The sequence below is a fragment of the Diaphorobacter sp. LR2014-1 genome, from assembly GCF_002916785.1.
Taxonomy (GTDB): domain Bacteria; phylum Pseudomonadota; class Gammaproteobacteria; order Burkholderiales; family Burkholderiaceae_C; genus Diaphorobacter; species Diaphorobacter nitroreducens.
The window spans coordinates 1-51,316 of sequence record NZ_MTBE01000031.1 but is presented as its reverse complement, the minus strand read 5'-3'; the positions used below and the strand labels follow the sequence as shown (position 1 = coordinate 51,316).

General features: G+C 66.0%; 41 protein-coding genes, 4 tRNA genes and 1 pseudogene. 23 read left to right on the top strand and 23 right to left on the bottom strand.

All coding sequences use genetic code 11. The annotated features are described in order from the left end of the window. From BV908_RS17525 to BV908_RS17510, 4 genes are all read left to right on the top strand, one after another. Nucleotides 1-137: VirB8/TrbF family protein (locus tag BV908_RS17525; protein ID WP_043088347.1), on the top strand; the 137-nt coding region annotated here is incomplete at its 5' end. Continuing rightward, entirely contained in the window at nucleotides 134-1,138 is a 1,005-nt protein-coding gene (gene trbG / locus BV908_RS17520; protein ID WP_103738769.1) for a P-type conjugative transfer protein TrbG, read from the top strand. The genes BV908_RS17525 and trbG, both read left to right, overlap by 4 nt. A 2-nt stretch (nucleotides 1,139-1,140) precedes the next feature. Further along, a complete protein-coding gene (locus BV908_RS17515; protein WP_103738768.1) occupies nucleotides 1,141-2,424 on the top strand; it encodes a TrbI/VirB10 family protein in 1,284 nt (427 codons plus the stop codon). After that, nucleotides 2,421-2,663 (top strand): DUF2274 domain-containing protein, encoded by a 243-nt coding sequence (locus tag BV908_RS17510; protein ID WP_036193229.1) that lies wholly within the window; start codon nucleotides 2,421-2,423, stop codon nucleotides 2,661-2,663. Before BV908_RS17515 ends, BV908_RS17510 begins: the two co-directional genes overlap by 4 nt. 672 nt (nucleotides 2,664-3,335) lie before the next feature. On the opposite strand, the gene BV908_RS17505 is transcribed toward BV908_RS17510, so the two are convergent. The 10 genes and pseudogenes from BV908_RS17505 to BV908_RS17460 all read right to left on the bottom strand — a co-directional run bounded on the left by BV908_RS17505 (nucleotide 3,336) and on the right by BV908_RS17460 (nucleotide 14,461). Beyond that, nucleotides 3,336-3,411 (bottom strand) — tRNA-Gly (locus BV908_RS17505). A gap of 115 nt (nucleotides 3,412-3,526) precedes the next feature. After that, nucleotides 3,527-3,600: transfer RNA gene (locus BV908_RS17500), tRNA-Cys, on the bottom strand. A gap of 53 nt (nucleotides 3,601-3,653) precedes the next feature. Then, nucleotides 3,654-3,729, bottom strand: a tRNA-Gly gene (locus BV908_RS17495). 97 nt (nucleotides 3,730-3,826) lie between these two features. Next, entirely contained in the window at nucleotides 3,827-6,247 is a 2,421-nt protein-coding gene (lon, locus tag BV908_RS17490; RefSeq protein ID WP_103738767.1) for an endopeptidase La, read from the bottom strand. A gap of 140 nt (nucleotides 6,248-6,387) precedes the next feature. Further along, complete coding sequence (gene clpX, locus BV908_RS17485) at nucleotides 6,388-7,653, bottom strand: ATP-dependent Clp protease ATP-binding subunit ClpX (protein ID WP_011804642.1); 1,266 nt, start codon at nucleotides 7,651-7,653, stop codon at nucleotides 6,388-6,390. 97 nt (nucleotides 7,654-7,750) lie between these two features. Next, a complete protein-coding gene (gene clpP, locus BV908_RS17480; RefSeq protein ID WP_015912823.1) occupies nucleotides 7,751-8,359 on the bottom strand; it encodes an ATP-dependent Clp endopeptidase proteolytic subunit ClpP in 609 nt (202 codons plus the stop codon). A 122-nt stretch (nucleotides 8,360-8,481) separates the two neighbouring features. Continuing rightward, the gene (gene tig / locus BV908_RS17475) at nucleotides 8,482-9,792 is read right to left on the bottom strand and encodes a trigger factor (RefSeq protein WP_047351258.1); all 1,311 of its coding nucleotides are present in this window, start codon (nucleotides 9,790-9,792) and stop codon (nucleotides 8,482-8,484) included. 78 nt (nucleotides 9,793-9,870) lie between these two features. Continuing rightward, nucleotides 9,871-9,957, bottom strand: a tRNA-Leu gene (locus BV908_RS17470). 89 nt (nucleotides 9,958-10,046) lie between these two features. Continuing rightward, nucleotides 10,047-13,196: pseudogene (locus tag BV908_RS17465) on the bottom strand (efflux RND transporter permease subunit). Between the two features lie 11 nt (nucleotides 13,197-13,207). Beyond that, nucleotides 13,208-14,461, bottom strand: a complete 1,254-nt coding sequence (locus BV908_RS17460; RefSeq protein WP_103738766.1) for an efflux RND transporter periplasmic adaptor subunit — start codon at nucleotides 14,459-14,461, stop codon at nucleotides 13,208-13,210. A gap of 86 nt (nucleotides 14,462-14,547) precedes the next feature. Here BV908_RS17460 and hpnC point away from each other — a divergent pair, with 86 nt between their 5' ends. Next, nucleotides 14,548-15,438, top strand: a complete 891-nt coding sequence (gene hpnC, locus BV908_RS17455; RefSeq protein WP_103738765.1) for a squalene synthase HpnC — start codon at nucleotides 14,548-14,550, stop codon at nucleotides 15,436-15,438. Between the two features lie 84 nt (nucleotides 15,439-15,522). Here hpnC and BV908_RS17450 read toward each other — a convergent pair whose 3' ends face one another. Then, nucleotides 15,523-16,689, bottom strand: coding sequence for a glycosyltransferase (locus BV908_RS17450; protein ID WP_103738764.1), 1,167 nt, complete (start codon nucleotides 16,687-16,689; stop codon nucleotides 15,523-15,525). 5 nt (nucleotides 16,690-16,694) lie between these two features. Continuing rightward, nucleotides 16,695-17,585 (bottom strand): UDP-2,3-diacylglucosamine diphosphatase, encoded by an 891-nt coding sequence (locus tag BV908_RS17445; RefSeq protein WP_015912818.1) that lies wholly within the window; start codon nucleotides 17,583-17,585, stop codon nucleotides 16,695-16,697. Between the two features lie 147 nt (nucleotides 17,586-17,732). Here BV908_RS17445 and hpnD point away from each other — a divergent pair, with 147 nt between their 5' ends. After that, nucleotides 17,733-18,572, top strand: a complete 840-nt coding sequence (hpnD, locus tag BV908_RS17440) for a presqualene diphosphate synthase HpnD (RefSeq protein ID WP_011804634.1) — start codon at nucleotides 17,733-17,735, stop codon at nucleotides 18,570-18,572. Beyond that, a complete protein-coding gene (hpnE, locus tag BV908_RS17435) occupies nucleotides 18,569-19,873 on the top strand; it encodes a hydroxysqualene dehydroxylase HpnE (RefSeq protein WP_103738763.1) in 1,305 nt (434 codons plus the stop codon). Before hpnD ends, hpnE begins: the two co-directional genes overlap by 4 nt. Nucleotides 19,874-19,897: 24 nt before the next feature. Here the strand turns inward: hpnE and BV908_RS17430 are convergent, their stop codons facing one another. Next, entirely contained in the window at nucleotides 19,898-21,187 is a 1,290-nt protein-coding gene (locus BV908_RS17430; RefSeq protein WP_103738762.1) for a YihY family inner membrane protein, read from the bottom strand. A 21-nt stretch (nucleotides 21,188-21,208) separates the two neighbouring features. On the opposite strand from BV908_RS17430, the gene BV908_RS17425 reads away from it, so the two are divergent. From BV908_RS17425 to BV908_RS17405, 5 genes are all read left to right on the top strand, one after another. Further along, nucleotides 21,209-21,625, top strand: coding sequence for a DUF2069 domain-containing protein (locus BV908_RS17425; protein ID WP_011804631.1), 417 nt, complete (start codon nucleotides 21,209-21,211; stop codon nucleotides 21,623-21,625). A 41-nt stretch (nucleotides 21,626-21,666) separates the two neighbouring features. Next, a complete protein-coding gene (locus BV908_RS17420; RefSeq protein ID WP_103738761.1) occupies nucleotides 21,667-23,091 on the top strand; it encodes an FAD-binding oxidoreductase in 1,425 nt (474 codons plus the stop codon). Between the two features lie 52 nt (nucleotides 23,092-23,143). After that, nucleotides 23,144-23,977 carry a thymidylate synthase gene (locus BV908_RS17415; RefSeq protein WP_047351250.1) on the top strand — a complete coding sequence of 278 codons (834 nt, stop codon included), beginning with the start codon at nucleotides 23,144-23,146 and terminating at the stop codon, nucleotides 23,975-23,977. A 16-nt stretch (nucleotides 23,978-23,993) separates the two neighbouring features. Then, nucleotides 23,994-24,488 (top strand): dihydrofolate reductase, encoded by a 495-nt coding sequence (locus tag BV908_RS17410; RefSeq protein WP_103738760.1) that lies wholly within the window; start codon nucleotides 23,994-23,996, stop codon nucleotides 24,486-24,488. 328 nt (nucleotides 24,489-24,816) lie between these two features. Continuing rightward, on the top strand, nucleotides 24,817-26,073 hold the full coding sequence (locus tag BV908_RS17405; protein WP_059400437.1) for a site-specific integrase: 1,257 nt from the start codon (nucleotides 24,817-24,819) through the stop codon (nucleotides 26,071-26,073). 137 nt (nucleotides 26,074-26,210) lie between these two features. Here the strand turns inward: BV908_RS17405 and BV908_RS17400 are convergent, their stop codons facing one another. The 7 genes from BV908_RS17400 to BV908_RS17370 all read right to left on the bottom strand — a co-directional run bounded on the left by BV908_RS17400 (nucleotide 26,211) and on the right by BV908_RS17370 (nucleotide 33,215). Continuing rightward, on the bottom strand, nucleotides 26,211-26,738 hold the full coding sequence (locus BV908_RS17400) for a hypothetical protein (protein ID WP_059400436.1): 528 nt from the start codon (nucleotides 26,736-26,738) through the stop codon (nucleotides 26,211-26,213). After that, a complete protein-coding gene (locus tag BV908_RS17395) occupies nucleotides 26,728-27,180 on the bottom strand; it encodes a CFI-box-CTERM domain-containing protein (protein ID WP_059400435.1) in 453 nt (150 codons plus the stop codon). Before BV908_RS17395 ends, BV908_RS17400 begins: the two co-directional genes overlap by 11 nt. Before the next feature lie 23 nt (nucleotides 27,181-27,203). Next, entirely contained in the window at nucleotides 27,204-27,500 is a 297-nt protein-coding gene (locus BV908_RS17390; RefSeq protein ID WP_059400434.1) for a hypothetical protein, read from the bottom strand. Beyond that, a complete protein-coding gene (locus BV908_RS17385; RefSeq protein ID WP_059400433.1) occupies nucleotides 27,497-28,516 on the bottom strand; it encodes a PRTRC system protein D in 1,020 nt (339 codons plus the stop codon). The genes BV908_RS17390 and BV908_RS17385 overlap by 4 nt, the downstream gene beginning before the upstream one ends. A 230-nt stretch (nucleotides 28,517-28,746) precedes the next feature. Then, a complete protein-coding gene (locus tag BV908_RS17380; RefSeq protein ID WP_059400432.1) occupies nucleotides 28,747-29,061 on the bottom strand; it encodes a hypothetical protein in 315 nt (104 codons plus the stop codon). After that, entirely contained in the window at nucleotides 29,048-30,073 is a 1,026-nt protein-coding gene (locus BV908_RS17375) for a PRTRC system protein D (protein ID WP_059400431.1), read from the bottom strand. The genes BV908_RS17380 and BV908_RS17375 overlap by 14 nt, the downstream gene beginning before the upstream one ends. Before the next feature lie 727 nt (nucleotides 30,074-30,800). Next, nucleotides 30,801-33,215 (bottom strand): copper-translocating P-type ATPase, encoded by a 2,415-nt coding sequence (locus tag BV908_RS17370; protein ID WP_092939584.1) that lies wholly within the window; start codon nucleotides 33,213-33,215, stop codon nucleotides 30,801-30,803. Between the two features lie 1,538 nt (nucleotides 33,216-34,753). On the opposite strand from BV908_RS17370, the gene BV908_RS17365 reads away from it, so the two are divergent. Continuing rightward, entirely contained in the window at nucleotides 34,754-35,974 is a 1,221-nt protein-coding gene (locus BV908_RS17365) for an integrase domain-containing protein (protein ID WP_059400429.1), read from the top strand. 149 nt (nucleotides 35,975-36,123) lie between these two features. On the opposite strand, the gene BV908_RS17360 is transcribed toward BV908_RS17365, so the two are convergent. Together BV908_RS17360 and BV908_RS17355 are read right to left on the bottom strand one after the other, a co-directional pair. Next, nucleotides 36,124-36,333 (bottom strand): hypothetical protein, encoded by a 210-nt coding sequence (locus BV908_RS17360; RefSeq protein ID WP_103738759.1) that lies wholly within the window; start codon nucleotides 36,331-36,333, stop codon nucleotides 36,124-36,126. Between the two features lie 99 nt (nucleotides 36,334-36,432). Continuing rightward, the gene (locus BV908_RS17355; RefSeq protein WP_059400427.1) at nucleotides 36,433-38,589 is read right to left on the bottom strand and encodes a ParB N-terminal domain-containing protein; all 2,157 of its coding nucleotides are present in this window, start codon (nucleotides 38,587-38,589) and stop codon (nucleotides 36,433-36,435) included. Nucleotides 38,590-38,829: 240 nt separating this feature from the next. Here BV908_RS17355 and BV908_RS17350 point away from each other — a divergent pair, with 240 nt between their 5' ends. Both BV908_RS17350 and BV908_RS17345 read left to right on the top strand, forming a co-directional pair. Further along, a complete protein-coding gene (locus BV908_RS17350) occupies nucleotides 38,830-39,267 on the top strand; it encodes an HU family DNA-binding protein (RefSeq protein ID WP_059400426.1) in 438 nt (145 codons plus the stop codon). 454 nt (nucleotides 39,268-39,721) lie between these two features. Beyond that, a complete protein-coding gene (locus BV908_RS17345) occupies nucleotides 39,722-40,015 on the top strand; it encodes a hypothetical protein (RefSeq protein ID WP_246867538.1) in 294 nt (97 codons plus the stop codon). Here BV908_RS17345 and BV908_RS17340 read toward each other — a convergent pair. Next, complete coding sequence (locus BV908_RS17340; protein WP_242455315.1) at nucleotides 40,000-40,713, bottom strand: phosphoadenosine phosphosulfate reductase family protein; 714 nt, start codon at nucleotides 40,711-40,713, stop codon at nucleotides 40,000-40,002. The two genes, BV908_RS17345 and BV908_RS17340, sit on opposite strands and share 16 nt — an antisense overlap. Before the next feature lie 249 nt (nucleotides 40,714-40,962). Here BV908_RS17340 and BV908_RS17335 point away from each other — a divergent pair, with 249 nt between their 5' ends. The 8 genes from BV908_RS17335 to BV908_RS17300 all read left to right on the top strand — a co-directional run. Beyond that, nucleotides 40,963-42,141, top strand: coding sequence for a tyrosine-type recombinase/integrase (locus BV908_RS17335; RefSeq protein ID WP_059400425.1), 1,179 nt, complete (start codon nucleotides 40,963-40,965; stop codon nucleotides 42,139-42,141). Then, complete coding sequence (locus tag BV908_RS17330; RefSeq protein ID WP_139222813.1) at nucleotides 42,134-43,660, top strand: site-specific integrase; 1,527 nt, start codon at nucleotides 42,134-42,136, stop codon at nucleotides 43,658-43,660. Before BV908_RS17335 ends, BV908_RS17330 begins: the two co-directional genes overlap by 8 nt. Beyond that, on the top strand, nucleotides 43,657-45,732 hold the full coding sequence (locus BV908_RS17325; protein ID WP_047783153.1) for a hypothetical protein: 2,076 nt from the start codon (nucleotides 43,657-43,659) through the stop codon (nucleotides 45,730-45,732). Before BV908_RS17330 ends, BV908_RS17325 begins: the two co-directional genes overlap by 4 nt. Next, nucleotides 45,729-46,187 (top strand): hypothetical protein, encoded by a 459-nt coding sequence (locus tag BV908_RS17320; protein WP_047783154.1) that lies wholly within the window; start codon nucleotides 45,729-45,731, stop codon nucleotides 46,185-46,187. Before BV908_RS17325 ends, BV908_RS17320 begins: the two co-directional genes overlap by 4 nt. 127 nt (nucleotides 46,188-46,314) lie before the next feature. After that, nucleotides 46,315-46,845 carry a hypothetical protein gene (locus BV908_RS17315; RefSeq protein WP_103738758.1) on the top strand — a complete coding sequence of 177 codons (531 nt, stop codon included), beginning with the start codon at nucleotides 46,315-46,317 and terminating at the stop codon, nucleotides 46,843-46,845. 115 nt (nucleotides 46,846-46,960) lie between these two features. Beyond that, on the top strand, nucleotides 46,961-49,687 hold the full coding sequence (locus BV908_RS17310) for an N-6 DNA methylase (protein WP_053063198.1): 2,727 nt from the start codon (nucleotides 46,961-46,963) through the stop codon (nucleotides 49,685-49,687). Between the two features lie 165 nt (nucleotides 49,688-49,852). Next, nucleotides 49,853-50,413, top strand: a complete 561-nt coding sequence (locus tag BV908_RS22240) for a hypothetical protein (RefSeq protein ID WP_139222812.1) — start codon at nucleotides 49,853-49,855, stop codon at nucleotides 50,411-50,413. A gap of 78 nt (nucleotides 50,414-50,491) precedes the next feature. Next, on the top strand, nucleotides 50,492-51,316 hold an 825-nt coding region (locus BV908_RS17300; RefSeq protein WP_103737058.1), incomplete at its 3' end, for an IS630 family transposase.

Sequence of the window (51,316 nt, the reverse complement as noted above, 5' to 3'; positions counted from 1 at the left end):
GGTGGACGGCCGTGGTGTCCATCGTGCTCCAGCCGCCGCGCACCGAAGAACGCCTGCGCAAGAACCCCCTGGGCATCTACGTCAACGGCTTGTCGTGGAGCCGCGAGCTGGATTCTTCCGAAGGAGCCAAACCATGAATGCACTTTTCCGTAAATCCGCCTTGCCGGTGATCCTGCTGGCTTCGACTGTCTTGTTCACGGGCTGCGCCACGCAAGGCAAGCCGCCGCCGACCATCTCGCTCGATGAGCCGGTGCAGGCCCAGCCGCTGCCCGAACCGCCCGCGCCGGTGGAGGTGGTGGCCGTGCCCGAGGTGCTGCCGATGCCGGCGCAGTTGATGCCGGTGCCCGAGGCCGAAGACGCCAAACCTACGCCGGAACCGGCCGACGAGAAGGTGCGTGTCTCGCGCGCCAACGCCGAGGCCCGCGTCGCGCCCACGCGCGAGGGCTACGTCAACGCGATTCAGGTGTGGCCCTTCACCGATGGCGCGCTCTATCAGGTCTATGCGGCCGTGGGCCGCGTGACCGTGATTTCGCTCCAGCCGGGCGAGGAACTGGTGACGGTGGCCGCCGGCGATACCGTGCGCTGGATCGTGGGCGACACGTCCAGCGGCAGCGGCGCCGACCTGCGCGTGAACGTGCTGGTCAAGCCGATCCGCTCGGGACTCAAGACCAATCTCGTCATCACGACCAGCCGCCGCACCTATCTGCTGGAGCTGACCTCGACGGAAAAGACGTGGATGGCATCGGTATCTTGGGAGTACCCGCGCGACCGGATGCTGGCCTTGCAACGCCAGGCGCAGGCGGCCAGCGCCGCAGCGCCGGTCGATAGCGGGCTGTCGCTGGAGAACCTGCGTTTCCGCTACGCGATCAGCGGCAGCAATCCGCCTTGGAAGCCGCTGCGCGCCTTCGATGACGGCGAGAAGGTTTATATCCAGTTCCCGGCGGGCATCGCACAAGGTGAGCTGCCGCCGCTGTTCGTCATCGGCACGCAGGGCGACGGACAACTGGTGAACTACCGCTTCCGCTCGCCGTATTACATCGTCGATCGCCTGTTCGGTGCCGCCGAGCTGCGCCTAGGCGCTGACAAGGGCGACGTGGTGCGGATCGAGCGCACGGACGGCGTTACACGGAGGAACTGACCATGAGCCAGGACGACACTCCCGACCTTGCCACGCCGCATCCGGGCAAGGTCGCGCCCGAAGCGGTGGCGCTGCGCGCCCAGCCGCGCCCGGTCACGCGCCTGAATCGGCGCACGCTGGCCATCCTCGTCGGTGGCCTGTCGGTCGTCGTGCTCGGCGCCACGATCTGGTCGCTGCAACCGCAGCGGCGTGGCGCCAATGAGCAGACCGAGCTTTACAACGTCGATCGCGTGTCGAAGTCCGAAGGGCTGGACGCGCTGCCAACCGATTACTCGAAGCTGCCGGCCTTGCCGCCCGATGTGCCCGAGCTGGGGCCGCCGCTGCCGGGCGATCTTGGCCCGGCAATCGTGAACTCGCAGCAGCCGGTGACGCCGGCCTATGCGCCACCGGGGCATGATCCTGCGGATGCCTTGCGCAAGGAAGCTGATGCGGCGGCGGCTTCGTCGGTGTTCTTCCGCTCGGGCGGCCAAGGCCAAGCTGCCGCCACGGTGGCGCAGGCGGCGCCGGGTGCGCCTGGTGGTGCAAGCGCGCTCGCGGCTTTCGATCCACTCGGCGCTGGGCCGGCCTCGACCGCGGCCCAGCCTGCCGACCCGACTGCGGTGCAGAACCGGCAAGACCAGAAAGAGGCGTTCCTGAAAGGCGGCTCTACGGAAACCCGCAATTCCGGCAACCTGGCGCTGCCGGCATCGCCTTATCAGGTGATGGCGGGCACGGTGATCGCCGGCGCGCTGGTGACAGGTATCAAGTCGGACTTGCCCGGCGACGTGATCGCCACGGTGACGGAGCCGGTCTTTGACACGGCCACGGGCAAGTTCCTGCTGATCCCGCAGGGATCGCGCATCCTCGGGCGTTACAACAGCCAGGTCAGCTACGGGCAGAGCCGCGTGCAGGTCGTGTGGAACCGGGTCATCCTGCCCGACACGTCATCGCTGACGCTCGACAACCTCGTGGGCACCGACCCGGCCGGCTACGCCGGCCTGGAAGACGACGTGGACTGGCATTGGAATCGCATCGTCGCGGGCGCGGTGCTGACGACGCTGCTAGGCGTGGGCGCCGAGCTTGCCGCGCCGGAGAACCGCCAGGACGGCAACCGCATCGTCATCGCCGGGCGCGACAGCGCACAGGACAGCATCAATCAAGTCGGCCAGGAGATCACCCGGCGCAACATGAACATCCAGCCCATGCTGACCAGCCGGCCCGGCCTGCCGGTGCGGATCATCGTCAACCGGGATCTTGTGCTGCGGCCGTACCAGCCGCTGTTCTTCAATCGGGGAGCTTCGCAATGAGCACGACCAAGAAGCTGCGGCTCGGGCCGCTGCCCAAGACCGAAAGCGTCAAACTGACCTTTGCCTGCCCGGCCAGCTTGAAAGCCGACCTCGACCGCTACGCTGCGCTGCACGCGCAGGCGTATGGCGAGGCGGTCGATGCAGAGAAGTTGATCCCGCACATGCTGGAGGCGTTTATGGCGGGGGATCGGGGATTCAAGCGCACACAGCCCAAGAACGGAAAAGCCGCCCCTGCGTGAACAGGGGCGGCTCTGGATTGGTGCCCGAGGCCGGAATCGAACCGGCACGCCTTTCGGCGAGGGATTTTCTTACCACTTCGACTTTCGCCGCCGCCCTGCTCAAACGCAGGGCGTTCGTGGTCTGGAGCACGCCTTCACCATAGCCTTGCGGCCGTAGGTGCCCGCCGTCTGCTCTCTACACCTTCCCAAGCTGTAGCTTGGGCTTGGCTCGGCGTTGGCTCGGATGCAAAAGCATCCAGGGCGTTCGCCGACTTTGACGGGCTTCACTTCGGGCGTTTCCCCCCGAAGGCTCAAATTGTTCAAGTCCCTTGTGTCTACCGATTTCACCACTCGGGCGTAGTGCTCAACGCACTGAAAACACCTACCTCCATCTACTGGCGCCTAGCTGGCCCCTGGCCGTCAAGCCTAGCTGCAAAGCTACAGCTCGGATGCCCGCAAACCGTTGTCACTATTGACCTTCTGGCTCGGTAGTTCTAGCAGAAAGGACTTGACAAAACAGATTTTAAGTCCGCAGTGTCTACCAATTTCACCATCGGGGCGCCGGTCGGTATGCAAGCCATGAAGACAGAGTAGCGGGGCCGGCATTGTTGCGCAACACCACAGACGAACCGACTTCTTGCACCAGCACTTCGACCAATAAAAAAGGGAAGCCGTAGCTTCCCTTTCAAATTTTGGAGCGGGAAATCGGTCTCGAACCGACGACCTCAACCTTGGCAAGGTTGCGCTCTACCAACTGAGCTATTCCCGCATTTTTCCGCCACCAACTGGCACCGGAAAGATTTTAATTGTAGCATCAATTTTCCACCATTAGGCTTCCAATTGACCCTTTGAAGAAGCTTGCGCCTCCTCTACATACCACCATCTGGAGGCGCGGCCCGGAGTCGAACCGGGCTAAACGGATTTGCAATCCGGTGCATAACCGCTTTGCTACCGCGCCAAGTCTTGCGCCTTGATGAAAAGCGGAAGCATTGCCTCCTCTTTTCCTGGATATGGAGCGGGAAATCGGTCTCGAACCGACGACCTCAACCTTGGCAAGGTTGCGCTCTACCAACTGAGCTATTCCCGCATTTACCTAAGCCTCACACTGTAGCATGTTTAGCGTCGATAAGTGAAATTATAGAGTACTTTTCGCGTGCTCCAAGAATAGTGCAAAGTTTTTTCCATCAATGTTTCACGGAGCCCCGTGACACATCGGCGGATGCAGGCACAGCAACGGTTTGGGCACCGTCGTCCTCTGCCAATGCAACAGGCTTGCGCTCGAGTGCTATCTCCAGCACCTTGTCGATCCACTTCACGGCAATGATCTCCAGACCACTCTTGACGTTGTCTGGAATTTCCTGGAGGTCTTTTACGTTTTCTTCAGGAATCAACACCGTCTTGATCCCTCCCCGCAATGCCGCCAAAAGTTTCTCCTTGAGCCCACCAATTGCTGTGACCTCTCCGCGCAATGTGATCTCCCCCGTCATCGCAACATCTGCGCGGACCGGTATTCCGGTCAGCGCAGAAACGATCGCCGTCGTCATCGCAATGCCGGCGCTAGGACCGTCTTTAGGGGTCGCACCATCGGGCACGTGGATATGAAGATCTCGCTTCTCGAACGCCTCATCGCGAATACCAAGTAAGCGCGCACGGCTACGTACTACTGTGCGGGCCGCTTCGACCGACTCCTTCATGACATCGCCCAGCGATCCTGTGCGAAGGATGTTGCCTTTGCCGGGCATGGTCGCGACCTCGATCGTGAGCAGATCCCCGCCGACTTCGGTCCATGCCAGGCCAACCACTTGTCCCACTTGGTTCTGCTGTTCCGCGCGACCGTAGGTGTACTTGCGCACTCCCAAGTATTCAGGCAAGTTGTCCGCCGACACCTCCACGGGAGCCGTCAGCTTCTTGAGCTGGATTGCCTTGACCACTTTTCGGCAGATTTTGGAGAGTTCGCGCTCTAGGGAGCGGACGCCCGCTTCACGCGTGTAGTAGCGCACGATGTCCCGTACGGCGGATTCCATGACCTGCAACTCGGCGTCTTTCACGCCATTGTTTTGCATCTGCTTGGGGAGCAAATACTTGATGGCAATGTTGGTTTTTTCGTCCTCGGTATATCCGGAAAGACGTATCACCTCCATGCGATCAAGTAGCGCCGGCGGTATGTTCATCGAATTCGAAGTCGCGACAAACATGACATCGGAAAGGTCGAAGTCGACCTCCACATAGTGGTCGCCGAACTTATGGTTCTGCTCAGGATCGAGGACTTCCAATAACGCGCTCGAGGGGTCACCTCGAAAGTCCATGCCTAGTTTGTCAATTTCATCGAGCAGGAACAACGGATTGCGCGCCCCCACCTTGCCCAGACTCTGCAACACCTTGCCTGGCATCGCCCCAATGTAGGTACGACGGTGACCCCGGATCTCTGCTTCGTCACGCATCCCCCCCAGCGCCATACGCACGTACTTGCGCCCCGTTGCCTTTGCAATGGACTGCCCGAGCGAAGTCTTGCCCACACCCGGTGGGCCGACCAAGCACAGGATGGGCGCCTTCACCTTGTCCACCCGCTGCTGCACGGCGAGATATTCCAGGATTCGGTCTTTCACCTTTTCCAGGCCATAGTGGTCCTCGTTTAACACAGCCTCTGCATGGGCAAGATCGTGCTTGACCTTGGACTTCTTGCTCCAGGGCAGTCCCGTGAGCACATCAATGTAGTTGCGAACCACAGTGGCTTCGGCAGACATAGGAGACATGAGCTTGAGCTTTTTCAGCTCGCCTTCCGCCTTCTTGCGCGCTTCGACCGGCATGCGCGCGGCCTTGATCTTTTTCTCGATCTCCTCAAGATCCGCGCCTTCTTCGCCTTCGCCCAGTTCTTTCTGGATCGCCTTGACCTGTTCGTTGAGATAGAAGTCCCGCTGGTTTTTCTCCATCTGGCGCTTCACGCGACCGCGAATGCGCTTATCCACATTGAGGATATCCACTTCGCGGTCCAACTGCTCGAACAGATTCTCCAGACGCTGCTTGACGCCTGCCAAGTCGAGAACAACCTGCTTGTTCTCCAGCTTGAGCGGCAAGTGCGCGGCAATGGTGTCAGCCAGCCGCCCCGGATCGTCGATGGCCGAAATGGAAGTCAGAATCTCAGGGGGAATCTTCTTGTTCAGTTTGACGTACTGATCAAACTGCTGCATTACCGCCCGGCGTAGCGCTTCAATTTCACTCGAAGCGGCGTCCTCAGCGGATGCCTGCATGGGCTCAACCGTCGCCGTGAAGTGAACGTCCGATTCATGCACCATGCGAACGTGGGCGCGCTGCTGCCCCTCCACCAGCACCTTCACCGTGCCATCGGGAAGCTTCAGCATCTGCAGGATGGTGGATATGCAACCGACTTCGAACATATCCGAAACCTGCGGTTCATCCTTGGCGGCTGCTTTTTGCGCAACCAGCATGATTCGTCGATCGGCATCCATGGCGGCTTCCAGCGCCTTGATGCTCTTGGGACGCCCCACAAACAGCGGAATCACCATGTGAGGAAAGACCACCACATCGCGCAAAGGCAACAGTGGTAGATCCAGGGGCGTATCGGGCAGGGGTGTGTGTCCGGACATGGGGCAATCCTCTAGTAGTTCCATGGAATATGGTCCATGGACCACATTTTTCAACCCGGCAGCATCTGCACCCAGGTGTTAGCAACATGGCTCGCCGGGGCGCATCACTAACGCGCGCGACTCCCGGCGACACACGGCTTTCAGGCGGTCTTGGCGGCCTCGCGATAAACCAGCAAAGGGGCCTTGTTCTCTTCGATGGTGGCCTCGTCCACCACCACCTTTTCCACGTTGGAGACGTTGGGCAAGTCAAACATGGTGCCAATCAACGCTTGCTCAAGAATGGAGCGCAAGCCGCGGGCACCCGTCTTGCGTGCGATGGCTTTTCGCGCGATGGACTTCAACGCAGCGGGACGAATTTCCAGCTCAACGCCTTCCATCGCCAGCAACTTGCTGTACTGCTTGACCAAGGCGTTTTTGGGCTCGGTGAGGATTTGCACCAGCGCGTCCTCGCTCAGTTCGGCCAGGGCTGTGACCACGGGCATGCGACCCACCAACTCTGGAATCAGGCCGAATTTGATGAGGTCCTCAGGCTCGATATCCTGAAACACCTCGGTCAAAGAACGCTGCTTTTTGCTACGCACTGCCGCGCCAAAGCCAATACCGGAAGCTTCAGTACGGTTCTCAATGACCTTTTCCAGCCCAGCAAACGCACCACCACAAATGAACAGAATGTTGGTGGTATCGATCTGCAGAAAATCCTGATTGGGATGCTTGCGTCCACCTTGTGGAGGCACGCTCGCCATGGTCCCCTCGATGAGCTTGAGCAGCGCTTGCTGCACACCTTCACCTGAGACATCCCGCGTAATACTGGGGTTGTCGGATTTGCGCGAAATTTTGTCGATTTCGTCGATGTAGACAATGCCCCGCTGGGCACGTTCCACATCGTAGTTGCAGCTTTGCAGGAGTTTCTGGACGATGTTCTCCACGTCCTCTCCAACATAGCCGGCTTCCGTCAGCGTGGTGGCGTCAGCCATCACGAAAGGCACATCGAGCTGCCGCGCCAAGGTCTGCGCCAGCAACGTCTTGCCCGACCCCGTAGGGCCGATCAACAGGATGTTGCTCTTGGACAGTTCCACCTCGTCCTTACCGGCCTTGTCCTTGTGGCGCAGACGCTTGTAATGGTTGTACACGGCGACGGCCAGTGTACGTTTGGCCTTTTCCTGGCCAATCACGTAATGATCGAGGTTGGTCTTGATTTCCGCAGGCGTAGGCAGATCTCCGCGGCCTTCGCGTCCGGCATCGCCGGTGGGCAGCTCATCACGGATGATCTCGTTGCACAGGTCAATGCACTCGTCGCAGATAAAGACCGACGGACCGGCGATCAGCTTCTTTACTTCATGCTGGCTTTTACCGCAAAAAGAGCAGTAAAGGGTTTTTTCGCTGGAGGAGCCTTTTTTCTCGGCCATGGGGGCAATGCCTTATGACTGGGGATGTTGTCAAGATGATAACGAAATAAAAACGGCGTTTCCCACAGGGGGAAACGCCGCGCGCGCCGGCCAAAACTCAGGGGCGCTTGGCAATGACCTGGTCCACGATGCCGTAATCCTTGGCTTCGTCCGCGGTCATGAAATAGTCCCGCTCGGTATCCGCCTTCACCTTCTCGATGGGCTGTCCCGTGCGCTCCGCCAGGATGCGGTTCATCTGATCCTTGGTACGCAGAATGTCGCGGGCGTGGATCTCGATATCCGTCGCCTGTCCGCGGGCACCGCCCAGCACCTGGTGGATCATGATTTTGGAGTTGGGCAGCGAATACCGCTTGCCCTTGGCCCCTGCAGCCAGCAGGAAAGCCCCCATGCTCGCCGCAAAGCCGCAGCACAGCGTGGACACATCCGGCTTGATGAACTGCATGGTGTCATAGATGGCCATGCCCGCCGTCACGCTGCCCCCCGGGGAGTTGATGTAGAACGAAATATCCTTGTCCGGGTTCTCGCTCTCAAGGAACAGCAGCTGCGCAACCACCAGGTTGGCAGTCTGGTCATTGACCTCACCCACCAGGAAGATCACGCGCTCCTTCAACAGGCGCGAATAAATGTCGTAGGACCGCTCGCCGCGGCCGGACTGCTCAATGACCATGGGGATCATGCCCAGGGCTTGCGTTTCCAATGCGCTCATACGTTTCTCCAGTCAGGCGGATACTGTACCCAGAAATGAATTGGGGCTTGTGCCGCAAAGCACAAGCCCCGCCGGGTTTCGTCCTCACCCCTGGGTCAAAGCCCGGGGCAAGGGCCAGCTACTCAGGCCTGGCCCATCAGTTCATCGAAGGATACGGCCTTGTCGTTCACCTTGGCCTGGCCCAGCACGAAGTCGGTCACATTGTTCTCGATGACCACGGCTTCCACCTCAGCCAGGCGATTGCGGTCGCTGAAGTACCAGCGCACCACGTCCTCAGGCTTCTCGTAGCTGGCAGCCAGCTCGTCCACGTGGGCCTTCAGCTGCTCTGGCTTGGCCTGCAGGTTATTGGCACGCACGAGTTCAGCGACCACCAGGCCCAGGCGCACGCGGCGCTCGGCCTGAGGGCGGAACACGTCCTCGGGGATTTCGGCCTTGTCGGCGTCCTTGATGCCGCGCTGCTTGAGGTCAGCGCGTGCAGCTTCCAGCAGGCGGGCAATTTCAGCCTGCACGCTGGCTTTGGGCAGATCCAGTTCCGCTTTGGACACCAGAGCGTCCATCACGGCTTGCTTGTTGCGGGCCAGCAGGCGGAATTTGACTTCGCGCTCCAGGTTCTTCTTGATGTCGGCGCGCAAGCCTTCCACCGTGCCGTCGGCAATGCCGAGCGACTTGGCCAGTTGCTCATTCACCTCGGGCAGGTGGGCCGCTTCGATCTTCTTGACGGTCACCATGAAGTCAGCCGTCTTGCCAGCCACGTCCTTGCCGTGGTAGTCCTCGGGGAAGGCCAGGGGGAAGGTCTTGCTCTCGCCCGACTTCATGCCGCGCACTGCGTCTTCGAATTCCTTGAGCATCTGGCCCTCGCCCACCAGGAACTGGAAGTCCTCGGCCTTGCCGCCCTGGAAGGGCTCGCCGTCGATCTTGCCCTCGAAATCCACCGTCACGCGATCGCCGTCTTCTGCAGCAGCGGCCAGGGCACGCTGTGCAAAGGTACGGCGCTGCTTGCGCAGGATGTCCAAGGTCTTGTCGATGGCGCTGTCGGTCACTTCGGCGGAGAGCTTCTCGACTTCCGCGGTGGACAGATCGCCGATCTTGACCTCGGGGAACACCTCGAACACGGCCTCGAAAGTCACTTCGCCTTCAGGCGCGCCGTCCTTCTCCGTGATGCGCGGCTGGCCTGCCACGCGCAGGTTGGCTTCATTGGCGGCCTGTGCAAACGCCTCGCCCACCTTGTCGTTCAGCACTTCGTATTGCACCGAATAGCCGTAACGCTGAGCCACTACGCTCATAGGGACCTTGCCGGGACGGAAACCATCCATCTTCACCGTACGGGCCAGGCGCTTGAGGCGCGCGTCCACTTCGGTCTGGATCGTGGTCAGGGGCAAGCTCAGCGTGATCTTGCGCTCAAGCTTTTCAAGGGTTTCAACAGTTACGGCCATGGTTGTTCCTAGTGTCTGGATGCGGACCGTGCCGACTTGCAGTGCAAGCCTGCACCACGTTCCGCCAAAGTCTCACGTTGGTGCGCGGGGGGGGACTCGAACCCCCACACCATTGCTGGCGTCAGGACCTAAACCTGGTGCGTCTACCAATTTCGCCACCCGCGCAGTTCTGAAAGCCACCCGGATGGCAGGCACAGCAGGCCACCCCGGTGAAATAGGTCAAACGGCAGATTTTACCCTGTTGCGGCCCGCCTTTAAATGGAATCGTTTATCGGCGCTCCGGGATCGGGCCGCCGCACACGAAACCACGCTGCGTACATCGCGGGCAGTGCCAGCAGCGTGAGCACCGTGGCCACGACCAGTCCACCCATGATGGCCACGGCCATAGGCCCCCAGAACACGCTGCGCGACAGCGGGATCATGGCGAGCACCGCCGCCGCCGCCGTCAGCACGATGGGCCGCAGGCGCCACACGGCCGCCGCCACGATCGCGTCCCACGCGGGCACGCCGGCCGCACGGTTGAGCTCGATCTGGTCGATCAGGATCACCGAATTGCGCTGGATCATGCCCATGAGAGCGATAACCCCCAACAGCGCCACAAAGCCGAAGGGCCGGTTCAGTAGCAGCAGCGCCGCCGCCACTCCCGCAATCCCCAACGGGCCGGTGAGGAACACCAGCACGGAGCGGCTGAAGCTGTGCAGCTGCAGCATCAGCAGCGTGAACACGATGAACAGCATGACGGGCACGCCCGCCACGATGGAGGCCGAGCCCTTGCTGCTCTCTTCCACCGCACCCGCGACCTCGATGCGCACGCCGTTCTCACCGGCCTCCTGCCAGCGGGCCTCCAGCGCGCGCAACTCGGGCAGCAGTTGCGCCGTGACGGTGGCGCCCTGCAGCCCCTCCACCAGGTCGCCCTGTACGGTGATGGCGTAGTTGCGGTTCCAGCGCTACATCACCCCCGGCTCCCAGGTGAACACGGGCCTGGCGATCTGCGTGAGCGGAATGGAGCGGCCCGAAGCCGTGGGCAGGTAGGCGTTGCCGATGTCGGAGATCGCCTCGCGCTCGTCCTGCGCCTGGCGCAGCACGATCTCGATGAGCTTGTCTCCCTCGCGGTACTGCCCCACCGTGGAGCCGCTGAACATGATGCGCGAAGCCTGGGCGATGGACTGGCTGGTCACTCCCAGCGCGCGCGCCTTGTCCTGGTCCACCTCCAGGCGAACCACCTTGACCGACTCGTTCCAGTTGTCGTTCACGCCGATCAGGTTGGCGTTGCCGCGCATCAGCGCCTTCACCTCGTCGGCGCGCTCGCGCAGCACGGCCGGGTCGCTGCCCACCACGCGGAACTGCACCGGGTAGGGCACGGGCGGGCCGTTGGGCAGCAGCTTCACGCGGCCGCGTGCCTCGGGGACCTCCTCGGCCAACAACCGGGGCAGGCGCAGGCGCAGCGACTCGCGCTCGGGCAGGCTCTTGGCCAGCACGATGAACTGCGATACGTTGGGCTGGGGGAACACCTGGTCCAGCGGCAGGTAAAAACGCGGGGTGCCCGAACCCACCCACGCGGCCACGCTGGCCACGCCTTCCTGCTCCATCAGCCGCTGCTCTACACGGCGCACCACGGCCTCGTTGGCTGCGAAGGAGGTGCCCTCGGGGAACCACAGGTCCACCATGATTTCCGGCCGGCTGGAGTCGGGGAAGAACTGCTGCTGCACGCGCCCCATGCCCACCAGCCCCAGCGCAAAGATGCCGATGGTGGCGCCGATGGTGATCCACCGGTGCGCCACGCACCAGTCCACCATGTGCCGGAAGCGGTGGTAGAACGGCGTGTCGAACACCTCGGGCGGCGGCGCATCGGGCGCATGCGGCTTCACCTTCAGCAGCAGCGTGCCCAGGTAGGGCACGAAATAGACCGACACGATCCACGACAGCACCAGCGAAATCACCGTCACCGCGAAGATCGCGAAGGTGTATTCGCCCGTGACCGACTTGGCGATGCCGATGGGCAAGAAACCCGCGGCCGTGATGAGCGTGCCGGTGAGCATGGGCTTGGCCGTCACGTCATACGCAAACGTGGCCGCGCGCACCTTGTCGTAGCCCTCCTCCATCTTGCGCACCATCATCTCCACGGCAATGATGGCGTCGTCCACCAGCAGGCCCAGCGCGATGATGAGGGACCCCAGCGACACCTTGTGCAGCCCTATTCCCAAATAGTGCATGGCCAGGAAGGTTACGGCCAGCACCAGCGGGATGGTGATCGCCACCACCAGGCCCGGCCGGTAGTCCACGTGCCAGCCAAAACGCCCGCCCTTGTGCAGCCCCAGCGAAATGAAGCTCACGGCCAGCACGATCACCACGGCCTCGATCAGCACCTTGATGAACTCGCCCACCGAATCGGCCACGGCCGCTGGCTGATCCTGCACCTGGTGCAATTGCACGCCGGCCGGCAGCCGCGCCTGGATGTCGGCCGCTGCAGCGCGCAGCGCCTTGCCCAGCCGGATGATGTCGCCACCCTTGGCCATGGAGATGCCCAGGCCGATGACTTCGTGCCCCTGGAAGCGCACCTTCACCCCCGGCGGATCGACATAGCCCCTTCGCACCTCGGCGATGTCGCCCAGGCGCAGCTGGGCTCCAGAGCCGCCGCGGATCGGCATGTCGCGCAGCTGCTCCACGCTGGTGAACTGCCCGCCCACGCGCACCTGCACCACGTCCTGCGGCGACTGGATCGCGCCCGCGCTCTCCACCGCATTCTGCGCACCCAGCTGCTGCAACACCGCGTTGAAGTCCAGCCCCAGCTGCGCCAGACGCTTTTGCGAGACCTCGACCCAGACGCGCTCGTCCTGCACGCCGAACTGCTCGACCTTGGCCACGTCCCTCACGCGCAGCAGCTGCTGGCGCACGTCGTCGGCGAAGTCCTTCAGCTCGGCATAGCTGAAGCCCTCACCCTGCAGGGCGTAGATCACGCCGTACACGTCGCCGAACTCGTCGTTGAAGAACGGCCCCTGGATATTGCCCGGCAACTGGTAGCGCATGTCACCCACCTTTTTGCGCACCTGGTACCAGATGTTGGCCACCTCCGCCGGCTTGGACGAATCCTTGAGCTCGAAGATGATCTGCGACTCGCCCGGCTTGCTGTAGCTGCGGATCTTGTCGGCGTAGGGCACCTCCTGCAGGGTGCGCTCGATCTTGTCCGTCACCTGCTCGGCCACCTGCTGCGCCGTGGCGCCGGGCCAGTAGGTGCGCACCACCATGGCGCGGAAGGTGAAGGGCGGGTCCTCGTCCTGCCCCAGCTGAAAGTACGCGGCGATGCCCAGCACCATCAGCACCACCATCAGGTAGCGCGTGAGCGCGGCATGTTCCAGCGCCCAGCGCGACAGGTTAAAGCCCTGCTTGGGCTGCGTCTGCTGCATGGGGCGGCTCCTCAGCGAGCGGCAGCGGAGGCCGCTGGCGCTTCATTATTAATAGCTGGTAGCGCTTGTCCTTCGGGCGTTGGAGCCGTTTTTGGCTTGTACACCGTCACCACCTGTCCCGGGGCCAGCACATGCACGCCCGTGGCCACCACCTGCATGCCGGGGGTGAGGCCGGCGGCGATCACGGCCTCGTTGCCGTCGGCCGTGGCGATCTGCACCGGCTGCAGGCGCACGGTGCCGGTGGCGCTGCCGTCCTGGGCCTCATAGACCCACACCACCGTCTGGCCGCCCTCCTGGCGCAGGGCGCTGGTGGGCAGCTTGATCGCCGGCACGCCGCCCCGCGCCAGCACCTGCGGCGCCACATACACGGTGGAGCCCAGCGGCGGCACGTCCGCGCCCTCCACCGCCACTTTCACGAGGAAGGTGCGCGTCACCGGATCGGCGCTGGCCGCCACCTCGCGCACCCGGCCCTGCAGCAGCGCGTCGCCCGACCAGGCGCGCACCTGCACGGCCTGCCCTACGCGCAACTGGCCCACCTTGTCCTCCGGCACCGAGAACACCGCGTCGCGCGGGCCGTCGCGAGCAATGCGCACCACCGGCGTGCCCGCAGACACCACCTGGCCGGGCTCGGCGTCAACCGACGTCACCACCCCCGGCGCATCCGCCACCAGGCGTGTGTACTCGGTCTGGTTGCCCTGGGAAGCGAGCTGCGCGCGCGCCTGGTCCAGCGAAGCCTGCGCGGCCTTCAGCTGAGCCTGGCGGCGGTCCAGCTCCGCCCCGCTGATGAAGTTCTGCGCGCGCAGCTTGGAAAAGCGCTCGAAATCCGCCGCGGCCAAATCACGCTGCGTGGTGGCGGACGCCACCAGGGCGCGCGCGGCCTGCGCAGCCAGCTCATAGTCGCGCGGATCCAGCTGCGCCAACACCTGGCCGGCCTGCACGCGCTGGCCCAGCTCGGCCTGGCGCTGCACGATCTTGCCGGCCACGCGAAAACCCAGGCGCGATTCCACGCGCGCGCGCACTTCGCCCGCGTATTCCAGGTGCATCTGCAGGGGCGCCACGCCGACGGTGAGCAGTTTCACCGCGCGCACCGGCTCTGGCGCCGGCTCGCGGCGCGAACATCCCGCCAGCGCCAAGGCAGCCACGGCCAGCACCAGTGCAGCACCCGCCACGCCGCCACGCGGCGGCCACAAAAAAACCCCGCGGCGGGGTTGCAATGAAGACGGGCCCGGCAGGCCCGCGGCGCGCTGTGCGACAGGGTGGGTCATGGAAACATCCGGCATCCAAATTACTGACTGACTGGTTAGTAATCTATGAGAGGCCGGTCGCTCTTGTCAAGCACGACAATGGCCGCGTGAAGCATCCCGAGTCCCCCGCCCCCCTGCGCGATCCGCGCACCGCGCCCGCCGAGGCGCCGCCGGTCACGCACTACGAGAACTTTCCCGTGGCTTCGCTGCTGTGCCCGCCACGGCTGCGCCCGCCGATCGCCGCGATCTACGCGTTTGCGCGCACGGCCGACGACATTGCCGACGAGGGCACGGCCACCGCCGCCGAGCGCCTGGCCGACCTGCGTGCCTACCGCGCCGAGCTTCAATCCGTGGCGGCCGGGCACTCCCCCCAGACGCGCTGGGCCGCCGTGTTTGGGCCGCTGCAGGCGGTGTTGCGCAGCCACCAGCTGCCCGTGCCGCTGCTGGACGACCTGCTGGACGCCTTCATGCAGGACGTCACCCTGACCGAGGCCGGCGCCACCTACCCCGACCGCGCCGCGCTGCTGGACTACTGCCGCCGCTCGGCCAATCCCGTGGGGCGTCTGCTGCTGCACCTGTACGGCGTGCACGGGCAGGACGCACTGCGCGAGAGCGACGCCATCTGCAGCTCGCTGCAGCTCATCAACTTCTGGCAGGACCTGAGCGTGGATCTGCCCCGCGGGCGCCATTACCTCACCGATGCCGACTGCGCCGCCCATGGCGTGGCGCGCGCGGACCTCGCGGCGCAGCGCCGCTCCGCCGCCAGCGACCGGCTGGTGCTGGACTGCGCCGCCTGGGCGCGCACTCTCATGCTCCAGGGCAGCCCCCTGGTACACCGGCTGCCCGGCCGTGTGGGGTGGGAGCTGCGCCTGGTCGTGCAGGGCGGTCTGCGCATTCTGGACAAGGTGCAGGCGCTGGATGGCGCCAGCCTGCTCACGCGGCCGCGGCTGGGCACGCTCGACTGGCCCCGCATGCTGGCGCGCGCCGCGCGCATGTAAGGGCCGCCCCACCCGCTGCAGCAGCGCGAGCGCGCGGGGGTCAATGGACCCCCATCACCGCATCGCGCGGCGCGCGTGCAACCCTCAGGCCACCCAGCGCCCGGCCCATTCGGCCCGGGCCTGCGCATGGCGCAGGATCTGCGCCAGCGCCTGCGGCACTTCGGCCGCCGCACGGTTGTGCATGCGCCGCGTCGCGGCCTGGTAGCGCGGCAGGTCGGCCAGCAGGGCCTGCACGCCCGATGCGATGGACCGGAAGCTCGGCAACACCAGTCCCAGGCCCTGCTCACCCACCCATTCCGTGCAGTAACGCTCCTGCGGCATGGTCCACGCATTGCGCGTGACGATGGGCGGCAGCCCCATGTGCACCGCCTCGCTCAGGCTGCCGCTGCCCGGCTTGCCGATGAAGAAGTCCGCCAGCTGCATGACGCGCGCCATCTCGCGCGTGTATTCGAGCACCACGGTAGGCGCGTTGCGGCGCAGTGCCCGCAGAGCCTGCGCCAGGGCCGCGTTGCGCCCGCAGGCCAGGATCAGCGGGGTGTCCGTCAAGCGGCGGGCTATCGTCACCATCTCCCTGGAACCCTCGGAGCCAAACAGCACCAGCCCCACGGGGCGCTCGTCCAGCCCCAGCCGCGCCCGCTCGGCGGCACGATCCTGGTCCACCGGCGCATGGAACTGCGCACTCAGCACCATGCCCGAGGTTTCCCAGATGCGGTGGGGCGGAAAGTCCGCAGCGCGCGCCTGGTCCACGGCATAAGGCGAGCCACAGACCACGATCTGCTGGGTTTGCGGCTCCATCCAGAAGCTGGGCGGGCAATCGGCCAGATCGGTCATCACCGTGACGTAGGGCACGCCTGGCAGGGCCTGCTCCAGCGCGTCGGCCATGGCGCGGTTGAAGTTGGGCACCAGCGACACCACCATCGCCGGCCGGCGTGCCGCCCAGTGCCGGCGCAGCGACTGCATGAGCCGCTGGTGGCTCCAGCGGATCATGCCCTGCAGCAGGCGCAACTCGTGCGTCAGCCCCAGCGTCCAGCCCCGGGCCAGGCGCTTGTTGTAGACGTCTTCCGGCTCCATGCCCGTCCACTGGCGAAAGCGCGCGTTCGGGTCCAGCACCTCGAAGAGATTGGTGCGGCACACCTGCCACGGCAGCCCAGCGCGGGCGATGGCCGCTTCCAGCGCCAGCGCGGAGGTGCGGTGTCCGCCCCCGGCATTGAAATAGATCAGCTCGACCAACGGGGCAGCTTCAGGCGCCATGGACTTCAATCCGTAGTGACAGGAATGGGTTGCGGTAGTTGTGCGCCGCTCTTGCGCTGCACGGGCATGTGCTGCGCCCAGTGCAGGATCTCCAGGCGCCCATCGGCGTGCTCGGCCAGCGCGCTGAGGCTTTCCACCCAGTCGCCATCGTTGGCATACAGGATGCCGTCGATGTCTCGCAGCTCCGCATGGTGGATGTGCCCGCACACCACGCCGTGCAGGCCGCGCTTGCGCGCTTCGCGCGCCACCGCGTTCTCGAAGTCGCCCACGTAGCTCACGGCGCGCTTGACCTTGAGCTTGAGATATTTGGACAGCGACCAGTACGGCAGCCCCAGGCGCGCGCGCAGGGTGTTCAGGTGCCGGTTGAGCTTGAGCGTGAATTCATAGAGCGAGTCGCCCACATGGGCCAGCCACTTGGCGCACTGGATCACGCCATCGAACAGGTCGCCATGGATCACCCACAGCGCGCGGCCGTCGGCCGTCTCGTGCACCCAGTCCTCGGCGACGGCAACACCGCCGAAGTTGAGCTGCACATAACGGCGCGCAAACTCGTCGTGGTTGCCGGGGATGAAGATCACGCGCGTGCCCTTGCGGGCCTTGCGCAACAGCTTCTGCACCACGTCGTTGTGCGCCTGCGGCCAGTACCACTGGCGGCGCAGTTGCCAGCCGTCGATGATGTCACCCACCAGAAACAGCGTCTCGCACTCGGTGTGCTTGAGAAAGTCCAGCAACGCCTGCGCCTGGCAGCCGGGCGTGCCCAGGTGCAGGTCGGAGATCCAGAGCGTGCGGTAGCGCAGCGGGGGGCGCGCCGGGTCGCATGCATCATCCGCTGGGTCGTCCGGCGGCCGGGCCGCCGAGGATTTCCAGGCGTTCAGGAAGGCATCGTCGCGCATCATGAACAGGCATGGTGGGCCGGCGCCACGACAGCGGCATGACATTTCCACGTCTGGCCCGTGACGTTGCGGCGGCGCAGCGCTCCGGCCCTGCGCCGCGCATGTTTCCCCCGCGAGCCCCGCCCAGGGCCATGGGAGAATCACGCCCCCATGAGTCCTGAACAGTACGTCCAGCAAAAGGCCGCCGCCTCCGGCAGCAGCTTCTACTACGCTTTCCTCTTCCTGCCGCGCGAGCGGCGTACGGCCATCACGGCCTTCTACGCCTTTTGCCGCGAGGTGGACGACGTGGTGGACGAAGTCTCCGAAGCCAGCGTGGCCCAGGCCAAGCTGGCCTGGTGGCAGGGCGAGGTGGCCAAGGCCTTTGCCGGGCAACCCAGCCACCCGGTGATGCAGGCGCTGATGCCGCATGCGGCCGCCTACGGCATCGAACAGCGCCACCTGCTGGCCGTGATCGAGGGCTGCCAGATGGACCTGGAGCAGACGCGCTACCTGGACTTCGCGGGTCTGGCGCGCTACTGCCACCTGGTGGCCGGCGTGGTGGGCGAGGTGGCGGCGCGCATCTTCGGCCAGCAAGATGAGCGCACCACGCAGTACGCGCACAAGCTGGGCCTGGCGTTCCAGCTCACCAACATCATCCGCGACGTGGGCGAGGACGCCATGCGCGGGCGCATCTACCTGCCCATTTCCGAGCTGCAGCAGTTCGATGTGAAGGCGCACGAGATCACCAAGCGCGAGTACTCCGAGCGCTTCACCACGCTGATGCGCTTTCAGGCCGAGCGCGCGCACCTCTTCTACGACCAGGCGCTGGCGCTGCTGCCCGACGTGGATCGGCGCGCGCAGAAGCCCGGCCTGATGATGGCCAGCATCTACCGCACGCTGCTGCGCGAGATCGAGGCCGACAACTTCCAGGTACTGCACCAGCGCACCAGCCTCACGCCGCTGCGCAAGTTCTGGCTGGCCTGGAAGGTGCAGGCGCTGGGGATGATGTGAAGGTTGCCATCGTCGGCGCCGGCTGGGCCGGCATGGCCGCGGCCGTGCATGCGGTCCAGGCGGGCCACACGGTCAGCGTGTTCGAGGCCAGCCGCACCCTGGGCGGGCGCGCGCGCGCCGTGGCCGGCCAGCGCGCAGACGGCTCGCCCCTGGTGCTGGACAACGGCCAGCACATCCTCATCGGCGCCTATGCCGAATGCCTGCGCCTGATGCGCGCCGTGGGCGTCACGCCCGACTCCGCCCTGCTGCGCCTACCCCTGGCGCTGGTGTTCCCCGACGGCAGCGGCCTGGCCCTGCCCGATGCCCCGCCGCCCTGGGATGCGCTGGCCGGCATCGCCCGCGCACGCGGCTGGAGCCTGCGCGAGCGTGCGGCCCTGCTGGCGCGCGCCGCACGCTGGCGGCTGGCGGGGTTCCGGTGCGCACCGGGCACCAGCGTGGCGGACTTGTGCGCGGGCCTGCCACAGCGGCTGGTGGACGAGTTCATCGCGCCGCTGTGCGTGTCGGCGTTGAACACGCCCGTGCAAGATTCCTGCGGCCAGGTGTTCCTGCGCGTGCTGCACGACAGCCTGTTCGCCGGCCGGGGCGGCTCCCACCTGCTGCTGCCGCGCACCGACCTGGGCGCGCTGTTCCCCGAGCCCGCGGCGCACTGGCTGCAGCAGCGCGGCCACGCGGTGCACCGCGGCCAACGCGTGCAGGCACTCGCACGCGACGAGGCCGGCTGGCGCGTGGACGGCTGCGCGTTCGACGCCGTGCTGCTTGCCACCAGCAGCACCGAGTCCGCCCGCCTGGTGGCCGAAGCCGCCGTGCCCGCGCCCCAGCGTCCCGCCCTGCAGACCTGGGCCGCCGGTGCGCAGGCACTGCGCTTTGGCGCCATCGCCACCGTGTATGCCGAACTGCCAGGAGCGCGCACCCCGCTGCTGCCCCGTCCCATGCTGGCGCTGCGCGCGCGCGCGCAACGGCCTGCGCAGTTCGTCTTCGACCGCGCACTGCTGGGCGGCCCGGCCGGGCTGCTGGCGTTCGTGGTCAGCGCCTTCGAGGGCGAGCGCACCGCGCTGGAGCGCGAGGTGCTGGCCCAGGCGGCCGAGGACCTGGCCCTGCCCGGCCTGCGCGCGGTGCAGACGGTGGTGGAAAAGCGCGCCACCTTTGCCTGCACGCCCGCCCTGGCGCGCCCGCCGCGCGTGATTGCGCCCGGACTGCAGGCCTGCGGCGACTACGTGGCAGGGCCCTACCCCGCCACGCTGGAGGGCGCGGTACTGCACGGCGCGGCAGCCGCGCAGGATTTAGGCCAAAACAGCCTCTAGCGCTTATCCACCAAGCGCTAACAGCTATCGTTTAAGGAGCATCTCAGGCGGCCGCTGCGCGGATTCGCGCGGCAGCACGTCGGCCAGCGTGAGCACCTCCAACCCCGTGTGCGCCCACAGGCGCTCCAGCGGCGGGGTGCGCGCCAGCAGCAGGCGCTGCACCAGCGGTTCCATGTGCGTGGTGGCTGGCTCGGCCAGCAGCACGTAGCGTGCGTCGGCTGCGTCGGACCCGTCGGCGGCCGTCTCGTCCACCCGCACCACCCAATCCAGCGCCGCCAGCACCGGCAGCACGGACCCCACCTGCAGCACATCCACGCGCAGCCGCTGGGCCAGCTCCAGCACGCTCAGCCCGTGGGGCGGTTGCTGGCGCGCGCGGTGCAGCTGCTGCAGCACCTCCACGGCCAGCAAGAAGGCCCAGCCCTCGCCCGTGGCGCAGCGCGCCACGCCGGCGAGCAGGCTCGGCAGATAGGCGGCCACCACCGCACCCAGCAGCACGATGACCCAGGCCACGTACACCCATAGCAGCAAGATGGGCAGCGTGGCGAACGTGCCGTACAGCACCGAATAGGTGGGTACCGACGCCAGGTACAGCGACAGCACTTTCTTGGCCAGCTCGATGCCCACAGCGACGAACACCCCGCCCGCCCAGGCGTGGCGCCAATGCACCTGGGTGTTGGGCACATAGCGGTACAGCGCCGCCATGCCGGCGGCCAGCACGAAGAACTCGATCGCATCGAACAGCAGGCGCGCTCCGCCCGGCAGCGTGTCGCCGATACCGCGCGACGCGGCGCTGGCGACCGAGGTGGTCAGCGCCAGGCTGGCCGCCAGCACCAGCGGACCAAGCGTGAGCGCGGCCCAGTAGATCAGCACGCGCTGGCCCAGCGGGCGCAGGCGCTGCACGCGCCAGATGTTGTTGAGCGTGCGGTCGATGGTGAGGATCAGCGCCAGCGCCGTCACCATGAGGATGAACAAGCCCGCCGCGCCCAGGCCATGCGCCTTGGCGGCGAACTGTGTGAGGTAGCCCAGCACCGGGCGCGAGATGCTGTCGGGCACCAGGCTGTCCACCAGCCAGCGCTGCAGCACGAGCTGCATCTCGGCAAACATGGGGAACACGGTGAACATGGCCAGCGCCACCGTCACGAACGGCACCAGCGACAGCAGCGTGGTGAAGGTGAGGCTGCTGGCCGTCAGCCCCAGGCGGTCCTCGCGAAAGCGCTCGCGCAGCGTCTGCGCGGTGGTGCGCCAGGGGAAGTGGGAAAGCTCCACCAGCCACTCCTCGGCACGCACTGCAATGGACTGTAGGGACAACGACATGACCGATATGATGCCAGCCCCATGCATCGCGAAACCCTGCCCCCCGCCCCCGCCCTGCACATCGCCACCGACGTGGCGGCCACGCGCTGGCTGGCCGTGGGCAGCCTGGCGGCGCTGATCGTGCTGTGCCTGGCCTGGGAGCTGTGGCTGGCGCCGGTGCGCCCGGGCGGCTCGTGGCTGGCGCTCAAGGCCCTGCCGCTGGCGGTGCCGCTGGCCGGGCTGCTCAAGCGGCGCATGTACACCTACCGCTGGGTCAGCCTGCTGGTGTGGCTGTATTTCACCGAAGGGGTGGTGCGCGCCTGGAGCGACCCGGCGCCCGGCAACTGGCTGGCGGGCCTGGAGATCGTGTTGTGCCTGCTGCTGTTCACCGCCTGCGCGCTGCATGTGCGGCTGCGCCAGCGTGCCGCCAAGGCGGCCCGCGCCGCCGCGCCTGCCTGAGCGTACGGAGCCTTTGCCTGACATCGACTGGATTGACCGCCATGACCACTGCCCTGCTCGACACCCTGCGCCGGATCGTCGGCGCCGCCCATGTACTGACCGAGGGCGACCTTGCCGCCTATGAACAGGACTGGCGCAAGCGCTCCCATGGCAAGTCCCTGGCCGTGGTGCGCCCGGGCTCCACGGCCGAGGTGGCAGCAGTGGTGCGCGCCTGTGCCGATGCCGGCGCGGCGATCGTGCCGCAAGGCGGCAACACCGGCCTGTCGGTGGGCAGCACGCCCGACGGCAGCGGCACGCAGGTGGTGCTGAGCCTCACGCGCATGAATGCGGTGCGCGCCATCGACCGCGACAACCTCACCATGACGGTGGAGGCCGGCTGCATATTGCAGGCCCTGCAGGAGACGGCCGAGAAAGCCGATCTGCTGTTCCCGCTGTCGCTTGCCGCAGAGGGCAGTTGCACCATCGGCGGCAACCTGTCCACCAATGCCGGCGGCACGCAGGTGGTGCGCTACGGCAACACGCGCGAGCTGTGCCTGGGCCTGGAGGTGGTCACGCCCCAGGGCGAGGTGTGGAACGGCCTCTCCGGCCTGCGCAAGGACAACACCGGCTACGACCTGCGCGACCTGTACATCGGCAGCGAAGGCACGCTCGGCATCATCACCGCGGCCACCATGAAGCTCTTCCCCCAGCCCGCCGCGCAGCTCACCGCCTGGGCCGCCGTGCCGTCGATGGCGGCGGCCGTGCGCCTGCTGGGCCTGTCGCATCAGCACCTGGGGGCCGGGCTCACGGGTTTCGAGGTGATGGGGCAGTTCGCGCTGTCGCTGGTCATCAAGCACATGCCGCAGCTGCGCGTGCCGTTCGCCGGGCTGGACGGCGCGCCACCCTACTACGTGCTGCTGGAAAACAGCGACAGCGAATCCGAGGAGCATGCGCGCCAGCGCTTCGAGGCGCTGCTGGAACTGGCCTTCGAGGACGGCTGCGTGCTGGACGCCGTGGTCGCCGAGAGCCTGTCGCAAGCGCATGAGCTGTGGCATATCCGCGAGAGCATTCCGCTGGCCCAGGCCGAAGAAGGCCTGAACATCAAGCACGACATCTCGATCGCCGCGTCGCGCATCCCCGCGTTCGTGGAGCACACCGATGCGCTGCTGCAGCGCGAGATTCCCGGAGTGCGCCTGGTCAACTTCGGCCACCTGGGCGACGGCAATCTGCACTACAACGTACAGGCGCCCGCGGGCGGCGATGCGCGGGAGTTCCTGCGCACGCAGGAGGACCGCGTCAACGCCCTGGTGTACGACGCGGTGGCGCAGTTCGACGGCTCGTTCTCGGCCGAGCACGGCGTGGGCGTGCTCAAGGCCGACAAGCTGGCGCAGTACAAGTCGCCCGTGGCCTTGGGGCTGATGCGCGCCATCAAGCAGGCCCTGGACCCGCAAGGCATCATGAACCCGGGCTGCATTCTTCAAAAATGAGAGCTGTTGGCGCTTGTCTAGCAAGCGCTGGAGCCACTTTTCATTCAAGACCATGACCCCACGCCCCATCCGCCACCAATACGAAGACCTGATGCGCCATGTGTTCGAACATGGCACGGCCAAGGGCGACCGCACGGGCACGGGCACCAGGAGCGTGTTCGGCCACCAGATGCGCTTTGACCTGGCCGAAGGCTTTCCCCTGGTGACCACCAAGAAGGTGCACCTCAAGTCCATCATCCTGGAACTGCTGTGGTTCCTGCGCGGCGACAGCAACGTGCGCTGGCTGCAGGAGCGCGGCTGCACCATCTGGGACGAGTGGGCGCGCGACGACGGCAGCCTGGGCCCCGTGTACGGCGTGCAGTGGCGCAGCTGGCCCACGCCGGACGGAGGCCACATCGACCAGATCCAGCAAGTGATCGACACCCTCAAGACCCACCCCGACAGCCGCCGCATCATCGTGAGCGCCTGGAACGTAGCCGAGCTGGACCAGATGGCGCTCATGCCCTGCCACGCGTTCTTCCAGTTCTACGTGGCGCCATCGCAGGTGGCTGGTGAGCCGGGCAAACTGAGCTGCCAGCTCTACCAGCGCAGCGCAGACATCTTCCTGGGCGTGCCGTTCAACATCGCGTCGTACGCGCTGCTCACGCACATGGTGGCGCAGCAGTGCGACCTGCAGGTGGGCGACTTCATCTGGACCGGCGGCGACTGCCATATCTACAGCAACCATTTCGAGCAGGTGCAGACCCAACTGGCGCGCCAGCCCTATGCCTACCCGACGCTGCAGATCAAGCGCCGGCCCGCATCCATCTTTGATTACGCCTACGAAGACTTCGAAGTGGTGGGCTACGAACACCACCCCGCCATCAAGGCGCCGGTGGCGGTCTGAGGCGGGACGAACAGCCATGCAAGTGAACCTGATCTACGCACGCGCCGCCAACGGCGTGATCGGCAAGGACGGCACCATGCCCTGGCACCTGCCCGAAGACCTGGCGCATTTCAAGGCGCTCACCCAGGGCCACCCGGTGATCATGGGCCGCAAGACCTGGGACTCGCTGCCCCCGCGCTTTCGGCCGCTGCCGGGCCGCGCCAACATCGTCGTGACGCGCCAGGCCGACTGGCAGGAAAGCGGCGTCCAGCGCGCATCCAGCCTGCCTGAGGCACTCGCCTTGGCCCAGCAGTCCGGCAGCACCACGGCATGGGTCATCGGCGGCGCGCAGATCTACACCCAGGCCCTGCCCCTGGCCACGCGCGTCGAGGTTACCGAGATCGCGCGGGACTACGAGGGCGATGCCTACTCGCCGGCCCTGGGACCGGAATGGGTGGAAACGGCCCGCAGCAACCATGTGGGCGCGGGCGGCCTGCCCTACGCCTTCGTGACCTTCGAGCGCCGCGGCTGACGCCCGCGCCTTTATCACTCTATTTTTGATAGCTGCTTGCGCTTGCTGCAAAAGCGCTGGAGGCCAAAAACATGCAAATCGCCACCTGGAATATCAACAGTGGCCCCACATCCTCCAACGACGTGTCAGCAAAGTATTAAATCTCCTTTGCTGACAATGAGTTATTGGATCATAGCGTCTCACGAGAGCGCATCCAAGCGCGTGATCTGCCGGTAGCTACGCTGGTAGCTAGGCGGATTCTCTAGGTCTAGCTACCAGTCCTGGAACGGCGTAGAGTGTCTCCAATATAGCCGCAGGTGAGGCCTTGCCTGGGGTGGGAGACGCAAACATGGGCAAGCAAGTTCATTTACTCGACGACATCCAGATCAAGCACTGGATGAAGCAGGGAGCGCCGGTCGCCAAGTCCGATGGCGACGGACTGACGTTCACGCTGTCCGCCTCGGGAACCGCGGCCTGGGTGCTCCGGTACAGCCTGCCAGGTAGTCGTCGGCGAGAGCTGACGATAGGCAACTACCCGGACGTTTCCCTTGCTAAGGCCAGGCAGATAGCGCGCGAGGAACGCGCAGCCATCGACCGAGGCGAAGACCCCGCGAACCGTAAGAAGGTCGTGAAGATGGAGTCCAAGATGTCTTGGACGGTCCGCGCGCTGATTGCAGACTTCAAGGAGAAGAAGCTCGGTCCGGACGATCTCGCCGTGGGCACCATCTACTACCGCAAGTGGGATCTGGAAAACGTGATCCTACCCAAGCTCGGCTCGATGCGCGTGGACAAGGTTTCGCCAGCCCACGTCGTGCATGTCATCGAATCCGCGGAACGCAGTTGGACCGTATCGAAGCGGATCCTGACCTCCTGCAAGCAGTTGTTCGCACACGCTTGTGGCAAGAAGCTGATCTATTCGAATCCGGCCCTGGGGATCGACATCACCTCCTTGATGGGACCGCGTCCACCCGTGCGCAAGCGGGTCATGCTCTCGGAAGACGAACTCTGCATCCTGCTGAAGGACATCGAGGACATCGGCTTCGAGAACGCCCTGGCCTTCCGGATCTTGCTGGCGACCTGCGTCCGCTCCGTCGAACTGTCGAAGGCCCGCTGGGAGCACGTGGATCTCGACAAGGGAGACTGGTGGGTGCCGGATACCGTGGTCAAGACACGGGCAGGCTTTCTCGTGCCCCTCACGCCCACGGTGGTCGGTTGGTTCAAGGAGCTCAAGGAACTGGCGGGCGACTCCGATTGGGTGCTGCCCTGCCGCGTGGAGCGCCGCAGGCGGCGCTTCGGCGGCGACATCCATGTGGGCGGCACGACCTTGTGGGCCGCCATCACGCGCGCTTTCGAGCGGGGCGACATCGAGATCCGGCGCTTCACGCCGCACGACACGCGCAGCACGGCCAAGGGCCACATGCGCAACATGGGCATCAGCCGGGAGATCTCAGAGATCGCGCTCAACCACGTGCTCAAGGGTGTGGAAGGCATCTACGACGTTCGCGAGGAAATACCCGAACGCCGCGTGGCGCTCGAACGCTGGGCCGAGTTCATCGCCAGATGCGAAGCTGCTGCGAACCGTCCCCAATGCGTGCTGGCCGCTTGACGGCCGCCCAAAGGAGACCGCAAAGCGCTCGCCGATTCCTCAATGGCGTAGAGCCATGCGGTCCGTCCGGCCCTGGCCCAACCGTCGACGTCCTCGCAGATACCTCGGAGCGGCAAGCGCTGCGTTCGATGGCCCGGCTATCGGCCACAGCGCTGGCTGTGAGCGCAGTCCCCGCACAGATGCGGAGCCCCGTTCGCACGTGGCTGAAGGGCTCCCCTCAGCAGTTGCCTGCGACGCCTGGCCAGCGCCACCACCTCTCGCGCGGGCAAGAGGCGCACGCGTCGGCAGCCTAGAAACCGCCCGTCCGGGGCCTGAATGAGCACGTACGCATGCGACGCGACGGGTTGCCCCGACTCGCTGCCCAGCGCCATCCGCTGCGCAGACAGCTCGATCACGTCCGAGGGATAGGCCCGCGCATGCGCGCGCGTCTTGAGCTCCAGCAGCACGAACACCCCATCCCGGCGCCGGTACGCACGGTCGACCTTCGCTGAAATCGCCTCTGGCTCCCCGACGCGGAAAGGCCGCTCGCTGTAGATGAGCTCGGCGCGCCGCAGCTCTCCGGGAAGGCGGGCCCAGCCGTTGGGGCGGCCCATGAGCCAACGCCGTGCGCTCCACAGCAGCAGGCCGACAGCAAGCCCGCATGCGACGACCACTTCAGCGGACATGATGCACCTCCATGCGCCGGCAGCGCCACCCTGCGTACCAGACCATCAGCGACAGGGCGTGGCGAAGCGGGATGCAGGCCCACGGATGGCGGCAAAGCCAGGCACAGACGAGCGGCGCTGCGCGGTAGTACCACACGATCAGGCGGCATCCCGGGCCGCTGGTGCGCAGCACGCCGTCCCGATAGCGTCGCAGGACCTCGGTTTGCGGGGCGGCACTTCCGAAGATGTGGGTCGCGATGAAGCACCGGCCCCGCCGGCCGGGCCGCTCCGCCGCGGCCTGCGCGTCGAATGCGGCGTGCAGGCGCAGGCCCCGCTGGAGCGCTTCGTGCTGCGCGGCGGAGACCTTCCGTCCGTGGCGGTGATCCAGAGCCACCCTGCGCTCGCACATGCCCATGGCGGCCAACTCGGATGCACTGACACCGCTGCTCTCGCCGCGATCCATCGTTCCATGTCCCATACCGCCCCCTATTCGCCCAGCGGCTCGGCGAACACCAGGTCGGTCACGGCACCGGACCCGAAGCCCGCGGGGGCAACTGCTTGCGGCGCCTCTGTGGCGGGACGGCCCGCGATCGCCTCCCCTGCGGGCGCCGGCGCCGGCAAGGTGACGGCGCGCAAGCCCTCATGTGCCAGCAGACGCAGCCGGTTCACCCGCTTCACGCCCTTGCCGAACCGGATCAGGTCGTCGTAGAGCGGCGGGTTGTCGTCCCGCGACATCTCGAACAGGAGCCGGATCGTGCCATCGTTGCGGCTTTCCTCGCTCATCGCACACCTCCGGCATCGGCGCCGCTGCGGCCGGCAAGGTAGTTCATCCCCGCGATCTGAAACCCGCGCACGTTGGCGAACATGCCGTCCCGGAGCACCAGCACCCGCTGGCGCGGAAACGCCGCCCGGACGGCGCCCTTGAACAGATGGACGCCGCCACCGGCCATCACGATGTTGTGGAAGCCCGTCGCATCTCCGATCCAGTGCAGCATCGACGAGATCGCCTGGCCGGTGATCTTCTCGACCATCGGCCGCATCCGTTGCAGGTCGTACGGCCGCTGGTAGATCGTGGGCGCCCTGCCCGCTCGCAGCGCCGCATCGACCGCATCGAGGTCTCTGTACTGAACGCCGATGTCCAAGGTGATCTCCGAGGCCAGTGCCTGAAGCACGTCCGCAACGCCTCGGGGCACGGAATGGCTGCGCTTCTGCACGAAGCGCACGCCCCGCGCGACCACCCAATCGAAGGTCCGGTATCCGGGGTCGAGCACGAGACTGTTCTCCCCCGCGATCCGGTCCATCTTGCCGGCGACGGACGCGAAGTAGACCAGGGCACCCTGCGGCTGCGCGACCGCCATGGTCTTGTGCACGACCACCCGACGGCCTCCGCCGACATCGTGCGTCCCCGTCATGGCCCGCTCGAGCTTTGCCTTGCGCGCCGCCAGCAGTGCCACGGGCAGACCGACGACGAGCAGGTGTATCTCCGACACCTTCATCATGCGAAGGGCACCCCTGAGCAGCGCCAGGTACTCCGGCGTCTCCGTGTAGCGGTCGTGCATCTGGGAAGGCCGGAAGGCATCGCCGGCGAGCACGACATCCGGCCCCACCTCGTAGAACAGGCCGCCAATGGGGATGCACATCGTCGCGCGGCTCTCGATCGCGGCGGCCTTGGAGGAATCCCTCGCCGCCGGATAGCACAGCGAAGGAAAGCTCGTGCACCGGATCTCGGTGCCGGCCACCCCCGTGACGAACTTGGTATGGCCGAACCCGACGTCTACGGCCCTGACCACTGGATTCATATGGTTCTCCTGAACTGTGTTGCGAAACGGGCGGCCATCGACGGCGCCCACGCGGACCGCGCCTGGGCATCCCATGATTCCGTTCGGGCGCGACTCCACCCCGACCACGGTCTCAGTTCGTCCCGCGCCGTCCCATACAGGCCGGGCGCTGCGCATTCCGTCTCACCACGGTCTCACGGGAGTCCCACGCGTCAAGGGGGCGTCTGGGATCGGAGGGCTCGGCCCGAGGCTCATTCCCTCAGGGGCGCTTCAAAGAGCCCGGAGGTCACGCTGGGGTCCAAGGCCGCGAGGTCTGCATGCTCGCCCCCGTCCTCGCTGCCGAGGGCGGGACCGGCTTGCGCCGGCGCTGGCGCGGCGGGACCCGACAGCTTCAGCTGGCTCGCCAGCAGACCGTCATGGGCCAGGGTGCGCAGCCGCGCGACGCGCCTGCGCCCCTTCTTCAACTGCACGAGTGCGTCGAACAGGAGAGGATCGTCGCTGCGGCTCAGCTCCAGGGTGACGCGGATGCGCAAGGCCTGCGACCGGCGTGTCTCATCGCTGTCCATCTCGGTCCTCGCCGGCAGTGCCCTGGGCCTTGAGGAGGTTGTCCCCCGCGATCTGGAAGCCCTTCACGTTGGCGAACATCGGCTCCTTCACCACGTAGATCTTGTGGTTCGGAAACGCCGCCTTGACCGCGTCCTTGAACATGAACGCGCCGCCACCGACGAGGATCACGTTCTGGATGCTGTAGTCCTCCGTGATCCACTCCATCATCGACGAGACGGCGCGGCGCGCGACCGCGCGCGCGGTCGGCAGGATCGGAGCGAGGTCGTAGGGCTTCTGGTAGATCATCAGCGGCTTGCCGGTGCGCAAGGCCGCATCGATGGCAGGCAGGTCGCTGTAGGGCCGGCCGATGTCGCTGCTGATCTCCTGGGCGATCGTCTTGAGGACATCGGACATGCCGCGGTTGACGGAGTTGCTGACCTTCAGGACCAGCCGCATGCCCCGCGACAGCAGCCAGTCGAAGGTGCGCGAGCCCGGATCGATGATGAGGCTCTGCTCGTGCTCGATGCTCTTTTGCTTGTGGTACGCTGCCGTGTAGTAGACGAGTGCGCCCTGCGGCTGGGCCACGGCGACGGCCTTCCTCACCTCCACCGTCTTGCCGCCGCCGAGATCGTGCACGCCCACCATCGCCTTCTCCAGATAGGCCTTGCGTGCCTGGAAGGACGACACCGGCAGCCCCACCACGAGCAGGTCGATCGCGCTGAGCTTCATGTAGGCCATCGCACCGCGCGCCAGCGCCATGTACTCGGGCGTCTCGACGTACTGGTCGTGCAACTGCGTCGCCCGGAAGGTGTCCGCCGCCAGGTGGACTTCCGGCCCGACCTCGTAGAAGGTTCCGTCGATCGGGATGGCCACCGTCCTGCGGCGCTCGGCTGCCGGCCTCGTCGCCGGGTCCTTGGCGCTGGTATAGGCCAGCGACGGGAAGGACGCGCACTTGATCTCCTGCTCCGTGTGCCCGACGACGAACTTCGTGTTGCCGAAGCCGACGTCGATGGCCCTGACGATCTTGCTCATTGCAGGCTCCTTGCCGTGGACACAAACATCCGAAAGGGTCGTCTACCGCGCTCCGGATGCGCAACGAGAAAGTCGAGCGTTTGTGAGCGGATTTCGCCGACAGCTCCACCGGACGGCCCGCGAGGCATGCCTTGGTGCCGGTGCGCGCCACGGCGGCGCCTGTGCGCAAGCCTGCGGCGGCGCAAGCCGAGGTCTGGCCGAAAGGCGTCTGCCCCGGTAGCGGGCTCCGCCGCCGACCGCCCGCGGCTTCGCCCGCTGGCCCGGCGCAGTGGCACCAGGTGCTTCAGGGCAGGTGCCGTCAGGCCGCTCTCGTCGACCGGTGCATGATGGGTCTGCACCGCGTCGAATTCCCGCGCGAGCCGGAAGGACGTCGCCGCTGCGCCAGCGCAGCCGATGCGACCGGCCTACCCAAGCGAGTTCCTGTCAACGGCCGAAGAGCGTGGGCTCTGGGCATCGTCGCCAGCCTGCCTTCGAAGTGGCGCGCGCCGGTGCGTGGCCTGAACTACCCCGGCAATCCGACATCAGCCATCCCACCGATCGGATGGAACCCTGCAGGCGGTACGCCACCCCGGGCTGGGCCCTTCCGCTTGAGCTCGATGCTCTCGCGGCTGGCGTGGCGGGTGTGGTCCTGCGCGATCGGTTCCAGCGCCTGGCGCCGCTTCGGCTGAAGTTGCGGCTACGGGTGCCGGGCTCAATGCCTGCAGCTTGCATTCGTCGCTGGCTGATCTCAATCCACCTTTGCAGTCCGCAGCCGTAGCGCATTGACAATGACACTGACGGACGACAGCGCCATGGCGGCGGCGGCCACCACGGGCGAGAGGAGCATCCCAAGGAAGGGATAGAGCGCGCCCGCGGCGAGCGGAATGCCCGCCACGTTGTAGACGAAGGTGAAGAAAAGGTTCTGCCGGATGTTCCGCATGGTGGCGTGCGACAGCTTCCGCGCACGGACGATTCCCGTCAGGTCGCCCTTGAGGAGGGTTACCCCGGCGCTTTCCATCGCCACATCCGTCCCGGTGCCCATCGCGATGCCGACCTCGGCCGCGGCAAGCGCCGGCGCGTCGTTGACACCGTCACCGGCCATGGCCACCACGCGGCCCTCGCCCCGAAGGCGCTGTACGATCTTTGCCTTGTCCTCGGGGAACACCTCCGCGACCACTTCGTCAATGTCAAGCTCTCTGGCAACGGCGTCCGCCGTGGTCCTGCCGTCGCCCGTGAGCATGACGATGCGCACGCCGGCTTCGCGCAGTCCTCGCAGGGCCTCCGGCGTGGTCTCCTTGATGGGGTCCGCGATCGCCACGAAGCCCGCCAGGCTGCCGCCCAGCGCAACAAAGATGACCGTCGCCGACCTGGCACGCTGCTTCTCCGCCGCCGCCTCCAAGGGCGAAACGTCGATGCCGCGCTCCTTCAGGAACTTGGCTGCCCCGCTGATCAGGTCCACACCGTCGACCCGTCCGACGACGCCCTTGCCCACGGGCGAGTCGAAGTTGCTCACTTCGGAAAACGGGAGCTTTCGTGCCTGGGCAGCCTGGACGACTGCCATCGCCAGCGGATGCTCGCTCGCCCGCTCCACGCTGGCCAGCTTCTGGAGCAGGTCGTCGCGTCCAAAGCCTTCGGCCGCCTCGATGTGCACGACCTTCGGCCGCCCCTCGGTCAAGGTCCCGGTCTTGTCCACGACCAGGGTGTCGACCTTCTCCATTCGTTCGAGGACCTGGGCATCACGGATCAGCACGCCCTGTTGGGCCCCTCGGCCGACGCCCACCATGATGGACATGGGCGTGGCCAGCCCCAGGGCGCAGGGGCAGGCGATGATGAGTACGGCAACCGAAGTGATGAGCGCGTAGGAGAGCGAGGGGTCGGGACCCCACACCAGCCAGACGACGAAGGTCAGCAAGGCCACGGCGATGACGATCGGCACGAACCAGGCCGCCACTTCGTCGGCCATGCGCTGGATCGGCGCGCGGCTGCGCTGTGCGGCCGCCACCATGTGGACGATCTGGGAGAGCAGTGTGTCGGCACCGACCTTGTCCGCCCGCATCACGAAGCCGCCCGTCTGGTTAAGGGTGCCGGCGGTGACCTTGGAACCGGCAGCCTTGGGCACCGGCATGGGTTCACCCGTGACCATGGACTCATCGACCGTTCCCTTGCCCTCGATCAGTTCCCCGTCCACGGGCACCTTCTCGCCCGGCCGCACCCGCAGGCGCTCGCCGACCTGGATGGTGTCGATCTGGACCGTCTCGTCGCTGCCATCCGCCCGCACGCGCAGGGCCGTCTTCGGCGCCAGGTCGAGCAAGGCCTTGATGGCGCCCGACGTCTTCTCGCGCGCGCGCAGTTCCAGGACCTGACCGAGCAGCACCAGCACCGTGATGACAGCCGCTGCCTCGAAGTAGATTGGCACCGCGCCTTCATGGCCCCGCAGTTCGGCGGGAAACAGGTCGGGCGCAAGCGTGCCGACGATGCTGTAGAGCCAGGCGGCACCCGTTCCCAGCGCGACGAGCGTGAACATGTTGAGGCTGCGGTTCCGGATCGACGCCCAGCCGCGCGCAAAAAACGGCCAGCCTGCCCAGAGGACCACCGGCGTGGCAAGGAGCAACTGCAACCAGTTCGAGGTTTGCGCCGGAAGGAGATGCCAGCCCACGAGGTGACCGCCCATTTCCAGGACGAACACGGGCAGCGCCAGCGCCAGCCCGATCCAGAACCGGCGCGTCATGTCGCGCAGTTCGGCGCTTTCGCCCGTGGTGCCCGTCGCGATCACCGGCTCCAGCGCCATTCCGCAGATCGGGCAGTTCCCTGGTCCCCTCTGGCGGATCTGCGGGTGCATCGGGCACGTGTATTCCGCATCCTTGTCACCTTTGCCCGCCGCTGCAGGTGCAGCCAGCGGTGCCGCCGCGTGATGCCGATGATGGTCATGCCCGTGCTGCGCAGGTCCGGGTCCGCCGTGGCCGGGCGGGAGGCCGACCGGCTCCAGGAACATTCCGCACTTCGGACACTTCCCGGGCTCCGCCTGTCTCACCTCCGGATGCATCGGGCAGGCGTAGCCCGCGCGCGGCGCCGGAGCCATTGGCTCGGCGGCGCGAGATGGCCCCTCGTGCTCGTGATGGCTGTGAACATGTTTGGCGGAGGAGGAGGTCGCGTTCTTGTCCATGGCTTGTATGTCGCTCCCACCAGGTGCAGGCCAAAATTCACCCATGCGCCCGGCACAAAACTCTCGGAGATAAGCCGCAGCGGCAGCGGCGCTCTTGGCCCTGCCGTTCCGACCGCGGACCGCACCTGCGGACAACCCTGGATGCAGACCCTCTGTGCGATCGCCACCATCCCAGCCACGGCTACCGGGATCGACACCTGTTTCCCAGGGATGTCGGCCTTCGATCGCGGCAGGTCTTTCCCTGCCGGCTAAGGACCTTGCGATCGTACTGCCGCAGTGCCTGTGGCTCATGTCGAGGACTTTGAGACGACCCATCAGGAGTTCACGTCGAGGTTGATGGGGAGACTATCGACCTTGACACTGTGAGAGGGTCAAGCGTCTTCCGTAGCCGTCCAGGGTGGGGCTGTGGCTGGGCGAGGAGCTGCAAAGGGGCGTGCCGAGAGCCGTCTGGACAAAACTTCCGCTCGCCATGCGGTCAGACCGCCCTTCGCCGCTGCTTCAAGGACAGTTCAGGCGCCCGCACTTCGAAGCGCTCGCTCCGCGCCGTTGTTCGAGCATCCTTCAACTGCGGCCTTCGCCTCATCGCGTCTCACGCCGTATCGCCGGCGCCGCCTTCCAGGTCGGATTCACAACCAGAGTCATACCCCCTCTTTGTCAACCCCCTCTCGCGCGAGCGCCCCCCAGGGGGAATCCAGACATAGAGCGGCCTCGCAGGAAGCTGTGATCGCCACCCCGAAGCCCCGCGCATGGCCTTGACGACGCCGCAGCGCCGGTGTCCACTGAGGGCTCCCGAAGGCTCCTTGCCCTCGCTCCCATCGGTGGAGCGCAAAAAGGCGTAGCGGTCGTTACCCGCCCCTCATGTCCCGGCCCCGAGCCCGGACCGAGTCCTGCCACAGAGCAGCACTCCGAGGAATCCATTCGTAGTGAAAGCCCGCGACCTGCCAGCCCTTGCGGCTGGGCGTCCTCCAAGGACGCGTCGCGGTGCAGGTCAAACCGTTCGCCGGGCACCCGATGCCCAGGCACTGTTCCCGCCACCTTCCGAGCACGCGCATCGCGCGGCACACGGTCGTGCTTGCCCTGATGGGCTCCACGTGTGTCCCCGCTCGGACATCTGACGCTCTCCGGCCACGGTCAGGAGAGCGACCCAGCAGATGGGTGGCGCTACGAATCCAGCACTGATCCCGCAGACGTGCACCGGCCAGACCGGTGCGCGGCGCTCACGGACCTCCAAGGCCGTGAACCTCCAAGGTCATTGGCGCACCCCACCCTGTGTTTGCCGCGGAAACGCGCGCGCAGGACCGGATCAACCCGTGTTCATTTTTAAGAACGACCGCGCCGCCGCGCTGCCCCTGGCAGCCGTGCAGCGAAACCCTGGGTAGGTGCCGTGCGGCGTGGCCGCGCACGGCGCTCGACGCATCGGCCACCGTCCGCCGCTGGCACCGGAATTCCCCAGCGACGGCACGCAACACCCCCCGGATTTCCTTTCACACCCGATGGCACGCGCTCGGGACGCGGGCCGCACGACAGGAGAGAGACCGATGAATGCCCATGCCCCTTCGCCCACCCGGAACCGCAGGCGGCCCGCGCGGCCGAAGAACACATCCCGCCGCCACCCCGGGCGGCGCCACCGGGACTGGTCGGGCCTGAGCGCCGCCGACGTGCTGGCCCGCCATCCGCCGGGATCGACGCCGCCCGAGGAAGTACTGGAGATCCTGCTGAAGCTGTTCAACGAACAGCACACGGCCATGCTCAAGAGCGTGTCGCACAAGACGCGCCACGACCGGGCGGTGTTCCTGCGGCGCTTCCTGCGCGACCTCCAGGCCAAGGCGGGGTTCCCCACGATGCCCGACCCGCGCAACATCGGGGGGCGCCACATCCAGGCGATGGTGAGCCTGTGGCGCCAGGATAGGCTCGCGGCCGCGACCATCCAGACCTACCTCAGCTTCCTGCGGGGGCTGGCGCAATGGATCGGGAAGCCAGGGCTCGTGCGCAAGCCGGACGCCTATGGCCTGGACGTCACGGAATACCAGCGGCACGAAGTCGCGCAGCGCGACAGGACTTGGAGCGGTGCCGGGATCGACATCGAAGCCCTGATCGCGCAGGTGTGCGCCTACGACCGCCACGTGGGAGCGGCCCTGCGGCTGATTCGTGCCTTCGGGCTGCGCCGCAAGGAAGCCGTCATGATGCGGCCCCATGCCTGCGTGGTGCCCTTCTCGGCCACCAGGCTGCCGCCGGAGCGCCAGAAGGCCGAGAGCTACCTCTGGGTGTGCCAGGGCAGCAAGGGGGGCCGACCCCGTTTCGTGGCCATCGCCACGGCGCAGCAGCGGCAGGCCCTCGCGTATGCGAAGTCCGTGGCCGGTGCTGCCGACGCCCACTTGAGCAACCCGTCGCGCGACCTCAAACAGAACCTCAACCACTTCAGCTACGTGATGCGGCGCTTTGGCCTGTCCCTCAAGGAACGCGGCGCGACCGGCCACGGGCTTCGGCACGAGGTCTTCGTGGAGGTCTGGGTGAATGGCACCGGCACCCAGCCCCCGGTGCGGGGAGGCACGCTCCCGCCGAAGGATGTGCGGGAGGCCGCGCAGCAGGATATCGCCGAGATGGCGGGCCATGCCCGCAATCGCGCGGCCGGGGCGTACATCGGATCGGTCCGCGCGCTGCGTCCTACGGCACGGGCCACGGTGGACGGCCCGTCCCGCGGCCAGGGCACGGCCGGCGACGAAGGCGCTGCGAATCCCTCTGCCGTCAGGCAGCCATGAAGGGGAAGCCCGAGGGGTATTCGGCGGTCCATGCTGCTGCAGCGCCTGTGCTTCGCCGCAGCAACGGCCAGACTGCCCCGGCAACAAAAACGCCCCCGGCGTCCGCAATGGACCAACCGGGGGCGCAAGCTACATGGGCTTCGCGAGGCTCATGGCATCGGCAACACCTCGAAGTCCTCGTCGGGATAGATCCGGGCGCCGCGCCGCCGCGCCACGCCCACGGTGATTTCCTCTTCGCTGACCCCGTACCGCCAGAGGGCAGCGCAGCGGGCAAGGGGTTCGTCCGTCTCGCTGACCTTACCGATGTCCACGGCAACGCCGTCGCGGACCACGAGAACCCGCCAGTCCTTCATGTTCATGCCTTGTACTCCTGTCGTCGATGTGCCCCGGACGGGGCGGTTGTGCTTGAGTAGGCCGCCCTCTCGGCCCTGCGCGGGCTGGGGGGGCTGGCCCGGGGATCAGGCACCCTCGGCCACGGCCTCTTTGGGCTGCGGATCAGCGGCGTCGGCGTCTGCATCGCCCTCGCCGGTCCCGGCCGCGCCCGGGGCGTCGTCTGCTGCGCCGGCCTGCGGCCCCGGCACGTCGTCGCTCTCGCCTTCGTCCTCGTCGGCGGGTGCCGCATCCGGCTGCGCCGCATCGTCCGGGGACGGCAGGCGCAGCATGGCGGGAAGCCATCCGGTCGCGGCGACCGCCTGCTCGGCACCGCTGGCCGCTGCGTCCTTCTTGAGCGCCTGCAGCGGGGCGGCGGCCTGGGCGCTGACCGCCTCGGTCACGACTTCGGCGATGCGGGCCTTGGACACGTGGTTGAAGTAGGACCCCGCCGTGGCCTTCCACCACTTGCTCATGTCCAGGCCCAGCGCCAGGGCAAGGCCATCGGTGCGCTGCTTTTTCGGCTCGGAGGGATAGACGCCGCTGACGGTGAGCGCGACCAGGAAGGTGAACAGGCGCGAGATGGCCGCCGCATCCAGGGTGAGCATCCAGGGCAGCACGGCATCCACCTTCTGCGGCAGCAGCGCCTGCCAGTGCTTGCGCTCGGCCTCCAGCGCCTGCCACGCCGCGCATGCCTTGATGTCGTCGGCGTCCTGGTGCAGGATCGCGTGGGTGTCGGAGACGCCCAGCGTGAGGGGATCGCCGCTGCTGTACAGGTGCTGGTAGCCGTCGATCAGCAGCTTGGTCGCCATCTGCGCAGTGGCCACCGCGACCGCCACGTCGGGACGGCCCAGCAGTTCCGCCTGGATCGCCGCGACACGGTGCGCGGTGAGGTTGCGCGTCAGGCGGTCGGAATGGACGGGCCGGGTCTTCGCGGCGGGCAGGGACACCAGCGCGGGATCGCCCTCGCCGGCCAGCGCGCTGCCGTTGCGCGTGGCCTGGGCCAGTTGCGCCATGTCGGCGCGGTCGTCCGGGCGGATCAGGCCGTAGCGCACGGCGGGCGCGGCATCGGTGCCCACGTAGACCACGCAGCCCGCCTGCGACATGAGTTCGGGCGGCCAGACCGACAGCGCCTCGGTGATCGCCTCCATCTTGGCGTTCAGGTCGTCGCACTCGGCTTCCAGGCGGCGGTACTCTTCCTCGGCGGCGCTGTCGTCTTCCTCCTGGTCGCAGATGTCGTCCATGCGCTGGGTGCGCTCGGCGACCTGCGCCTCCAGGTTGTCCAGTTCGGCGGCTTGCTCGGCGCTGGGCTCGCGCGCGGCCTTGCGCAACTCGCCATGCTTGGCGTATTCGTCGCTGACGTAGCGGGCGCGGACGTCCACCCACTTCCAGCCCTCGGCGCCGACCTGCTTGGCCTTGCGCTGCAGCTTGGCCACGGCCAACTGGTCGAGCAGCACCGGGTCGAGCAGGTAGACCTTCTTCTCGTCTTCGCTGAACAGGTCGCGCCGCGTGGGACCGCCCGCCTTCTCGTAGGCCTTGACCGTGACGTAGCGTGCCACGGGGTTGCGGTCGGACTCGATTTCTCCCTGCGTGAGGATGCGGCGCAGGTGGTCGGGGTGGCGGTTCCACGCATCGAGCCCGGCCCAGGCCTGTTCCTGGCGTTCGTGGTCGTCCACCGAGGCCAGCACCATGAGGCATTCGAGGTCGATCTTCTTCTCGCGGTACTGCGCCATGAGCTTGGGGGACACCGAGGCGAGCTTCATGCGGCGCTTGACCACCAGCGGCGTGACGCCGAACGCCGCCGCCACGTCCTCGACGGACCTGCCCATGCCGATGAGCTTGGCGAAGGCGAGGAACTCGTCGGCCGGGTGCATCGGCACGTGGTACGTGTTCTCCGTGAGGCTGGACAGCAGCCCCCGGTCGGCGGGCACGACCAGCACGGGCACGGGGTAGTTCTCCGGCAGGTCGCCTGCGGCCACCAGCAGCCCGATGGCCTGCAGGCGGCGGCCGCCCGCGCAGACCTCGTGCAGGTTGCGCGGGCCCTTGACCGCGATGAGGTTCTGCAGCACGCCGCATTCCTTGATGGAGGCGGCCAGCTCGGTGAGGCTCATCTGCGGCTTGCCGCCCGGCGCAGGGCTGGGCGTGCGTGCCTGGTAGTCGACGGAAAGGACCAGCTGGTTGAAGGGGATGTAGGTGCGCGGCGAGGCCTCGATGATGGCCTCGACTTCCGCTTTGGAAATCTTCATGGGTGCTCCTGATGGATGGACGCCGGACGCGGCGGGATGCCTCGTCCGTGAGTCCAGGTTCTCACCCGCCGGCGCTTCATCAAGGGCACGCGCGGCTGCCCCCCCGCAGCGGCGCGCGGGACCGGCTGGCGCGGCAACGGGAGCGCCCGACGAGCCCCCTCTAGAATTCCCGCTGTGCAGCTTCGATGCACGCGGGGGCATGCGCCCCCAGCCGCAAACGCAAAAGAAGGGAAACATTCCATGGCAACTGCGAAGACAACCGCCAAGGCCGCTGCGCCTGCGAAGAAGACCGCGAGGGCCTTTGCTCCCGCAAAGAAGACCGCCCGGGCCGATGCGCCTGCGGCGAAGGCCGCCGCGCCCATCAAGCCCATCAAGGACGCGCTCAACAAGACCGCGCTGGTCAATCACATCGCCGCGCAGGCCGACGTGGACGCCAAGTCGGTCAAGGCGGTCCTGGCCGCGCTCGAAACGGCCGTCCTCGGCTCGGTCGACAAGAAGGGCGTGGGCACCTTCACGCTGCCCGGCCTGCTCAAGCTGGACGTGGTGAAGGTGCCGGCCAAGAAGAAGCGCTTCGGCAAGGATCCGTTCACCGGCGAGGAGCGCTGGTTCCCGCCCAAGCCGGCATCGGTGAAGATCAAGGCCCGCGCGCTCAAGAAGCTCAAGGACGCCGCCCTCTGACCCCGTCCGGGTCCGGGCGCGCGTCCGGATCCGGAACCGGTTGCGGGTCCGCGCGGCTGCGCAACCGGGTCGCCGCGGTTGCGCAATCGCGCGAACCCTCGCGGCGACATCGGGCAGGGAGCCGGCGCCTGTTCGCATCGCCAGCAGCCTGTCTCCCGCTCCATCCATTGCCGGGGCACCCGGCAGTCCTTCCGCAACCACGCGGAAATTCGAGGTCTCATCCGAGCGCTGCCGCGTCGGAGGCGATGCCGCTGCAGGCGGATCGCACCGCAACGAGGCCCGTGACGTAGTCCATGGGTGGGAGCCTCGCCCGGCCCCGCACACCACTGGCACTTGCGTGCCCGGCGCACCTGCCGGCCCGTCCACATGCTGCCGCCACGAACCCGGGTCGGGGACAATACGCGCTTTGTCCGTCTTGCTTTCCGTGTCTGCTCCCGTCTCCTTCTCCGTTCTGTTGCTGCTAGATGCCCCCCATGGCAGCCTGGCCGAGATCGAGCTGACGCGCGCGGACCTGCCGGTCGGCACGCGCAGCCACTGGCTCTGGATCGAGGAGAGAACCGTCACGGAGCTGCAGGCCATCGGCACGGGAACGCCGTCAAGGAAGGCATTCGACCGTGCGGTCCTGGCCCTGGACGGCGAGCGGGCCGAACTAATCTGGCCGAGCGGCCTGTGCGACGCGCTCAAGGTCGACCCCGGGCGCATGCTGCGTCCCGAGTTCCTGCGGCTCGTGCATCAGCACGTGAACTGAGAAGCCCGCGCGCCCCGCTGCGCGCGCTGGCGCATCAGTTCGGCATAGCGAGCGCTGACGGCCGCGCCGTCGAGACAATCCACCGCGATACCGACCGCCCGCGCCACACGTCGGCGCACCGAGGCGAGGTGGCGGGCCTCGGCGGGCGTCGGCATGCACACCGGCCAGCCCGCTTCATAGAGCAGGTGCGGGGGAATCTCGGCTTCCGCGGCCTGCCGCGCCGCGGCCCGCTCCTTGGCCTCGGCGACCCCGGCCCACAGCGGCGCGTCGAGCAGGTCGGGGGCCACGTCGCCCAGCCAGCCGCCCGGCTGGAACGAGAACGTGCTGCGCGCCTCCAGCGCCACCAGTTCCCGGTAGACGGCGGCGTTGTCCCCGCAGCGCGATGCGGCGCCCAGGTCGCTGCGCGAGGCCAGCACGCAGAAGGCGCAGGACACGCGGCTGCTGCCGTAGATGCGGTAGGCCTCGTGCAGCACGCCGCCGTGCAGGCTGATGTAGTCGAGCACGTCGCGGCGCGGCCAATGGATGATGGCGTTCCAGGTCAGGCCCAGGCCGCGCGCGCGGGTCAGCGCCGCATCGCGCTTGGCGACCGGCTGGCGCGACCGCGCGGCGCTCTCCTCCCAGCGCAGCCCGAGCGCGGAGACTACGGGGCCGACAGGGTGCCGTGCGCGGATTGCCCTGGCGATGATCTGCGTCTTCATCTCCGAGGTATTAGGGCGACCGAATCTGCTTTGTGTGAACAACCTCCCTGAACCCCCTTGATCCAAGAGGGGCGCGGGGCTGTTGACACTCACAGAGCAGGACATGGTTGCCTGGCGTTATGGGGTACTTTGACCCATCTGTTAACTCCGAAAGCGATCACCTTGATTCCCAGATTCCGAGCATCCCCTTCAAGACAACTCCAATCCCACCATCGCATCCGCACCATCCTGTTCAGCACCGGCGAGCGCATGCCCGCGCTGGTGTCGGCGAACACCGGCATGCCGGTGTTCGCCGCCTGCGTCTATGCCATGACGGAGGTTCGCCCGCGCAGTGGCTCTCCCGCGACCATCGAACAGGCCCTGCGAGGGGTCCAGTTCCTCCTCGCGTTTGAAGACCTCCGCGGCATTGACCTGCAGAATCGTTTCGCCAACGCTCGGTTCCTCGACTTGCACGAGTTGGATGACCTCGCCGCGCTGGCGTATCTGCCACTTCGCAGTGGCGGAACCGATCGCAAAGAAGAGGCCCCTCTGGCGCGAGCAACGCCAGCCACGGTCGCCGTCAGCACGGCCGCCATCCGGCTGCAATACTGCCGCGCCTATCTGTCGTGGCTGGGTCAGGCCGCTGCCTCACAAACGTGCGCCACCCTCGAACAGCGGGCGAACTACATGGTGATGCTGCGCGAGTTCCTTGCGCGGCTGACCGCCCGCGCACCTTCGGCGCGCTCCAGCAGGCATCGGGTCGGCCTGGACGCGCAGGCCAGAGCACTTCTGCTCCATGCCATCGACCCCGCATCGGCGGAGAACCCTTGGTCGACCGCGTTCCTGCGCGACCGCAACCGGCTGCTGGCTCTCTGGGGTCTTGGCACCGGCCTGCGGCGTGGGGAACTGCTGGGCCTGCGGATACGCAGCATCGACTTTCGCCGCAACCTGGCCGACGTCGTGCGTCGGCCCGATGACAAGACCGATCCCCGGATGGCCCAGCCGAACACCAAGACGCGCGAGCGCAGCATCGGCATCAGCGAGGAACTGGCTTACCTGACGCACCAGCACATCGTGCAGCACCGCGCCAGGATCGCTGGCGCGCTCCGGCACGACTTCCTGTTCGTCACCGCCACAGGCGATCCGTTGTCGCTGTCTGCCGTGACAAAGATCTTCCAGGGGTTGCGACGGCACCATCCCCAGCTTGGTGATGCGTTCTCCTCCCATGTACTGCGGCACACCTGGAACGAGGATTTCTCTGAGATCGCCGACCGCGCCGGGATGACGCCGGGCGACGAGCGCCGGGCACGCAACCACGCCATGGGATGGTCCGAATCCTCGCGCAGCGCAGAAACCTACCTGCACCGCCGCACCCGCCGCCTGGCAGTGCAGGCCTCGGTGGAGATCCAGCGCAAGGTATTGGGCGAGGAGGTGTCTCGCGATGCCTGAACAACCCATCCGCACCTCGACCAGGTCCTGCAACCGCACGATGTCGCGGACGCTCGACGGCTACCTGTTCGATCCCGCCGACGACATCTGGAAGATTCCGACGGCCGGAGGAATCGCTTCCTTCAACTTCGACAACCTGCCCGGGGCGTCAACCCGGCTGCGGCAGTGCATCAAGGACGTGTGCGCCGCCTTGCTGGTCTCGATCTCACCATCGCGTGCCGCCCAGGCGCTGTCGGCATACCGGAGGCTGCTTCGCCACGCAGCGCCGCCACACCCCCTCGACGCCATCGCCTTGAACGACGTGGTTCGGTACGGTGAATCCCTCGAAGTACGACAGCGCTACCGGCTGCGCCGGCTCAAGGAACACCTGCTGCTGTGGGTGGAACTGGGAACCCCGGGGCTGGACGTCGACCTCCATCGTGCCTTGCCCCGGCTGGTCACGCAGACGCATGAGGTCGGCAATGCCGTGCGCATGATGGACGTGGACGCCGGCCCGCTGACCGACATCGAGTACGAGGGTGTCACCACGGCCATGCGGCGCGAGTTCGCTGCCGGCCACCTTGGCCTGGCCGACTACACCCTCCTGACCTTGGCCGTGACCCTGGGCACCCGGCCGTTGCAACTCGCAGCGATGAAGTGCAAGGATTTCAGCGCGACACAGCGGCAGGACGGCAGCAGCATCTTCATCCTGCAGGTCACCCGCCTCAAGCAAGGCAAGGGCATCCGTCCCCGAACGCTGTTCAGGCCGCGCGAGCTGTCCAGCGGCCTCGGCGCCCTGGTGCAGGCGCAATGCAAGGCAGCGGCGGACTGGGCACAGCGACACGGGCTGCCTGTGGGCGAGGCGCCCATCTTCCCCTCGGCGCAGTTCACCAGAACCCCGCATATGGCCGAGATCGGGCTGCTCGGCCACTTCACCGGCCGGGGCGTCAGCGACAAGCTCTGTCGGCTGTTCCAGAAACTGGAAGTGGTCTCCCATCGCACGGGGAAACCTCTGGTGATGTCGCCCATCCGCCTGAGACGCACGCTCGGCACCCGGGCGGCGGCCGAAGGATGCTCGGCGCCCGTCATCGCGGACCTGCTGGATCACAGTTGGTTCGATTCCAGCCTGGTCTATGTCGAAACGCGGTCGGCCATGATCGAGCGCATCGACAAGGCACTTGCGTTGCAGATCGCTCCGCTTGCCCAGGCCTTCGCCGGCACCCTGGCAGTGCGCGACGACAGTAGCGAGGGACGGCTCGTTCACCACGTGTCGGCCGAAGCGTTCGACGCGATCGGCCGGTGCGGCAAGCACGACTTCTGCCGTCTCGCTGCGCCACTGGCCTGCTACACCTGCTCGTACTTCCACCCCTGGATCGACGCCCCTCATGAGGCGCTGCTCGATGGCCTGCTCAGCGAGCGGTCGGCGCTGGCGACATCGACCGACCTTCGCGTCGCCTCCGTGAACGACCTGACGATCCTTGCGGTGGCCGAGGTGGTCCAGCGTTGCCGGGACTCTCAGCATGAACGGGAGGCCGCATGACCACCGTGACCCGACTGAAACCCAGGGCATTGCGCGATGCGCAGGCCAAGCTGGACGCCTTCATCGCCAACGCTCGGAACGAACTCACGGCCTTCGGGAAGGACCTGGAGTTCGATTCGGATTGCTGGGACGTGACCGAGCACTACCTGGCCCAGGGGGACCGGCGGGCCAAGCAGGCCCGCGTGCGCTTCTTCTTCATCAAGGTGCCCGGCGCCGGCGGGCAAACACTGTCGCCCAAGGTTCGCGCGCTGGCCAAGGCCTACGTGCGAAGCGAGCTGGCCCAGCGCTCGGCAAGCGCGGCGCTGCGGGCGGTGCAGGCGTTCCACGTACTCGGCATTGCCATGAGGAAGCAGCGGCTCGCCTCCGCAGCAGAGATCGACCGGACCACCTTCGACGCCGCCGTGACTGCCATGGACGACGGCCGCGGCGATGCATCCCTCGACGGGATCGGCTTCCGCCTCGGGCAGATCGCCCGGTTTCTGGAAGACCGGATGCTGTGCGCCCACACGACCGGCACCTGGCGCTACGCGATGCGCCGGGGCAGTACCTACGGTCGCATCGGCGAAGCCTTCGAGGCCCGCAAGCGCAGGCTGATGCCTGCCCCCGCAGCCCTGGACGCCCTGGCGCGCGCATTCCATCTGGCATCCGACCCGAGGGACGTGCTCATCACGTCCGTGGCGGCCATCCTGTGCGCCGCGCCGGAGCGCTTCAACGAGGTGCTGGCCTTGCCTGCGGACTGCGAGGTGGACGTTCCGGGCGATGGCGAGGTACGACATCTTGGCCTGCGCTGGGCGGGCTCCAAAGGCTACGACGGCCACGTCAAGCTGATCCTGCCCGGGATGGCGGACGTGGTGCGCGAGGCGTTGCGCAGGATTCGCGGCCTCACGGAACACGCCCGCCACCTCGCCCGATGGTACGAGGCGAACCCGACGCGGATCTACCTGCCGCCGGAATGGGAGCACCTGCGCACGCAGGAGTTCATCGACTTCGAGGACATCGCCGATCTCCTGGGACTCGGGGGTGTGAGCAAGCGGAACCACGCGCGCACCTGGGTGCAGAGCGCGGGGCTTCCCGTCACGATGGTGGTGCGCGTGGCGGGCCACATCCCAGCGATGGTGGTTCGATTCGCTGACTTCGAGCGCCACGTCGTCCACCAGTTGCCGCCGCACTTTCCCTATGCAGACGCCAGGACCGGACTGAAGTACGGTGAGGCGCTGCTGGTCATCCCCGCGAGGTTGTTCCGAACCGGTGTCGGCAGCTCGTGCATGCTGGAGCCGCTGAAGTACCACCATGTGGGCAATGGGCTCGGCCAGAACGCCAAGGCCGGCAGTGTCACCGTGTTCCAGCGCGTCGGGCTCGACCCGAATCGCACGCTGTCCATCAAGAGCCACCAGTTCCGGCACTGGCTCAATACCCTGGCCCAGGGCGCGAATCTGTCCCAGGTGGACATCGCCAAGTGGAGCGGCCGCAGGGACATCCGTCAGAACGCGGCCTACGACCACGTCTCCAGCCAGGAGATCGTGGCACACATCCGTTCTGTGGTGGGCGATCACGCGAAAGTCATCGGCCCGCTGGCGGAGATTCCGAAGCATCTACCGGTGTCGCGCGACGAATACGCGGCGATGGCCGTGCCGACAGCGCATACAACGTTGTACGGCTTCTGCATCCATGACTTCGCCTCGGCTCCGTGCGAGATGTTCCGCAACTGCCTGGACTGCCGGGAGCACGTCTGCATCAAGGGGATCGATGGCAAGACCGAACGCGTGGCCGCCGCGTTGGAGCAGGCGTCGGCGCAACTCAGGACCGCGCAGGCCGCCGCTGCCGAGGGGGTGTACGGCGCGGCGGACTGGGTTGCCACCCACCTAGCCACCGTGGAGCGGCTGGACCAGTTGCTGACCATCTTGCGGGACCCGGCGATCGAGGACGGCGCTGTGATCCAGCTCAGCACCGGCGGAGCCGATTCCCTCTCCGAGAGCGCCGCCCGTGATCGGCTGGCCGGCGTCGACGCTCTGCGGCTCGCAGCGCCGACCGGCGCAACTTCCACCCCCTCATCCAGGAAATCCCATTCATGACACGACGTTCCCCTAACCTCACGCCAGAGCGGGTAGAGGCCATCCTGACGATGGTCCGCGCCTGGGAGGGCCGGCTGACGTGGCCGGCGCTCATCCAGGCCGCCGAAAAACGGTTTGGCTGCGCCTACACACGGCAGGCCCTGTTCAAGCACGCTCCGATCCGCATCGCGTACGACGTCTGCCGCAACGCGACTCCAGCGTCGGTGAGAGTCAAGCCGGGCCGGCCTGTATCCGCTGCCTTGCAGGCCGCGATGGATCGGGTTCATCGCCTGCAACAGGAGAACGCGGAACTCCGCAGGCGCGAGATGCTGCTGCTCGAGCAGTTCCATCGGTGGGCCTACCACGCCAGCTCGCGCGGGCTGACCCAGCACTTCCTGGATCAGCCGCTGCCACCACTGAACCGCAGGGGCAATCGCACACCTCCCCACCAACCACATCACACTGGCTCGACGTAGCTCAAGAATGATTGGCACGCCTCGTGCTCTGAACGGAGATATCACTCCTCGCAGAACCGGACCGTTCTGCGCTGCAAATGCATAGAGCTGCGTTGATCATACGCATGTCTGCGTGTAAAATACGCAGATGCGATCCATAACCATCAGCGACCTGTGCGAACTCACGGGCTACTCGCGCGACCAGATGCGCGGGCTGCTGGCTGAATTGCCACGTTTCGCGCGTAGGCATGCTGAGGCGCGGGTGGCTCGCGTGTACTCAAACCATGATGTGATGTTGGTGGTGGTGCTCTGTCGGCTGGAGACGGTGTATGGTCTTAGGAGAAGCATCGTCTCTGCTCTCTGCGAATCGATCGCTGCGAGCTTGACGGCACCGCGCAAAGTCAGCAAGCAGGCCTGCTTGATCTTGCGGGCCCACGATGCAACATGCGAATACGTCGATACAGCACCTCTGATCGACGATGGCTTGGTTGTCGCGCTGGGACCTATTTTCCTGGCCATCGACTCCTATCTACTACCGACGCCGCTGGTACAGCGAGACGTGGGACTCTCCGCCACTGGCACGCAACACAACCCCGCCACCGCAAAGGCTGTCGGACGTCAAGGACGTGTCGCGCGTGAGATGGTGCCTCGACATCGAGAGCGGTCGAACCATGGGTAATCGTCCGCCTTGGTGGGATGCTTGGCTGCGACCAGACACCGGCGCACAAGTAAAGGGGCTTGTGCGGGTACTCGGCTACCTGCCCGATGGCCGTCCACCCGAAGAAGTCGCCACCATGGAGAAGGCAGCCGAGTACGGGGCTGACGCCGTGTTCTTCGAGATTGAACAGCACGGTAGACGTGCCTCGGCGCAAGCCTTCATCTATGGCGTCAACACGTTGGCTGATGATCGGGAGTTTGCCGAGCGTCACCGCATGCTCTGGAGTTGGGGTGGCGTGCCCTTGGTGTATCGGCGTACGCCAGGATTGCTGCAGTTGTTCCGTTGTGCGCATCGTCCCGACTTTCTCACTGATGACGGGCGCATCCAGTGCAACCCAATCAAGTATCTGGATCTGGCTACGGCAATAGAGCTCGATCCCTGGTGGGATGAGGACAGTATCCGTAGCGGAACACTGTGGACGGATCCTGCAACCTGTGACCTGCTTCTGTCGAACAGCAAGGCAGCACACAAAAGCCTGTTCGATGCGTTCAAGCGGCTGAGCAGCTATCTCGACGAGAAGAACATTCTTCCGAAGCGTTTGCGTCGCCGGTTGTTGATCCTGTCGTTGCTGATTGCCTACCTAGAACAACGAGGCGTTTTCGGCGAAGGTTTTTTTGCAGCTTTTCAGCCCGATGCACAACGCTTTTTCGAGGTTTTGGGTAACGGACCGGCTCTGGTCAAGTTGCTTGCAGCCTTGGAAGACCGGTTCAACGGCAACGTGTTCACACTGGAACCGTCGGAAGTGGACAAGCTTCTGAGCACCCAGCAGTTGGAGCGCTTCGCTCGAATGATCGAAGCACGTGAGAATCAGACGGGCCAGCTGTCGCTGTGGGATCTGTATTCGTTCCGGGACTTGCCGGTCGAGTTGATCAGCCAGATCTACCAGTTGTTTGTGGAGAACGAGGACAGCTCGGTCTACACCCCTCCATTCCTAGTGCGGTTCCTGGTGGAGGAAGCCCTGAACTGGGATGCACTTGACCACATCACTTCGCACAACCAAGTGGTGCTGGATCCGTCTTGCGGCTCCGGCGTGTTCCTGGTGGAGGCCTACAAGCGCCTAGTGTTGCACTGGCGCCTGCGTCATCAGTGGCGGCGCCCGGACAAGCATGTGCTGCAGAGCTTGCTGGCTTTCGTCCATGGGGTCGATCTTGAGGAGGACGCCGTCGAACTCGCCGGTTTCAGCCTGTGCTTGGCCATGTGCGACGCCTTGCAGCCGGCACAGATCCGGCGCAGCATCAAGCTGTTCCCGAACCTGCGTCAACAGACATTGCATCATGGCTGTTTCTTTGCAGCCAAAGAGGCCGGGCAGTTGCCGGCCCGAATTGGGGCCGTCCTGGGCAATCCACCGTTCGCGTCCACACTGCAGACACCGGCCACCCAACGGGCCTATGCACGGTATCAAACCGAGCATCACAAGAAACTCCCCGACAAGCAGGCGGGCTACCTCTTTCTGCACGAGGCCAGCGAGATCATGGAGGACGGTGCAACGATCTCCATGCTGCAGCAGTACAACTTTTTGTACAACCAGAATGCGCTCGCGTTTCGGCAGCAGTACCTGGAGCGCTACTGGGTGCGCGAGATCCTGGACTTCGTTTCGGTGCGTGGCCTTTTCCAGAAGGGCGATGCCGATACCAAAGTCATTGTTGTCGTGGCGCAAAAGCGAGTCCGTCCCGACACCGCCACTTTGCTCCATGCAACGTTCCGCCGAACCGGCCGCATTGACGCCGAGCAGGGACTGGATCTGGACTACTACGACCTGCACGTCGTGCCATATCGCGTTGCACAGACGAACGACCGCCTCTGGCGTGCAAACCTCCTGGGAGGCGGTCGAACCTTGTCGCTTGTGAACCGGTTAGCACAGATGCGCACGCTGCGCCAATATGCGGAACAGCGGGATTGGGACGTTGGCGAAGGCTTCATTGTTGGCAAAAAAGTCCAGCGTAAGCGCGCGCCCCATCTAACAGGACATCCCTATCTGCCCTCCAAGGCGTTGACGACAAGCGGCATCGACGAGTCCCAGATTCAGCCCCTGAAAGACGAGTTTTTCCGCTCGGCGTATACCGAGCGACGCTTCACCCCGCCAATGTTGCTGGTGCGTGAACAGATGCACCTCGCCCACGCAGTATGGCAAGGGCACTACCTAACGTATAGCCAGCGGATGGTTGGCTTCTGCGCGCCGCAGAAGGACTTGCCAAAGCTCAACGCCATTGATCGTTGGATGAGCGCCGAAAAGCGCACTCTGCGGGCCTATTTGGCTCTGACCAGCCCCGGGCTGTTCGCTCAAAAGGCGACTGCGCTGCAGGCCGACGATATCTACTCGATTCCATACCCTGCTGACGGATCGTTCGATCTGAGCGACAACGAGCGCATCGTGGTCGACGACATCGTGGACTACCAGTCGGATCTGATACGGCTGGGGGAATCGTCGATAGCGATGCGCCAGGTCGCCGATGAAGACCTCCAGGTGTACGCGGAGGTTCTGGCGAATCAGGTCAACGCACTATACGGGTCACCCAGCTTCGGGCTGCGTGGCCAGTTCAGTTGGTCGGGTGCGGTGTGCCAAGCCTACGCGTTTGGCGACGCTCAGATCGATTGGTCAGGGGCGGAAGAACTGCGAGACCGCATCTCGGCTTTGCTGCACGCACCATCGCACCAGCACCTGGCTCTCACGCGCATCTGCCGACTGTATGACCACCGTTTCCTGTTCATACTGAAACCTGACCGTTTGCGCTACTGGATGCGCTCCGTCGGACTGCGCGATGCCGATGACATCTTGGCAGATCTGCGGGCCCAGGGCTACTAGCGAGGCGCGATGCTGGCGGACGGATCTACCTCTCACGCATTGGGCCAATTGGCCTCGGGGTTTCTTGCCGAAGGCCAATCTCGTGCCGCCATCCTGGACTTTATTCTCGGACAGCTCCCCCGCTGGCGAGACCGGCCTGATCGACCTCTACGCACCAGCGAGACGATGCTTACGTCGCAACTGTGCGCCCACCTCAACAGTGCAGCACGCAAGACTCCAGGCTGGGATTGCCTGCAATTTCGTGTGGAGGAAGCTGATGAGACACATGTCTCGCGCAAGATCGATCTCGTGGCTGCGGCTGCAGGCGATGCGCTGATCGTGCAAGGTCGGAGCTACAGTGATTTCGAGACGATTTTGCCAATTGAATGCAAGCGACTGCCCATTCCCGTCGGCTCGGGACGAGACGAGCGCGAATACGTCGTGACACGCGTTGGAGTGGGTGGAGGTATCCAACGCTACAAGGAGGGCAAGCATGGTGCTGCGCATGTTCGTGCAGCCTTGATCGCGTACGTGCAGGAACAAAGCTTCGATCATTGGCTTGCTTTGATCAGTGGCTGGATTCATGACTTACACACCAGTGGTACTCCCGGCTGGTCGGTCGCCGATGCGCTGGTAACTCATGGTCAAGACCCCACGGCCGGCATTGCGGTACATGAGTCAGTGCATAGCCGGAACAGTCTGCCTTCAATCCACTTGCGCCACCTGTGGGTGAAGATGACGCTCTAGTGTCGTGAGTTAAAAATTCATTGAATTATTTTCTGCCAATGCAGTCAGTCGTGTAGTGTGTTGCACGACGAGGTGCCCATGAGCGGAAGACCAAAGACTCCATTGGTGTTGAGCGCGACGGAGCGCGAACAACTGATCGCGCTGACCAAGCGTCGCAAGACAGCGCAGGCCCTGGCCTTGCGAGCACGCATTGTGCTGGCCTGTGCCGAGGGCCTGGAAAACAAGGTGGTGGCAGCGCGTCAACGGGTCACTCAGCAAACGGTATCGAAGTGGCGCGGTCGGTTTGTCCAGCTGCGCCTGGACGGTCTGTTTGATGCGCCGCGCCCGGGTGCGCCGCGTACGATTGACGATGCCCGAGTCGATGCCGTCATTGCCAAGACGCTGGAGTGTGTGCCCGCCGGTGCCACGCACTGGAGCACGCGCAGCATGGCGCGCGCCATGGATGTGTCACAGACGGCTGTGAGCCGAATCTGGCGGGCTTTTGGCTTGCAGCCGCACCGCCAGGAAACATTCAAACTCTCCAGTGATCCGCTGTTCGTCGAGAAGGTGCGCGACATTGTCGGCCTGTACCTGGATCCGCCGCTCAAGGCGATGGTGTTGTGCGTGGATGAGAAGAGCCAGATCCAGGCGCTGGACCGCACACAGCCGATACTACCGCTGGCACCGGGCATTGCCGAGCGGCGCACCCACGATTACATGCGCCACGGCACGACGACGCTGTTTGCGGCGCTGGACATTGCCACGGGCGAAGTGATCGGGGAGTTGCATCGGCGCCATCGCAGCGCGGAGTTCCTGCAATTTCTGCGTACCATCGAAGCCAACGTGCCTGCGGGGCTGGACGTGCATCTGGTGATGGACAACTACGGCACGCACAAGACCGCCTCAATCAGGGCATGGTTCGCC

Excerpts from the sequence above, each read along its gene's own strand:
- trbG (WP_103738769.1), top strand. The coding sequence starts at position 134 with ATGAATGCACTTTTCCGTAAATCCGCCTTGCCGGTGATCCTGCTGGCT.
- BV908_RS17515 (WP_103738768.1), top strand. The coding sequence starts at position 1,141 with ATGAGCCAGGACGACACTCCCGACCTTGCCACGCCGCATCCGGGCAAG.
- BV908_RS17510 (WP_036193229.1), top strand. The coding sequence starts at position 2,421 with ATGAGCACGACCAAGAAGCTGCGGCTCGGGCCGCTGCCCAAGACCGAA.
- lon (WP_103738767.1), bottom strand. The coding sequence starts at position 6,247 with ATGTCCGGACACACACCCCTGCCCGATACGCCCCTGGATCTACCACTG.
- clpX (WP_011804642.1), bottom strand. The coding sequence starts at position 7,653 with ATGGCCGAGAAAAAAGGCTCCTCCAGCGAAAAAACCCTTTACTGCTCT.
- clpP (WP_015912823.1), bottom strand. The coding sequence starts at position 8,359 with ATGAGCGCATTGGAAACGCAAGCCCTGGGCATGATCCCCATGGTCATT.
- tig (WP_047351258.1), bottom strand. The coding sequence starts at position 9,792 with ATGGCCGTAACTGTTGAAACCCTTGAAAAGCTTGAGCGCAAGATCACG.
- BV908_RS17460 (WP_103738766.1), bottom strand. The coding sequence starts at position 14,461 with ATGACCCACCCTGTCGCACAGCGCGCCGCGGGCCTGCCGGGCCCGTCT.
- BV908_RS17450 (WP_103738764.1), bottom strand. The coding sequence starts at position 16,689 with ATGGCGCCTGAAGCTGCCCCGTTGGTCGAGCTGATCTATTTCAATGCC.
- BV908_RS17445 (WP_015912818.1), bottom strand. The coding sequence starts at position 17,585 with ATGATGCGCGACGATGCCTTCCTGAACGCCTGGAAATCCTCGGCGGCC.
- hpnD (WP_011804634.1), top strand. The coding sequence starts at position 17,733 with ATGAGTCCTGAACAGTACGTCCAGCAAAAGGCCGCCGCCTCCGGCAGC.
- BV908_RS17430 (WP_103738762.1), bottom strand. The coding sequence starts at position 21,187 with ATGTCGTTGTCCCTACAGTCCATTGCAGTGCGTGCCGAGGAGTGGCTG.
- BV908_RS17425 (WP_011804631.1), top strand. The coding sequence starts at position 21,209 with ATGCATCGCGAAACCCTGCCCCCCGCCCCCGCCCTGCACATCGCCACC.
- BV908_RS17420 (WP_103738761.1), top strand. The coding sequence starts at position 21,667 with ATGACCACTGCCCTGCTCGACACCCTGCGCCGGATCGTCGGCGCCGCC.
- BV908_RS17415 (WP_047351250.1), top strand. The coding sequence starts at position 23,144 with ATGACCCCACGCCCCATCCGCCACCAATACGAAGACCTGATGCGCCAT.
- BV908_RS17410 (WP_103738760.1), top strand. The coding sequence starts at position 23,994 with ATGCAAGTGAACCTGATCTACGCACGCGCCGCCAACGGCGTGATCGGC.
- BV908_RS17405 (WP_059400437.1), top strand. The coding sequence starts at position 24,817 with ATGGGCAAGCAAGTTCATTTACTCGACGACATCCAGATCAAGCACTGG.
- BV908_RS17400 (WP_059400436.1), bottom strand. The coding sequence starts at position 26,738 with ATGTCCGCTGAAGTGGTCGTCGCATGCGGGCTTGCTGTCGGCCTGCTG.
- BV908_RS17395 (WP_059400435.1), bottom strand. The coding sequence starts at position 27,180 with ATGGATCGCGGCGAGAGCAGCGGTGTCAGTGCATCCGAGTTGGCCGCC.
- BV908_RS17390 (WP_059400434.1), bottom strand. The coding sequence starts at position 27,500 with ATGAGCGAGGAAAGCCGCAACGATGGCACGATCCGGCTCCTGTTCGAG.
- BV908_RS17385 (WP_059400433.1), bottom strand. The coding sequence starts at position 28,516 with ATGAATCCAGTGGTCAGGGCCGTAGACGTCGGGTTCGGCCATACCAAG.
- BV908_RS17380 (WP_059400432.1), bottom strand. The coding sequence starts at position 29,061 with ATGGACAGCGATGAGACACGCCGGTCGCAGGCCTTGCGCATCCGCGTC.
- BV908_RS17375 (WP_059400431.1), bottom strand. The coding sequence starts at position 30,073 with ATGAGCAAGATCGTCAGGGCCATCGACGTCGGCTTCGGCAACACGAAG.
- BV908_RS17370 (WP_092939584.1), bottom strand. The coding sequence starts at position 33,215 with ATGGACAAGAACGCGACCTCCTCCTCCGCCAAACATGTTCACAGCCAT.
- BV908_RS17365 (WP_059400429.1), top strand. The coding sequence starts at position 34,754 with ATGAATGCCCATGCCCCTTCGCCCACCCGGAACCGCAGGCGGCCCGCG.
- BV908_RS17360 (WP_103738759.1), bottom strand. The coding sequence starts at position 36,333 with ATGAACATGAAGGACTGGCGGGTTCTCGTGGTCCGCGACGGCGTTGCC.
- BV908_RS17355 (WP_059400427.1), bottom strand. The coding sequence starts at position 38,589 with ATGAAGATTTCCAAAGCGGAAGTCGAGGCCATCATCGAGGCCTCGCCG.
- BV908_RS17350 (WP_059400426.1), top strand. The coding sequence starts at position 38,830 with ATGGCAACTGCGAAGACAACCGCCAAGGCCGCTGCGCCTGCGAAGAAG.
- BV908_RS17340 (WP_242455315.1), bottom strand. The coding sequence starts at position 40,713 with ATGAAGACGCAGATCATCGCCAGGGCAATCCGCGCACGGCACCCTGTC.
- BV908_RS17335 (WP_059400425.1), top strand. The coding sequence starts at position 40,963 with ATGCCCGCGCTGGTGTCGGCGAACACCGGCATGCCGGTGTTCGCCGCC.
- BV908_RS17330 (WP_139222813.1), top strand. The coding sequence starts at position 42,134 with ATGCCTGAACAACCCATCCGCACCTCGACCAGGTCCTGCAACCGCACG.
- BV908_RS17325 (WP_047783153.1), top strand. The coding sequence starts at position 43,657 with ATGACCACCGTGACCCGACTGAAACCCAGGGCATTGCGCGATGCGCAG.
- BV908_RS17320 (WP_047783154.1), top strand. The coding sequence starts at position 45,729 with ATGACACGACGTTCCCCTAACCTCACGCCAGAGCGGGTAGAGGCCATC.
- BV908_RS17315 (WP_103738758.1), top strand. The coding sequence starts at position 46,315 with ATGCGATCCATAACCATCAGCGACCTGTGCGAACTCACGGGCTACTCG.
- BV908_RS17310 (WP_053063198.1), top strand. The coding sequence starts at position 46,961 with ATGGAGAAGGCAGCCGAGTACGGGGCTGACGCCGTGTTCTTCGAGATT.
- BV908_RS22240 (WP_139222812.1), top strand. The coding sequence starts at position 49,853 with ATGCTTACGTCGCAACTGTGCGCCCACCTCAACAGTGCAGCACGCAAG.